This window comes from Paenibacillus sp. NPDC055715, from assembly GCF_053617595.1.
Window position 1 is genome coordinate 172,656 of sequence record NZ_JBSHGA010000007.1, and the last position, 56,181, is coordinate 228,836.

57 protein-coding genes, 1 tRNA gene, 7 pseudogenes and 1 CRISPR repeat array (1 of these 66 cut by a window edge) are annotated in these 56,181 nt (G+C 46.0%); of the genes and pseudogenes, 29 read left to right on the top strand and 36 right to left on the bottom strand.

Features of this window, described 5'->3' with window-relative positions; translation table 11 throughout:
• Positions 1-1,498 carry the 3' portion of a response regulator transcription factor gene (locus ACWGOO_RS13975; protein ID WP_452484304.1) on the top strand. 122 nt of this gene lie to the left of the window's left edge, so the window shows 1,498 of its 1,620 coding nt (coding positions 123-1,620); the start codon falls outside the window, past its left edge; the stop codon is at positions 1,496-1,498.
• Here ACWGOO_RS13975 and ACWGOO_RS13980 read toward each other — a convergent pair.
• The 3 genes and pseudogenes from ACWGOO_RS13980 to ACWGOO_RS13990 form a co-directional block, all read right to left on the bottom strand.
• Positions 1,470-1,922 carry a GNAT family N-acetyltransferase gene (locus tag ACWGOO_RS13980; RefSeq protein ID WP_452484306.1) on the bottom strand — a complete coding sequence of 151 codons (453 nt, stop codon included), beginning with the start codon at positions 1,920-1,922 and terminating at the stop codon, positions 1,470-1,472. The two genes, ACWGOO_RS13975 and ACWGOO_RS13980, sit on opposite strands and share 29 nt — an antisense overlap.
• Before the next feature lie 104 nt (positions 1,923-2,026).
• Positions 2,027-3,151, bottom strand: coding sequence for an NADH-dependent flavin oxidoreductase (locus tag ACWGOO_RS13985; protein WP_452484308.1), 1,125 nt, complete (start codon positions 3,149-3,151; stop codon positions 2,027-2,029).
• 195 nt (positions 3,152-3,346) lie between these two features.
• Positions 3,347-3,481 (bottom strand): annotated as a pseudogene (locus tag ACWGOO_RS13990) (bile acid:sodium symporter family protein); the annotation flags it as partial.
• 31 nt (positions 3,482-3,512) lie between these two features.
• Between ACWGOO_RS13990 and ACWGOO_RS13995 the strand changes: the two are divergent.
• A complete protein-coding gene (locus ACWGOO_RS13995) occupies positions 3,513-3,698 on the top strand; it encodes a hypothetical protein (protein ID WP_452484310.1) in 186 nt (61 codons plus the stop codon).
• A 247-nt stretch (positions 3,699-3,945) separates the two neighbouring features.
• Here the strand turns inward: ACWGOO_RS13995 and ACWGOO_RS14000 are convergent, their stop codons facing one another.
• The 6 genes from ACWGOO_RS14000 to ACWGOO_RS14025 form a co-directional block, all read right to left on the bottom strand.
• Entirely contained in the window at positions 3,946-4,326 is a 381-nt protein-coding gene (locus tag ACWGOO_RS14000) for a RidA family protein (protein ID WP_452484312.1), read from the bottom strand.
• 142 nt (positions 4,327-4,468) lie between these two features.
• The gene (locus ACWGOO_RS14005; RefSeq protein ID WP_452484313.1) at positions 4,469-5,188 is read right to left on the bottom strand and encodes an oxidoreductase; all 720 of its coding nucleotides are present in this window, start codon (positions 5,186-5,188) and stop codon (positions 4,469-4,471) included.
• Between the two features lie 49 nt (positions 5,189-5,237).
• A complete protein-coding gene (locus ACWGOO_RS14010) occupies positions 5,238-6,683 on the bottom strand; it encodes an ATP-binding protein (protein ID WP_452484315.1) in 1,446 nt (481 codons plus the stop codon).
• A 71-nt stretch (positions 6,684-6,754) separates the two neighbouring features.
• The gene (locus ACWGOO_RS14015) at positions 6,755-6,970 is read right to left on the bottom strand and encodes a hypothetical protein (protein WP_452484317.1); all 216 of its coding nucleotides are present in this window, start codon (positions 6,968-6,970) and stop codon (positions 6,755-6,757) included.
• Between the two features lie 638 nt (positions 6,971-7,608).
• A complete protein-coding gene (locus tag ACWGOO_RS14020) occupies positions 7,609-7,917 on the bottom strand; it encodes a hypothetical protein (RefSeq protein ID WP_452484319.1) in 309 nt (102 codons plus the stop codon).
• Positions 7,918-8,103: 186 nt separating this feature from the next.
• Entirely contained in the window at positions 8,104-8,394 is a 291-nt protein-coding gene (locus tag ACWGOO_RS14025; RefSeq protein ID WP_452484321.1) for a hypothetical protein, read from the bottom strand.
• A gap of 364 nt (positions 8,395-8,758) precedes the next feature.
• Here ACWGOO_RS14025 and ACWGOO_RS14030 point away from each other — a divergent pair.
• Positions 8,759-9,049, top strand: a pseudogene (locus ACWGOO_RS14030) (transcriptional regulator); the annotation flags it as partial.
• Here ACWGOO_RS14030 and ACWGOO_RS14035 read toward each other — a convergent pair.
• The 3 genes from ACWGOO_RS14035 to ACWGOO_RS14045 form a co-directional block, all read right to left on the bottom strand.
• Positions 9,038-9,184 carry a hypothetical protein gene (locus ACWGOO_RS14035; RefSeq protein WP_452484323.1) on the bottom strand — a complete coding sequence of 49 codons (147 nt, stop codon included), beginning with the start codon at positions 9,182-9,184 and terminating at the stop codon, positions 9,038-9,040. The pseudogene ACWGOO_RS14030 and the gene ACWGOO_RS14035 sit on opposite strands and share 12 nt — an antisense overlap.
• The gene (locus ACWGOO_RS14040) at positions 9,177-9,785 is read right to left on the bottom strand and encodes a dienelactone hydrolase family protein (protein ID WP_452484325.1); all 609 of its coding nucleotides are present in this window, start codon (positions 9,783-9,785) and stop codon (positions 9,177-9,179) included. The genes ACWGOO_RS14035 and ACWGOO_RS14040 overlap by 8 nt, the downstream gene beginning before the upstream one ends.
• Positions 9,786-10,216: 431 nt before the next feature.
• Positions 10,217-11,032, bottom strand: a complete 816-nt coding sequence (locus ACWGOO_RS14045) for a DUF2935 domain-containing protein (RefSeq protein WP_452484326.1) — start codon at positions 11,030-11,032, stop codon at positions 10,217-10,219.
• Between the two features lie 184 nt (positions 11,033-11,216).
• Here ACWGOO_RS14045 and ACWGOO_RS14050 point away from each other — a divergent pair, with 184 nt between their 5' ends.
• From ACWGOO_RS14050 to ACWGOO_RS14070, 5 genes and pseudogenes are all read left to right on the top strand, one after another.
• Positions 11,217-11,780, top strand: a complete 564-nt coding sequence (locus tag ACWGOO_RS14050) for an acetylglutamate kinase (protein ID WP_452484507.1) — start codon at positions 11,217-11,219, stop codon at positions 11,778-11,780.
• A 180-nt stretch (positions 11,781-11,960) separates the two neighbouring features.
• Positions 11,961-12,185, top strand: coding sequence for a helix-turn-helix domain-containing protein (locus ACWGOO_RS14055; protein ID WP_452484328.1), 225 nt, complete (start codon positions 11,961-11,963; stop codon positions 12,183-12,185).
• A gap of 123 nt (positions 12,186-12,308) precedes the next feature.
• Positions 12,309-12,443 (top strand): annotated as a pseudogene (locus tag ACWGOO_RS14060) (SPRY domain-containing protein); the annotation flags it as partial.
• Positions 12,444-12,612: 169 nt separating this feature from the next.
• On the top strand, positions 12,613-12,825 hold the full coding sequence (locus tag ACWGOO_RS14065; RefSeq protein WP_452484330.1) for a hypothetical protein: 213 nt from the start codon (positions 12,613-12,615) through the stop codon (positions 12,823-12,825).
• Positions 12,826-12,855: 30 nt separating this feature from the next.
• Positions 12,856-13,041 carry a hypothetical protein gene (locus ACWGOO_RS14070; RefSeq protein ID WP_452484332.1) on the top strand — a complete coding sequence of 62 codons (186 nt, stop codon included), beginning with the start codon at positions 12,856-12,858 and terminating at the stop codon, positions 13,039-13,041.
• 122 nt (positions 13,042-13,163) lie between these two features.
• Here the strand turns inward: ACWGOO_RS14070 and ACWGOO_RS14075 are convergent, their stop codons facing one another.
• Positions 13,164-14,582, bottom strand: a complete 1,419-nt coding sequence (locus ACWGOO_RS14075; RefSeq protein WP_452484334.1) for a helix-turn-helix domain-containing protein — start codon at positions 14,580-14,582, stop codon at positions 13,164-13,166.
• A gap of 255 nt (positions 14,583-14,837) precedes the next feature.
• Here ACWGOO_RS14075 and ACWGOO_RS14080 point away from each other — a divergent pair, with 255 nt between their 5' ends.
• Entirely contained in the window at positions 14,838-15,338 is a 501-nt protein-coding gene (locus ACWGOO_RS14080; protein ID WP_452484336.1) for a hypothetical protein, read from the top strand.
• Positions 15,339-15,490: 152 nt separating this feature from the next.
• Here ACWGOO_RS14080 and ACWGOO_RS14085 read toward each other — a convergent pair whose 3' ends face one another.
• Positions 15,491-16,318 carry a discoidin domain-containing protein gene (locus ACWGOO_RS14085; protein ID WP_452484337.1) on the bottom strand — a complete coding sequence of 276 codons (828 nt, stop codon included), beginning with the start codon at positions 16,316-16,318 and terminating at the stop codon, positions 15,491-15,493.
• A 169-nt stretch (positions 16,319-16,487) separates the two neighbouring features.
• Entirely contained in the window at positions 16,488-16,916 is a 429-nt protein-coding gene (locus ACWGOO_RS14090) for a NucA/NucB deoxyribonuclease domain-containing protein (RefSeq protein ID WP_452484339.1), read from the bottom strand.
• Positions 16,917-17,157: 241 nt separating this feature from the next.
• Here ACWGOO_RS14090 and ACWGOO_RS14095 point away from each other — a divergent pair, with 241 nt between their 5' ends.
• Both ACWGOO_RS14095 and ACWGOO_RS14100 read left to right on the top strand, forming a co-directional pair.
• Complete coding sequence (locus tag ACWGOO_RS14095; RefSeq protein WP_452484341.1) at positions 17,158-17,970, top strand: discoidin domain-containing protein; 813 nt, start codon at positions 17,158-17,160, stop codon at positions 17,968-17,970.
• A gap of 111 nt (positions 17,971-18,081) precedes the next feature.
• Positions 18,082-18,942: pseudogene (locus ACWGOO_RS14100) on the top strand (transposase); the annotation flags it as partial.
• Here the strand turns inward: ACWGOO_RS14100 and ACWGOO_RS14105 are convergent.
• Positions 18,943-19,572, bottom strand: coding sequence for a DUF4367 domain-containing protein (locus ACWGOO_RS14105; protein WP_452484343.1), 630 nt, complete (start codon positions 19,570-19,572; stop codon positions 18,943-18,945). It lies immediately after the preceding pseudogene.
• A 572-nt stretch (positions 19,573-20,144) separates the two neighbouring features.
• Between ACWGOO_RS14105 and ACWGOO_RS14110 the strand changes: the two genes are divergently transcribed.
• Together ACWGOO_RS14110 and ACWGOO_RS14115 are read left to right on the top strand one after the other, a co-directional pair.
• Positions 20,145-20,917, top strand: a protein-coding gene (locus ACWGOO_RS14110; RefSeq protein WP_452484345.1) for an IS5 family transposase whose coding sequence is annotated in 2 segments (ribosomal slippage) — positions 20,145-20,475 and positions 20,475-20,917 — 774 coding nt in all. Because the reading frame shifts where the segments join, the coding sequence is not laid out codon by codon here.
• 157 nt (positions 20,918-21,074) lie between these two features.
• Positions 21,075-21,332, top strand: a pseudogene (locus ACWGOO_RS14115) (hypothetical protein); the annotation flags it as partial.
• Between the two features lie 78 nt (positions 21,333-21,410).
• Here ACWGOO_RS14115 and ACWGOO_RS14120 read toward each other — a convergent pair.
• Positions 21,411-21,701 (bottom strand): hypothetical protein, encoded by a 291-nt coding sequence (locus tag ACWGOO_RS14120; RefSeq protein WP_452484347.1) that lies wholly within the window; start codon positions 21,699-21,701, stop codon positions 21,411-21,413.
• Positions 21,702-21,909: 208 nt separating this feature from the next.
• Between ACWGOO_RS14120 and ACWGOO_RS14125 the strand changes: the two genes are divergently transcribed.
• Positions 21,910-22,182, top strand: coding sequence for a hypothetical protein (locus ACWGOO_RS14125; protein ID WP_452484349.1), 273 nt, complete (start codon positions 21,910-21,912; stop codon positions 22,180-22,182).
• Between the two features lie 26 nt (positions 22,183-22,208).
• Here ACWGOO_RS14125 and ACWGOO_RS14130 read toward each other — a convergent pair whose 3' ends face one another.
• From ACWGOO_RS14130 to ACWGOO_RS14145, 4 genes are all read right to left on the bottom strand, one after another.
• Positions 22,209-22,904, bottom strand: a complete 696-nt coding sequence (locus tag ACWGOO_RS14130; RefSeq protein ID WP_452484351.1) for a hypothetical protein — start codon at positions 22,902-22,904, stop codon at positions 22,209-22,211.
• Between the two features lie 614 nt (positions 22,905-23,518).
• Entirely contained in the window at positions 23,519-24,187 is a 669-nt protein-coding gene (locus ACWGOO_RS14135; protein ID WP_452484353.1) for a hypothetical protein, read from the bottom strand.
• 304 nt (positions 24,188-24,491) lie between these two features.
• Positions 24,492-24,647 (bottom strand): transposase, encoded by a 156-nt coding sequence (locus ACWGOO_RS14140; protein WP_452484508.1) that lies wholly within the window; start codon positions 24,645-24,647, stop codon positions 24,492-24,494.
• 629 nt (positions 24,648-25,276) lie between these two features.
• Complete coding sequence (locus ACWGOO_RS14145) at positions 25,277-25,549, bottom strand: hypothetical protein (RefSeq protein WP_452484355.1); 273 nt, start codon at positions 25,547-25,549, stop codon at positions 25,277-25,279.
• Between the two features lie 417 nt (positions 25,550-25,966).
• Here ACWGOO_RS14145 and ACWGOO_RS14150 point away from each other — a divergent pair, with 417 nt between their 5' ends.
• A complete protein-coding gene (locus tag ACWGOO_RS14150; protein ID WP_452484357.1) occupies positions 25,967-26,173 on the top strand; it encodes a hypothetical protein in 207 nt (68 codons plus the stop codon).
• Positions 26,174-26,619: 446 nt separating this feature from the next.
• On the opposite strand, the gene ACWGOO_RS14155 is transcribed toward ACWGOO_RS14150, so the two are convergent.
• The 3 genes from ACWGOO_RS14155 to ACWGOO_RS14165 form a co-directional block, all read right to left on the bottom strand.
• Entirely contained in the window at positions 26,620-26,952 is a 333-nt protein-coding gene (locus ACWGOO_RS14155; protein ID WP_452484358.1) for a hypothetical protein, read from the bottom strand.
• A gap of 183 nt (positions 26,953-27,135) precedes the next feature.
• Positions 27,136-27,207, bottom strand: a tRNA-Thr gene (locus ACWGOO_RS14160).
• Between the two features lie 71 nt (positions 27,208-27,278).
• Positions 27,279-27,626, bottom strand: a complete 348-nt coding sequence (locus tag ACWGOO_RS14165) for an MTH1187 family thiamine-binding protein (RefSeq protein WP_452484360.1) — start codon at positions 27,624-27,626, stop codon at positions 27,279-27,281.
• Positions 27,627-28,344: 718 nt separating this feature from the next.
• Here ACWGOO_RS14165 and ACWGOO_RS14170 point away from each other — a divergent pair.
• Positions 28,345-30,678 (top strand): ribonucleoside-diphosphate reductase subunit alpha, encoded by a 2,334-nt coding sequence (locus tag ACWGOO_RS14170; protein WP_452484362.1) that lies wholly within the window; start codon positions 28,345-28,347, stop codon positions 30,676-30,678.
• Positions 30,679-30,698: 20 nt separating this feature from the next.
• On the top strand, positions 30,699-31,730 hold the full coding sequence (locus ACWGOO_RS14175) for a ribonucleotide-diphosphate reductase subunit beta (protein WP_452484364.1): 1,032 nt from the start codon (positions 30,699-30,701) through the stop codon (positions 31,728-31,730).
• A 221-nt stretch (positions 31,731-31,951) separates the two neighbouring features.
• Here ACWGOO_RS14175 and ACWGOO_RS14180 read toward each other — a convergent pair.
• A pseudogene (locus ACWGOO_RS14180) lies at positions 31,952-32,528 on the bottom strand (hypothetical protein).
• A 114-nt stretch (positions 32,529-32,642) separates the two neighbouring features.
• Here ACWGOO_RS14180 and ACWGOO_RS14185 point away from each other — a divergent pair.
• On the top strand, positions 32,643-33,152 hold the full coding sequence (locus tag ACWGOO_RS14185) for a hypothetical protein (protein ID WP_452484366.1): 510 nt from the start codon (positions 32,643-32,645) through the stop codon (positions 33,150-33,152).
• Between the two features lie 125 nt (positions 33,153-33,277).
• Here ACWGOO_RS14185 and ACWGOO_RS14190 read toward each other — a convergent pair.
• Positions 33,278-33,594 (bottom strand): annotated as a pseudogene (locus ACWGOO_RS14190) (NAD(P)H-hydrate epimerase); the annotation flags it as partial.
• Positions 33,595-33,625: 31 nt separating this feature from the next.
• The gene (locus ACWGOO_RS14195) at positions 33,626-34,258 is read right to left on the bottom strand and encodes an NAD(P)-dependent oxidoreductase (RefSeq protein WP_452484368.1); all 633 of its coding nucleotides are present in this window, start codon (positions 34,256-34,258) and stop codon (positions 33,626-33,628) included.
• 243 nt (positions 34,259-34,501) lie between these two features.
• On the opposite strand from ACWGOO_RS14195, the gene ACWGOO_RS14200 reads away from it, so the two are divergent.
• Complete coding sequence (locus ACWGOO_RS14200) at positions 34,502-35,470, top strand: flagellar export protein FliJ (RefSeq protein ID WP_452484370.1); 969 nt, start codon at positions 34,502-34,504, stop codon at positions 35,468-35,470.
• Between the two features lie 152 nt (positions 35,471-35,622).
• Here the strand turns inward: ACWGOO_RS14200 and ACWGOO_RS14205 are convergent, their stop codons facing one another.
• Positions 35,623-35,937, bottom strand: a complete 315-nt coding sequence (locus tag ACWGOO_RS14205) for a lactonase family protein (protein WP_452484372.1) — start codon at positions 35,935-35,937, stop codon at positions 35,623-35,625.
• Between the two features lie 214 nt (positions 35,938-36,151).
• On the opposite strand from ACWGOO_RS14205, the gene bioA reads away from it, so the two are divergent.
• From bioA to bioC, 5 genes are read left to right on the top strand one after another with little or no spacing between them, the layout of a single operon-like run.
• Positions 36,152-37,519, top strand: coding sequence for an adenosylmethionine--8-amino-7-oxononanoate transaminase (bioA, locus tag ACWGOO_RS14210; protein ID WP_452484374.1), 1,368 nt, complete (start codon positions 36,152-36,154; stop codon positions 37,517-37,519).
• Positions 37,516-38,262, top strand: coding sequence for a dethiobiotin synthase (gene bioD, locus ACWGOO_RS14215; RefSeq protein WP_452484376.1), 747 nt, complete (start codon positions 37,516-37,518; stop codon positions 38,260-38,262). The genes bioA and bioD overlap by 4 nt, the downstream gene beginning before the upstream one ends.
• Positions 38,263-38,295: 33 nt before the next feature.
• Positions 38,296-39,477 (top strand): 8-amino-7-oxononanoate synthase, encoded by a 1,182-nt coding sequence (gene bioF / locus ACWGOO_RS14220; RefSeq protein ID WP_452484378.1) that lies wholly within the window; start codon positions 38,296-38,298, stop codon positions 39,475-39,477.
• On the top strand, positions 39,462-40,193 hold the full coding sequence (locus ACWGOO_RS14225; protein WP_452484380.1) for an alpha/beta fold hydrolase: 732 nt from the start codon (positions 39,462-39,464) through the stop codon (positions 40,191-40,193). The genes bioF and ACWGOO_RS14225 overlap by 16 nt, the downstream gene beginning before the upstream one ends.
• Positions 40,183-41,046 carry a malonyl-ACP O-methyltransferase BioC gene (gene bioC / locus ACWGOO_RS14230; protein ID WP_452484382.1) on the top strand — a complete coding sequence of 288 codons (864 nt, stop codon included), beginning with the start codon at positions 40,183-40,185 and terminating at the stop codon, positions 41,044-41,046. The genes ACWGOO_RS14225 and bioC overlap by 11 nt, the downstream gene beginning before the upstream one ends.
• A gap of 122 nt (positions 41,047-41,168) precedes the next feature.
• Here the strand turns inward: bioC and ACWGOO_RS14235 are convergent, their stop codons facing one another.
• The 3 genes from ACWGOO_RS14235 to ACWGOO_RS14245 form a co-directional block, all read right to left on the bottom strand.
• Positions 41,169-42,371, bottom strand: a complete 1,203-nt coding sequence (locus ACWGOO_RS14235; protein WP_452484384.1) for an MFS transporter — start codon at positions 42,369-42,371, stop codon at positions 41,169-41,171.
• Between the two features lie 433 nt (positions 42,372-42,804).
• Positions 42,805-43,305: a CRISPR direct-repeat array (repeat unit 32 nt; unit sequence ATTTCAATCCACGCACTCACATAGAGTGCGAC).
• 204 nt (positions 43,306-43,509) lie between these two features.
• Positions 43,510-43,773, bottom strand: coding sequence for a hypothetical protein (locus tag ACWGOO_RS14240; protein WP_452484386.1), 264 nt, complete (start codon positions 43,771-43,773; stop codon positions 43,510-43,512).
• 32 nt (positions 43,774-43,805) lie between these two features.
• On the bottom strand, positions 43,806-44,567 hold the full coding sequence (locus ACWGOO_RS14245) for an AAA family ATPase (protein WP_452484388.1): 762 nt from the start codon (positions 44,565-44,567) through the stop codon (positions 43,806-43,808).
• Between the two features lie 213 nt (positions 44,568-44,780).
• Here ACWGOO_RS14245 and mprF point away from each other — a divergent pair, with 213 nt between their 5' ends.
• A complete protein-coding gene (mprF, locus tag ACWGOO_RS14250) occupies positions 44,781-47,423 on the top strand; it encodes a bifunctional lysylphosphatidylglycerol flippase/synthetase MprF (protein ID WP_452484390.1) in 2,643 nt (880 codons plus the stop codon).
• 96 nt (positions 47,424-47,519) lie between these two features.
• Here the strand turns inward: mprF and ACWGOO_RS14255 are convergent, their stop codons facing one another.
• Entirely contained in the window at positions 47,520-48,146 is a 627-nt protein-coding gene (locus ACWGOO_RS14255) for a nitroreductase family protein (protein ID WP_452484392.1), read from the bottom strand.
• A gap of 207 nt (positions 48,147-48,353) precedes the next feature.
• On the opposite strand from ACWGOO_RS14255, the gene ACWGOO_RS14260 reads away from it, so the two are divergent.
• Together ACWGOO_RS14260 and ACWGOO_RS14265 are read left to right on the top strand one after the other, a co-directional pair.
• A complete protein-coding gene (locus ACWGOO_RS14260) occupies positions 48,354-48,830 on the top strand; it encodes a disulfide oxidoreductase (RefSeq protein ID WP_452484394.1) in 477 nt (158 codons plus the stop codon).
• Between the two features lie 168 nt (positions 48,831-48,998).
• Positions 48,999-49,496, top strand: a complete 498-nt coding sequence (locus tag ACWGOO_RS14265) for a CcdC family protein (protein ID WP_452484396.1) — start codon at positions 48,999-49,001, stop codon at positions 49,494-49,496.
• A gap of 140 nt (positions 49,497-49,636) precedes the next feature.
• On the opposite strand, the gene map is transcribed toward ACWGOO_RS14265, so the two are convergent.
• Positions 49,637-50,383, bottom strand: coding sequence for a type I methionyl aminopeptidase (gene map / locus ACWGOO_RS14270; RefSeq protein WP_452484398.1), 747 nt, complete (start codon positions 50,381-50,383; stop codon positions 49,637-49,639).
• Between the two features lie 283 nt (positions 50,384-50,666).
• Here map and gntK point away from each other — a divergent pair, with 283 nt between their 5' ends.
• Positions 50,667-52,214, top strand: coding sequence for a gluconokinase (gntK, locus tag ACWGOO_RS14275; protein ID WP_452484400.1), 1,548 nt, complete (start codon positions 50,667-50,669; stop codon positions 52,212-52,214).
• Between the two features lie 233 nt (positions 52,215-52,447).
• Here gntK and ACWGOO_RS14280 read toward each other — a convergent pair whose 3' ends face one another.
• Positions 52,448-52,564: a YjcZ family sporulation protein gene (locus ACWGOO_RS14280; RefSeq protein WP_452484402.1), complete on the bottom strand. Its 117-nt coding sequence runs from the start codon at positions 52,562-52,564 to the stop codon at positions 52,448-52,450.
• A 404-nt stretch (positions 52,565-52,968) separates the two neighbouring features.
• Positions 52,969-53,826, bottom strand: a complete 858-nt coding sequence (locus ACWGOO_RS14285; RefSeq protein WP_452484404.1) for a MerR family transcriptional regulator — start codon at positions 53,824-53,826, stop codon at positions 52,969-52,971.
• A gap of 594 nt (positions 53,827-54,420) precedes the next feature.
• Between ACWGOO_RS14285 and ACWGOO_RS14290 the strand changes: the two genes are divergently transcribed.
• Positions 54,421-55,377: an L-lactate dehydrogenase gene (locus ACWGOO_RS14290; protein WP_452484406.1), complete on the top strand. Its 957-nt coding sequence runs from the start codon at positions 54,421-54,423 to the stop codon at positions 55,375-55,377.
• A 341-nt stretch (positions 55,378-55,718) separates the two neighbouring features.
• Here the strand turns inward: ACWGOO_RS14290 and ACWGOO_RS14295 are convergent, their stop codons facing one another.
• On the bottom strand, positions 55,719-55,925 hold the full coding sequence (locus tag ACWGOO_RS14295; protein ID WP_452484408.1) for a hypothetical protein: 207 nt from the start codon (positions 55,923-55,925) through the stop codon (positions 55,719-55,721).
• Positions 55,926-56,181 lie beyond the last annotated feature (256 nt).

Consider the following 56,181-nt stretch of genomic DNA (forward strand, 5'->3'; position numbering starts at 1 on the left):
GGTCATCACCGCCTTTTCGCCACCTGTTGTACTCACGGATATGCGGATGCCCGGTAAGGACGGGGTGGCCCTGATGGAGTGGATTCAGGTGAATTCCCCCGCGACCCGAGTCGTGGTGGTCAGCGGCTATGACGATTTCGAACTGGTCCGGCAGGTCATCCGTCGGGGAGGCATGGACTATATTCTCAAGCCTGTGGACCCGGTGGAGATTAACGAGGCTTTAACCAAAGCCACTCAAGCCTGGCAGACAGCGGAGCAAGACCGAAACAGGCACACGATGCAGGCCATTGAAGTGAACCGGATGAGGCCCCACTATGCCGACAAGCTCCTGACCGAACTGGTGTCCAGTACGGCGAATACGCATTTTTCCATCACGCCTTTACGTGAGGAACTACATCTTCCTGCGACTATTCATATGTGCAATGCAGCGGTGATGAGCACCACTCAACTGGATGCCGATATGCTGGATAAATACAAGACGCGGCACACGCTTCTGGGCTTTTCCCTGATTAACATCTGCAACGAGCTTCTCGGGAATTCCCAAACCGGGATTGCGTTTCGCCATCTGGAGCGTATGGACGAAATTATTCTGCTGTATTGGGGCGAACCGTCCCGCTGGCCGCTGCTCTTGCAGGATATTCACACAGGGATAAGAACGGCGTTGCGGTGCTATATGCACATCGGAATTGGCTCTTTCGGTGCCTTTCCCGTGGCAGCGGCCACAGCCTACCAGGAAGCGCGGCAAGCATTGTGGAAACGGGATGTGCTGCAAGCCGCCGACTGGATGCACCATAGTTCTCTTGCACGGCAAGCGGTGCGTCCTCCCCAGCTTCCCGAGATGGAGGAGGAGCTTCGGCTTAGTGCGCTCAGTTGCAACGCCAGTCGTATAGCTGCGGCGGCAGGCCGCTGGATAGCAGTCGTAGCCGGGCTGCCTGAGGTTACGGTGGAACAACTGGTCGACTGGAATCAGGAGCTGGACTGGATGCTGGCTCGCTGGCTGAATGACAGACCCGGAGATGCCGCAGGAGAGGAACTGGCAGACGAGCACGACTCTATCCCTGCCCTGCCGATCGACAGCCGGGGCTTGCTATCCCTGAGCCTATGGCAGAAGCAGGTCGAAAACCGACTGCTTGCAGCCGGTCAGGCTCTTACACCAAGCCATAACCCAAGCAATCCTGTTATCCGTGATATTGCCCGCTATCTGGATGCTCATTACGATGAGGACATTTCCCTACAGGATATGGCGAGCCGTTTTTACCTCAGTCGGGAATATATCTCTCGTAAATTCAAGCAGGAATACGGCGTTAATCTGTCCGAGTATCTATGTCGGATCAGGATGGACAAAGCGAAGCTGCTGCTGTTAAATGACAAACTCCGCCTCCATCATATTGCCGGTATGGTTGGTTATCAGGACGAAAAATATTTTGGCAAGGTATTCAAAAAACTGGAGGGCGTCACGCCCGGCGAGTTCAGAAGACGCCATTCTGTAGATCCTTAGCCGTTAACGCATACAGCACATGATCTTCCCAGACACCATTAATCTTCAAATAGTTTAGAGCCAGCCCTTCCCAGCGAAATCCGGCCTTTTCCATCACTCGATTGGATGGCGTATTTCTCGGCATAACCCCGGCCTGTATACGGTGCAATCCCAATTCATTGATGGCGTAACGTACAACATCCTTTACGGCTGAGGTGGCGGAGCCTTGTCCGTGATGTGTAGGATCTACGAAGTACCCCAGATTCGCATTTTGAAAAGGGCCTCTAGCTACACCCGATAGCTCCATTCTGCCGATCAGCCTATCATTTTCCGGCAAAAAAAGCCCAAACGTATATCCTTGTCCCGCTTGTGCAGCCTCAAGACCGAGGGAAATCAGACGTGCCTGTTCTTCCTGCGTAAAGTAAATTTCAGGCCATTTTGTCATTCCCCTTCTTTCTCTGTTTGTCGTATGCATGTATCTACAGGGCAGAAAAATACCCCGGGTGCATGGAAGCAACCCAGGGTATCCTCATTCATTTCATTCGGGATTTAGTCCGTAACAGGCAACCAGTCAGGAATCGTCGTTAGCGCCCCCCACATGTAGTCAGGGATAACCAGCTCTTGTTGAGCTTGCTTGGACAATGTCGTGCGGATCGTATCTTCAGTGCCGTGCTGCACCTTCTGAACCCATTGCGGTTCCATCAAAAGCGGACGTCCCAGTGAAACCAGCGGTACACCTGTCTCCAGTGCGCCGAGAGCTTCGTCAGGCGTATTCAGCGAGCCGACGCCCATGACAGGCACACGGTCGCCCACCTTTTCATGAATGATAACGGTACGAGATTGTTCTGCACTACGATCACGAATGGACCCGCCGAAGAAATGATTGACGGAAATGTGCAGGTAATCCAAACCTTGATCTGCCAAGCGGTCTACGAGCACCAGCGTATCGTCCAATGTAATGCCCGGCGTATGTCCTTCCTCGGGAGACAAACGATATCCGAAAATGAACGGCTGCTTTGCATGCTCTGCGATCACTTTCTTCACTTCATGAACAACTGCCAGCGGGAAGGTCAAGCGTTTCTCAAGACTGCCTCCCCACTCATCGGTACGAAGATTGGAATGTGGGGAGAAGAACTGCTGCACCAGATATCCATTCGCTCCGTGAAGCTCCACACCGTCATAGCCCGCTTCAATCGCGCGGCGAGTCGCTTCGCCATAGGCACGGATAACGCGGTGAATATCGTCGGTAGTCATTTCACGCGGTACAGGTGCACCTTCTTTTTCCGCAGCCACCGCGCTTGCGCTGATCGGCTGTCCGTTCGGTATCTGATCCGGTGGGCACAAACGACCGCCATGAAAAATTTGCAGAATCGCTTTTGCGCCCTCCTGATGAATCGTGTCAGCTAGACGGCGCAGACTCGGAATCATTTCATCCTTGTCCGCACCAAACTCATTTACAAAGCCTTTACCATCTGGAGTCACGTACACGCAAGCGGTAATGACCGCACCTACACCGCCGGAACGCTCACGGTAGTAAGCCAACTCCTGGTCACTGACTTCACCATTTTCATGAGACGCACAGTTAGTCAGCGGTGCCATCGTAATACGGTTCTTCAACGTAACGCCGGATGGCAGGGTAAAAGCATCAAATAACGGTTTATATTTCGGGTTCATTCGTTCTCTCTCCTTCAGTTAAAGTCAGATCAGATGGGGCTGTAGACCATGAAGCCGGATACGAATTGGAGTAACTTAACATGATGAAGCCTGTCTGCTATGCTTACTTTAATTACTTACTTTTATATATCAATCATAATAACCACAGTATAATGAACAGCCTCTATAATGTCAATTCGAACCTTTCTGACTTTCCCCGAGCAGGAACCCGATACCATTATGCAAAATGACTACCGCAAAAATAATCGGACCGGATTCCGAAATCTTGCCCTTGCTGCCTGCAACCACTATGGCCACGATCAGTACAATCGCCAGCATCCAAAGTAATGGATGCTCCCAGCGCCAAAACCCTCGGGGAAATGTGGTTCGTCAAGCTGCCGTTCAGTCTGAACCTTGGCTGGGTATCCGTCACTACCATCATCAACATCACGGTGGCACTGGAAAAGAACGAGTGGAGCGGCTTGGGGCTCAGCGATACTACATGGGCGTTCATCATCCTGTTCATTGGCACCGTGCTTGCCCTCATGGTCAGATTTCCATATTGTGACAGCATGATCCACTTGTGTTCGCGTGGGCTTATGTCGCCATCGCCATCGAGCATTCGAACAATGAAAACGTGCGGTTGGCTGCATTCATTCTAGCCGTAATCATTCTGGTGTACTCTCTATGGTTGTTCTTTGCCCGTAACCGGGACCGAGACTAGAGGAATAACAGCACACATACTGCGCGCATAAAAAGAACTTCCATTTCCACATCAAGTGTGGATTTTGGAAGTTCTTTTGTATTCCTTCAGCCTATTCGCCTTTCAAGGCGATAACTTCAATCTCCACCAGTGCATCCTTCGGCAGACGAGCTACCTCCACCGCACTACGAGCCGGATACGGTTGTTCGAAGAAAGAGCTGTATACTTCATTTACGCTGACGAAGTCGTTCATATCTTTCAGGAATACGGTCGCTTTCACGACTTGGTTCAGGCTGCTTCCAGCCGCTTCCAGAATAGCTTGTACGTTGCTTAAGGACAGACGAGCCTGCTCCTGTACATCCTTACCGAACTCACCTGTTGCCGAATTCAGTCCAAGCTGTCCTGAGGCGTAAATAAAACCGCCCGCCTCTACAGCTTGGCTATAGGGTCCGATAGCGCCAGGCGCTTTTTCAGTAGCAATTGTTTTTTTCATATGAGTTGAATTCTCCTTCCTGATATTGGTTCCCTGTATTATAACATGGGAAGTCCAAAGCCACTATTCCGCATGAATGGATTACAGCATAAGGCGTTATTTTAATTTTATAATAATTCCCATATAAGCAAATATACCCTTTTTACACATTTTTATCGGTACCCGTTTCTGTGCCAGGTTCATCCTCACCGGGTGTCAGCTCAGCTCCGATGACCCGAATGATATCATTCGGATAAATATGTACGCCGCTCGCATGCGCGAGAGCAATTCGTACCATAGCCCGCGCGATCACCGAAGCCGGGATGGCGCGATAGGAAGCCAGTTTGCCCGTCATCACGCCATCCAGTGCCTTCATGACGACAGCAGCAGCGGCTTCGCCAAAACGACGTTCCGGCCTCGTGCCTAAAATCAGCGACGGACGGAACAAATGCAACGCAGGCAATCCAATAGCGGCAAGCGCCTCCTCAGCTTCTCCCTTCGTACGGTTGTAAAACACGCGCGAATCCGGGTTCGCTCCCATCGAGGAGATGGCGAGCATCTGCACCGCACCGGCCTCTTTGCCCAACCGGGCGGTCAGAACCGGATAGTCCAGATCCACCTGACGAAACTGCTCCTTGGAGCCAGCCTTTTTCATCGTCGTCCCGAGGCAGCAAAAAACATCATCAACCCTCTCGAAGGCGGATGCCGCTTCCTGCGGCTGCTCCCAGTCGATGAGTGCCTGCTCCAGCTTGGGATGCTTGATTTCCAGCGGACGTCTGCCCACAACCATGACACGGCTGTATTCCTTTTGCACCAGCAGCTCCCGTACAACATAATCCCCGACAAGCCCCGTTGCACCCACAACGACCGCTTTACGCTCCACGATAGACCTCCTTTATGCCTGTAGCCTACTTACTTCTGAACTTGTGTTATTAGGCTAATTGAAACGGCTGTTCGCCTGCCTCCTTGCTTTCAAACGGACACATGGACAGATACAGAGAAAAGGTGCTTCCCTTGCCCTCCTCACTCTCCAAACGTATAAAACCGCCCAACATGCGGGATAAATCACGGCTGATCGACAGTCCCAGCCCGGTTCCTCCATATTTGCGGTTAATGGAACCGTTCGCCTGCTGAAATGCCTCAAAAATAACATGCTGCTGAAGCTTGGAAATACCGATGCCCGTATCTTTTACCGTAAATACAACCCAGTCTCCCTCCTGCCCCTTTCGTTCCAGATGCTGTGTGCTGATCTCCAGTAATACATGTCCTTCATGAGTGAACTTAAAGGCGTTAGACAACAGGTTGCGCAAAATTTGCTGCATACGTTTGGGATCGGACCGAATTTCATCAGGTATATCGCCATGCTCCTTCAAGCTGAATTCAAGCTTCTTGTCCTTGGCAGTGACTTCAAAATGCATCATCATCACTTGCGCAATCTCGCGCACGCTGACCGGCTCACTTATGATTTCCATCCGTCCAGCCTCGACTTTGGACAAGTCCAGAATATCATTGATCAACTGGAGCAAATCGTGCCCCGAGGCATAGATCAGCTCGCTGTACTGGTAAAGCTCGTCCTCATCCAGCTCTTTTCCCTGCTCGTTGATGATCTGCGCCAGATTAATAATACTATTAAGTGGTGTACGCAGTTCATGCGACATCGTTGCCATAAAATCGGATTTATATTGGGAAGCCACCATTAACTGCTTAGCCCGTTCTTCCAAAATGATTTTCGTCTTCTGTAACTCATCACGCTGCTCTGATAATAGCTGATTCGCCTGTTTAATCTGATAATTACGCATCTGCTCCATCTGAAAATCACGTAAAATCAGCGCAAATAAAAAGCTGAGTACAATGCCGATAGGCAAAGTGAGAGGAACAACTTCCGCCACATAATAGCGCCATGGAATGACGCCCAGAAAGGCAATATTCAGCGTATTTACGATATTAACCGCTAAAATAGTCACCGATGCCTTAATAATCAGACGGCAAGTAGAACGGCGCATCCAGTAGTTCAATCCAGCGCACAGCACGCCCAGAATGCTCATATTCAGAAAGCCGGCCCACGCCGCCATATTCACACCGAAGGTAAATCTTGTAAGCCCAATCGCTACCCCGATAATAATAAGTGTATAGGAGCGGGGATACACCAACGCCGCGATAATCAACGGCACAAAGCGCAGGTCAAAGATAACCGTCTCGCTAAAGTTAAAACCGAAGCAAGAGCTAACCCATCCACCAAATACCACCAACAGTACCGAGCTGATATATTTAAATCGCGAAGAAGTACGACTCAACCCATATTTATAAATCACGTTCGCCACATAGGCAACGGCAATCAGCATCCCCGAATTCATTAGAAACATCATTGAAAATTGCATGGACTCACACTCCCATAGCGCGAAAAATTGGATGCCAAGCCTATGCTGACCGCTTTTGCTTTTTTCGTATATCATAACATGAAGCTTCCGCTTTCGACATGCCAAAAGATGCGTTCGGCAAAGTAAGGGGCCCTGGCATATGCAGACACCACCTGGCGGAGAATACTTTCTCCCATGACCGGATGCAAGCCTTCATTCAACTTCGCAAATTCATCAGAGTACAATTCTCTAGCCTTACCTTGCATTTTTTCCTGTCTATCATCAAAAAAACCAAAAATGCCTTGCATTTTAGAATCGTTCTTGCTATACTATTAAAGTATGTATTAAACCCCATAGGATTCCGCGCAACAAGCTATTACTCCTAATCACCGCATGGAGCTTCTCCAAATTTTATGTATAACCCTAATGTAGAATTTTGAGCTTTTGCCGAAGATTTTCACATTCACACTGGCGCGGTCATCGGAGCCGCAAGGACGAAAGAGAGGTAGGGCTTTTGTCGTTTGGAAAATGAGCAGTGGAATCGGACTGCCCCTTATGAACATGCTGACCATATTATGCAAGGCAGCAGGGGTTGAATATATATTATGCCCGTCGAACCATGAAGTTCGAGCAGGCCGTGCAGTTCACGCAAGCTGCACCCATCCTCCGGATGATCCCCGGGGGATTTTTAATGTACATATGTATCGATTAAGCACCGTCAAGAGCATCAATGAACAAAAAATGACCCCGCCAATATATCGGCAGGGCCTATAGCTTGATCAAAAAGGGGTTAATAGGGTCATTATAGTCCCCCTTTCTTAAAACTAAATGATATGCACCTTAAAAACTGATTAATTTTCCAGCTATGTGTTCTATTATCGCTTGTCCAGCACCATTCCGCCTACTCCGTTTTCCATGTACATTTCTTTAGTTCGGCTTATATACCCTAATCATTCGTCCAGTATTCCGTGCCGCCCTGCGGCGTGGTTGGTGTAGTTGATCGCCCTGTTTCCAGGCGTGTGCCCCTTTCCACCGAAGGCCGCTCCCACCCTTCCAGCAAAACTACATGCTGAGTACTGGATTTATTTTCCCATGTCATATAACGCTCCTGTTCCATATGCCGCAAAGCGGCTGTAATCTCGCTGTCTCTCTTCCCCGTTTTGACGGTCAATTCCGTCATCGTCGGCATATGGCGATGCTGGGCAAAATAGTTATACAAAATCCGTAACAGCTTTCGTTCCAAATCAGGCAACATCGTCTTTCCCTCCACTATAAAGAACAGATGAAATTTCTATGGATCGTCATCATCGTCGTGCTGGTTGTTGTGTTGTTCATGAGAAGGCGCAGATAAGCGGAGACATCCCGCTTTGTTGAAAAAAGATACAAAAAGGGCTTTCGGCAAATGACCGAAAACCCTTGTTCATCTGAGGTTAAAGCTAAATTAAGCCTTATTCTTCTTGCTATATTTAATGAATGCAATCACAATCGCCACGGCATATAGTATTCCACTGACTACCCAAGTGGTTAAAAATGCCATGCCCAAACCGACATTAGCCCCCATCGTCGGGTGCTGCATCGCGGTGAGTAACGAGCCCTGCATCATAAATATTGTACAAAATAAAACAACGGGCGCCAGAATAATTATGCTTGCTGTCTTACGGCTGCCTGAGACCGCAATTACGCTCAGAGCAGCAATCACCAAAATCACCCAATATATAATCGCTTCCCACATCAAAGTGCTCACCGTCCGATCCTTTTTCTATTCATTCGAAAATGTCCCTTCTATTGTAACAGACGTCACACAGTGAACCAAGCCATAATTTGAAATGAAAATTGGGCAGCAGTCACATCCATTTTTCCGCTTCCTACGGTAAACCGCGCAGGACACAGAGCCTGGAGGATTCCAAGCAAAAAGGTGGAGGCGTTGGCCCCCACCTGAACTTACATCATCCTGTTCGAATGCTCTGTCACACTTGGCTTAACAAGCCAACGACTCTGCTCACTTAACTACTGCTGGCTGACCGCGATCGCCTGCTCCAATTAAGTCATTCAAACGGCTTCTCTCATTCAAAAAAGATGACATTTCGGATAAGCGGGACGGGTTCTCTGTTACCGAAAAAGGGAGGGCGTTCTTTGCAGACTTCCAGATTGACCTTCAAGCAACGAAAAAAAAGCGCCGCTCCTTCTCACATAAATGCATGGATGGGAGTGAACGACGCCACCATCTGGCCGGAGCCTTGGGGAATGCTCTTTTGGACAGATTATTCGAATTAAACTGGATTCAACGTCTCCCCAAAACCCGAGCGATCCGAATTACAACAGACGGTGAAAGAGGTTTTAAAGAGGTGTTTTCGATAGAGATCGGGAAGGATAATTCAGAACTGTAGTCCTTTATTTATCGTATATCCGTTTACGTTGTTCTTCCACAAGCTGAGCCAGTTCAGGAGTAGCATATCCAGCAAAATAGAAGGCTTTAGATTGGATATGATAGGCAAGGTTTCTCGTTGATTCGTATCACTCATGGACGCGCCCCCTTCTATCGAAAAAATCTACCATTTCGCTAAATGATTTTTGGGCTGAATGTACGTTATATCGGGGAGAATACGGGTCACTGAATCCATGTTGTCCGTTAAATTTATGTACCCTGATATTACTGTTATCTAAAGCTATAATTAGCTCATCCACATTAAATGATGGTTCTTCCTGTGGGAAAAATAGCAATGTTGGACATTGTGGGGTTATTTCTAAATAATTTCTAATACGTGAGCCATAATATCCTACAATTCCATCAATATATTTTTCTTCACTACACAGCCAGGCAATCGTTGCCCCTACGCTAAATCCGACGATAAATACCCTTTTATAGCGATCTCGAATACTTGATAATAAACTTTTAATTTGATATGAAGCGTGGGTGAAGCCTACATTTTCCATAAAATTTCTGTAGGCAGTTTCCTCTTGCGAATAGTCAAAAGGTGTTTCTCTTCCTAGTAAATTTGGACAAATGACGTCATAACCCTGATCCGATAATAGTCTACAAATATTTTGTATATGCTGATTAATCCCATAAATCTCATGCAGTACAACGATTACGGTGTCCGACTTTTTATCTATGCTTATCATGTTGCACCCCTAACCAGGTTAGAATATTGGAAAACAAGTGATTCGAATACGCATATTTATACTTAACTGCCACTTCAGATGATGAGCTCTTCGAGCATTTCGTAAGTATTACTCATCGCCATGCAGCCTCCTTTCATTAGAATTATTATATCTAATTCGATAATTGGGGTATATATTCTTTTGGATAGAATCCCCCTTATTAAAACACAGAAATAAAAAAGAAACGCTTTTCAGCGTCCCTATATTACAACAACCGTAATTTTAAAACTTTTATAGTCAGTTGGCTATACGTTTCAAAAAAAAGAAATGTTCCGCTTGGTTTTGAACACGATAATCATAAGGTAAGTAGCTAACCTATGCACTCAAAAGGCCCAGTTGTTAAATGCCGACCTCTCATAACGTTTTAATTATTTATGATACACCAGAGCATATCAGTGCATGATTTCTTTCTTGTTCACCTTAACACCGGATAAAGATTGATCAAACATATCCAGAATAAAAAGGAACCTCTCAGCTTCACGAAATACATGATCGGCTAATAAAGGATGGATAATGCTCTTTATTCGGCATTCGTCGATTAAATCACGCGCTGTTTTCTTAAAATCACGCAAGGACTTAACGGAGACACGGTTTTCATCAACAAATTGACTTAGGAGTGGAACGGTTTGTGACTGTGGCCGCATATGACTTAAATCAATCGCTTGAAACATCAGCGTATCGAAATCATTACTAAACTCCCTAGCTTGTTCAACCAGTTTACGTTCGGATGGATCTAGCAAATGGCCTATAAATTTTGCGTGATCGGCCATGATTTTTAAGAAAAATACATTTTCATCGATAATTGCGTCGGGTAATGGTTCGAGCTTTCCTGAATTGAGTTCCTCTAAACGGTTTCTGAAATAATTCGCTTCCCGGCTTATATGATCTACCAGTAAAGGGAAATTGGTTTGTCCGGGAAGCTTGCATTGCAATATAAGGCCCAATACCATTCTCTTAAACGCCCAAATATGAGTCGCCGCATTCCGGACCTCCGTATTAAACTCTTTGATTGTGTGAGGGTCTGTATTGATGTTAAAACCGTGTGATCTTCTCTCAATATCCTCAAAAATAGCGTAAAACTGATGCGCTTCTGTAATGAGTTGAGTATCTTCAGCTCTAAAACCTAACCCCAGAAAAAATGAATGCTCCTTCATGATCCTGGACCAAAATCGTATCTCATCTAATGATCGTGCAACGAATGCATCCAATCATATCCCTCCTCTATGTGAGCAAAAAGCACTTACTTATTCATATGGAATATGCCTTGTCATTATGTATATCGAATCCCAAGCCTAATACCAATCTAATCCCGAGGTTGTTTTAGAAGTTCTGCTAGAAGATGACTTTCTTTATGGACATTCACCCAACAATATGAGTTCGAATAATCATCTAATGACCAAAAATCCTCAATGTGTAAACAAGGCGAAGGTTGAATTGAAAAGCTTCATGCGTATGCTGTGGGAACAACATATAGCCTGGACCAGGATGACCATCCTTAGCTTGGTCTTTCATTTACCTGATGTGAACGTGGTTACCGCCCGGCTTCTTCAAAATGCAACAGATATGGGGAATTCACTTCGGCCTTTGTATGGTGATCATGTAGCTCAAACATACGGTAGCTTAATTAGAGAACATTTAGTCCTTGCTGCGGATCTTGTTAAAGCAGCCATAGCAGGAGATCAAAATCTAGTTGCAGCAACAGAGAAAAAGTGGTATTCCAACGCCGATGAAATTATCGAATTTTTAAGCCGTATCAATCCCTATCTACCTAAAGAAGACTTTAGGAAAATGTTCTACGAACACTTAGCTTTAACCAAGTCAGAGGCTGTCTCCATGATCGCCAAGGATTATAAAACAAGTGTTCAGATATATGATAAAATCGAGGCGGAAGCGTTAGAGATGGCGGATATGATCACTGATGCAATCGCTAAACAATTCCCTGGAGTATTTATGTAATTGCACTTTTCAACAAAAAAGTGTGGCCTCCAAAAAGCTTGGGAGTCACGCTTTACCCATGCCTCCACCTTTTGGCGTTGTGTTTTAGTTACACTTAGAATCAACACATCAACATAAGCTACAACTAAGCAAGAATTAAGGGGAAGGAACGTTCTTTTATATGTAAAAAAATACATAATTGTGGTCAAGCTTGGAAAGATTCTGGAGTCAAAAGGAATGACGCAAGGGACTTTATCTCAGTTAACAGGATTACGACCAAGTACCATTAGCGAAATTGTCCGTGGCTCTCGTAGTGTTTTGAATAAAGACGATCTGGCAAAGATTATTGAGGTACTTGAAATGACATATATAGAAGAAATTATTGTAATTGATTACATATTGAATGCCAAAGAATCTACTGAATAATCCAGAAGGGACCGGAGTTGCTGAGGGTCCTTTTTACGTTGGGACAGAGTTTCTATTGGTGCAGAGTGATATATTATCGAAAAGGACTTTTTGTCGCTAGTCGAATAAACTTCAAGCTGAACTAAATGCTTAAATTCCTTCATCGCTTGGTATGACGCTAAAGATGCTGGCAGAGGTGCTTCATTCTTTGCCATTGACAAGCACAATAATAAAGGACCTTTCAGTAACCGTAAGGATTATGTTATTTTCAACAAAATAAATATTAAGAAGGACTTCATATCAGCCACATGCTTGATATACAGGACAATGCACTTTTCTAGACCTAAGGATTACAAACTAATTGTGACCGCTCATTTTAAACAAATTTGTACAAATAAGTGGGGATATAATAGATAGCTGTCTTGCTCCAAAGCCAACAGATGTTATTTTGGCACAACGGGAAGCAACAGAGGCTGCGTGTGACGTTCGGGTCTACATGCCTGTAGTTCGGGAAGCCATGGAAAGTAAGGCCGTTAAAAAGACACTGACTGTCCCGAAGTGGCTTAATGATCAAGCTGAACTGCAACACCTTAATTTCTCTCAGGTGCTACAGGAAGGTTTGAAACGCAGTCTCGGAATTGATCCTATAGAAAAGAGGTAACACAAGGTAATCATAATGGGGAGCCTGTTCATGAATAGTCATGATGCATTTGAAAGCCTGCTTAAATCCATTGTAGATCTGTACCGTAAGCATGGGATAATGACCATAGACCTGTCCCACGACAGCGGGATAAGCGTGTTGAGAGGATATTTAGCAGACGCGCATAGCTTAGGATTGCATCAAGGGGCTGGCATTGCTAAAGATGCGCGCAAATAAAAACAATCTCCGCCGACCAGTTAAGGTTAGCGGGGATTGTTGTTTACATTGTCCCAATTGTTTCCTGAGGTTGAATAACCTTATGACTATTCGACACAGGCATAGCTAAGATAAACAAAAAGCTAGTTGCGACGATCAGAAGAACCATTTTTCTCAACATTGTTTATCCACACCCTCTCATTGAAATTGAAAAACTCTGTTTTGATTTCAGGAACCGCATGCACTTGAAAGTGAGCAAATAACCCTATACATTTTATAAAATATGTCTCATTATTTAGTGTATTCGCTTTTAGCAAAGAATTCATCAAATACTTAAAGCCATCATTATACATCCCTCGATACAAATAATAATATGCTAGTTCGTAACTAAAACGTTCGGATCGCTCTGACAACACCTGTTGAGCACACATGTCAGCAGATGGTCGCTGTTGAGCAAAAGAATCAATCTCCGTTTCAAACCGCTGTAGTATATCATCCACATCTATCTGGTATTGATTAGCCGCAATCATAACGTTCATCAACTTAGCAACCATTTCCTTTTCCGACTTTTCAGGTGAAGTACAAATATACTCCACGTAATCAGGGAGCACGCTTAAATCGCCAGATAAAAGCTTGTATACGTAAGTATTACCCTGCGCCCAATGTTGATACAGTTTGATCCAATGCCGCGTATCTTCATCCGTCTCTTTGACCCAATTCAGATCAGCATAGGCATATGTATATTGTAGAGCTTGTTGATAATCGCCTTGGGCTTCACAGACACTTGCACACAACAAATCGGCATAGGTGATATACGCAAACATGGGACGACTTAGCTTCTTTTTAGACTCGTCACACTCTCGCTTCTTCTGTTGATGTTTCATTGAATATTGAACTTTCGCTTTCTCCTTCATTTTTCTCGCCATTTCCTCTACCTTGTCCCATAGATGCAAAGACCTATACACGTTAGCCAAATCCTTCAATGCGTCAAGCTGATCTATTTCGTCCAGACGTTCGACAAAATCCTCAAATTTTGTAGCTGCATTGAGATTTTGGCGTTGATCGTCTCCAACCTGAATAGTGAATATACGATATTGACAGACTGCCAAGCGTTCAGAGTGCTGGTATTTGTCACTTTCAGCCACATTTTCATAAAGGTAAGCCGCTGCCTCTTGATAACCATGTTTGAAACAATTTTCGGCTAGTTCAAAGAGTAAGGGGGGATAGATTAGTTTATCTAACAACAGGCTCACTACTTTTTGCAAGCAATCCAGCCGATTAAACTGCACACATCGGTACAAAAGGGGGCCGATTCTTCGCCAGTCGAGGGGTTCATCTATAATGCACTCTTCAATATAGCACTCATAAAAATGATCCGGTGGTACCTCCATTCCTAGCGTAATTAGATCCAATTGATTCATGGAAATGGGCTTATTCCCCGTCACAATACCACTGACGGTGCCCGGATTCAATCCTGAGATATGTCCAAACTTGGTCATACTCAATCCTTTCCGTCTCAGATATTTTTCCAATTCTGCTCTTATCGTAGGTGTATGCTTCATGTCATAGCCACCTCTCACATAAAAATTACAAAATTTTTATATTATTGCATTCTATTGTTGTCCAACATTTAACATCTGTCAACAACTTTTGTAACTTTTTGCGAGGTATTCGCTTCTGGTATTTACTTGAGCTAGGCTACATTACAAAAAAAATCTTATCAATTGTAATATCATGACTTCTTTTGTCGAAAATATATAAAAAGTGGAATCTTTTAGTGTACTGAGGTGGTAGTATAATATAAGGAGGAATAATCCATGAAGAAGAACAAATTAATTACAACAGCTTTATCTTTGAGTTTGTTAGGAGCTATTGCCGTACCAAGTGCAATTTTTGCGGATTCAAATGTAACTGATTCTGCAAGTACATCCACTAATGCGGCCCAAGATGCTGTTACAACAACTACTGGTGACCATGTAATAACTCCGCAAAGAGCAAGAGATGTTTTTGATGACTCGTTCAACAGTAAGAATCCAGTATCACGCTTTGTATTAGATCGAGGATATGGGCATCTTAAAATTTCTGCGAAAAACACAGGTGATTCAACCATTACGTTTAGCCTGGTGCATACAGATAGTGGAAAACAGTATATTGTTAAGACTATTGGCGCTCATAGTAATTTGACCTGGGATAGCAGAAATTCTTTTTCACAAGGGCTGCGCTCAGGAAATTATGAAATTCAATGGAGAGCTGGCGGCGACATTGTGCATGGCTCAGCGTATGGTGTGTCAGGTCAATACCCAAGCGATATTGACTGATAAGCTAACAAAAAAAGAAACTCCAGACCGATGAAGGCTTGGAGTTTCTTTTTTTGTTTCTTAGGGTTCACGTTGTATTTTGAGGAAATCTTAATCATTTCAAATAACAAAAAATCCCCGCCGACCAATTAAGGTTAGCAGAGCTTTTCAATTTATTTAGAGTATTCACTTACTTCAAACGTTAGGATACGATCATATAGCATATAGTCCTTACGGCTGCTGAATGGACCTTTATTATTATCGTGTTTATTTATGGCATATGAAGCCGATCCAGAACCGGACTGCTTGCCTTCGTACCATGAGATAAAGTCGTTGACTTCTTTCATGCTCAGGTCGAATTCTTTCTCCAAACCGGTTGTCATGGTAACTACCAGAATTGCACGATTTCCGCTTGGAACCGGTTCATTTGGCCCTGGATTAGGAGTGGATCCTCCTGAGTTAGGAGTGGTGGAGCTAGATACTTTAGACATCATCTCTAATTCGCCAAAAGATATATACTGACTTCCATTGTTTGCTGTAATATTAATTCTATAGTCCTTGTATGAATTAGAATTAGAAAAAGTGAATTTTTTGGGAGTGCTATCTACCCATCCAGTGATATTTGACTGAGTGTCTAGCACATTCCAAGTAACCCCATCATTTGAGCCTTCGAAAGTCCAATCTTTAGGGGATCGGTCAGTAGCCGTTGTCTGTGGATATATAACATATTGTTCAATAACTTCAGGTTTAGGGAAGTCATATCTTAACCATGCGGTATTTTCATCTGATCCCCACGCGCTTGAGATAGTAGCAAAATCTCCGTCAAAAGATCTATATGCGTATGAATATTCATTGCTTGCACTTGCCACTCCAGATGGCAAAGTGTTAGATGTCATATGTGGAACTAGATTTTCTGAATACTCTGCTTCGGCTGCAAAGACATTCGATAAGGGAAGAGATAAAAGAACTAAGAATAAAATTGTTATACATGCTTTCTTCATTAAATAATCCTCCATATGTTTGATAGAACTAAGAATAATTTAATTAAGGAGTGGTGTCTAAACATAAACTTGATAATTTATAAATATAATCCATATATTTGTATATTTATTTTTTATTGGGTATTAAAAAGGACTCATGCCAGCTTCTATACTGGTCGAGTCCTTATCTTTATTTCACGATAAACTCTACTCGGGTCCCATCTTTATATTCATCCAGCTTGTGACTCACCCATGATCCTGCCCCTCTATTATCTTTAGGGCTTATGTATCGAATATCAGCACCCGCGCCACCTTCAGCGCACATTGCCATTGGCCATTCATCGCGGTCATATCCTTTTTTAGTTGGATAGCCCTTCAAAGACTCCTTTCTGTTTTCCTCTGCCCCATCTCGGTCAATCGTACAGATCGCTGAATGACCGGCTGCAATGGCATCCCTAATGTGTGCTCCAGTTTCAGGGTATCGTGAACTTGGGAACTCCAGAGTATACCCAGTTACTGCTTGTTGACTTATTGCTGCAGGTTCAGCATAGATGCCTTGCACAGAAAAAATAGCTGCCAACAAAAATACGATTAATCCTCTCGCGATTCCTTTTATCATATGACACCTCCATAGTATTTAAATCTTCTCAATACTATATTGGGAGACATGTCGAAGTATCGCATACGTTGTCACATAATAAAAAAGAATCATACCAGTTTTCTGACAGAGCTCATTACTCCAGAAATTAAAAACCATATTAAAACTTTATTTTGAATATATAGACATAAATGTTCAGACGAGGATTTCTTTTTTTATATATTATTATTGTTGAATTTATAACCAAAGAGGAGTGCTAAATATGAAAAAGGTATTGGTCAAAATTTTGCTTTCACTAAGCATAGGTCTTGCAGCTCTATCAACTTCAAATACTCACGCCGCAGGTTTAGAATCGATAAATCTTGTGCCAAAAATGACAAGTAATACAGCACCTAGTGGTGAGGCTTTTGCAAGTTCAAGTATTGGTGGACAAGCATATATGCTTTTTGATCAAGTTAATACTAGTTATGATTATGATTGGGCAACCACTGATCAACTTCCAGCCTATGTAGGATATGACTTTAAGGAGAACGCGGTAGTTACAAAATATACTTTAAATCCTACTGATTCAGATATATTTGTAAACGGAATACCTAAAACTTGGACTTTTCAAGGTTGGGATGGCACTCAATGGATAGATTTAGACAAACAGCAAGATCAAATAAACTGGAAAAGAGGAGAAATTAGAGCTTTTGCTATCATAAATAGCAAAAGCTACTCAAAATATCGTTTATATATAACAGCAGATAATGGCAGAACTGGTGGGTATACTTGTATTGGTGAACTGCAGTTATTCGGTTATAAAGAACCAATAACTCCAGATATACCCGAAATGGGGAATCGTGCAATACTTACAGTAACCATGATTACTGGTATTGAGAAAGAATTCGATCTTTCAATGGATGAAGTAATAGCATTTATCAACTGGTATGATGCTAAGGATGCTGGTTCTGGGCCATCCAAGTATGCCATTGATAAGCACAATAACAATAAAGGACCATTCAGCAGCCGTAAGGACTATGTAATATTCAATAAAATCCTTACGTTTGAAGTAAATGAATATTCAACTAAATAATAAATCAACAAAGGACTCCATACTGGTTACATACCAGGAGTCTGTAAAATAGATTGTGTAAACTCCCAAAACCATTACATATGGTAATCAAAGAAAGATTGGGGAGAACACATGGGACTTTGGACGAAACAGCAACTGAGAGCGTTCATCCAAGAGAATAAGCTGGTGACGGCTCAAGATGCACAGGAGGCTTTAAAAGAGTTATTTGCTGAAACTTTGCAAGAGATGTTGGAGGCCGAGCTGGATACCCATCTGGGCTATGAGAAACATGAAGTCCCAGCCAAAACGACACGCAACAGCTTTAACGAAAAAAGCAAGAAAACGGTGGTGAGTGAATACGGCGAACAGGAGATCAGCGTCCCTCGGGACAGGTTGGGTGAATTTGAGCCGCTGGTCGTGAAGAAACATCCATCCAATGTCACCGGCATCGAAGACCCGATCGTTGCGCTCGATGCTAAAGGAGTCAGCACACGGGAGATTCAAGATTATGTACAGCAGCTCTACGGGATTGAGGTTTCGCCTACGCTCATTTCCAATGTAACGAACCAGATCGTACCGCTCATTCAAGAGTGGCAAAATCGACCGCTGCAAGGTGTGTATGCGGTCGTATGAGTTGAAAAACCGAGGCGTTCAAGATATTCTCACGTGTGTGGATAATCTAACGGGCTTCTCTCAAGCGATTACGGCTTGTTCTCCCCAGACGGAAATTCAGAAGTGCATCATTCATCCAATCCGCAATTCGACCCGTTATGTCTCGTACAAAGATCTGAAAAAGGTCACCGCAGATCTTAAACCCATCTACAGAGCCGCAACCGAAGAAGCCTGAGGCACGAAATATCCACTCCTGGTTCAATCGTGGCGCAAGAATTGGGATGAGCTGGCAACCTTTTTCAAGTTCCACCGGAGCTTCGCAAGCTCATTTATACCACGAACATCATCGAGAGTTACCATCACCAGCTTCGAAAAGTCACGTTACTCTTGAATTTTCTTTGCAATTTCCATCAATTCGTCAAGAGTGGAATTAAAAGCAGAAACAGTATAAAAGTGACCTTTTGTAATCAGATGAACAACTTTTCTCTCTTTACCATCTACATAAGCAGCGGTATGACCATTAATTTTAGTCAACTCAACTTTCTCCAATTTATAAGTGTCTTTCAAGCTCTTAATAGTAGCCTGTTCATCCATTTGGGATTCAGTTTGAATGACCATAACCTCAGCGCCATCATTTCCGCGATATGATTGTCTGATAGTCAGCCCATATTCGCCTTTTATAGCGGTTGTATTTAATGGTTGCAAGTTATGGGCTTCAGCCGCCGCTGTTTTAAGCGAGGCGCCCTGCGCTAGATTAGGAATATGAATATCTTCTGCTGGTACATCAGATATGTTTATGAGTCCTTCGACATCATAAGAGCTCTCAACTACTGTCTCTGCCGGTGTTTCCGACGGAGCTTGTGCTGATGAAGTATCAAGCGCCTCTGCTTTCGCCTTAACCGGAACCTGTGATGGAGCTTCCGATTCGGCAGCATATGAATTATATACAAATGCACCACTACCTATTACGAGTGCGCCACCCAATACTACAGCAACTAATTGTTTTTTCATCCAAACCCCTCCTAAATTAATATACTGTACCCTCAGTAACGGTTCTATTATTCCTCTTGTACAAAACAGCATAAGTCATGCCACTACCACTATCTCTTGTCCCATAGAAAACGTAATATCTTGAACTATAAGGAGTAGATAACCCCGATTTCACACCGCTACCAAAACTTCCATCAACCCTTCCTACGGTTCCCTGTTCTCCATACGCCCATAAATTGGCTTGCAGAGCTCTAACATATCCCCCGCTGTCACCTTGGCGCAAAGTAGGAAAACCGCTAAAATCACTGGCGGCACTTGCTATACTTGCAAGCCCGAGACTACCTACTAACGCCACAGATGCAACAGCTAGAGACATTACAGACGATTTTTAGCTTCATTTAACTCCTTGTTCTGATTAAGTAGATCAATCCTCTTCTTTCCAAGACAAGAGTGAACTTTATTAATCAGGCTGATTATGTAAGACTACTATCTATGTACTTTTGACTAGGGCGTGTCTGAAAACTAGATATTGCTTCAAAAGCGTAACCGTAGCATAATTTTACAAGAATGAAATTATAGGAGATTATAAAAGGATGCTACGACGTCACGAAATTAAGGACCAGGACTGGGAACGAATACAACATCTATTGCCACCCGAAAACACAGGAGAAGGCAGACCCTCGAAGCTCAATCGAGTGATGCTAAATGGAATGCTTTGGAAAGTAAAGACAGGCGCACCTTGGCGCGATTTACCTGAACGTTTCGGTCCTTGGAAAACGGTGTATTCCCGATTCCGTTTGTGGAGCAAAGACGACCTATTTCAAAAGGTATTTGAGTCCTTAGCTGGCGATGCGGACTTGCAGGATGTCTCTTTGGACAGCACCTCCTGTAAAGTTCATCAGCATGCAGCGGGGGCTAAAAAGGGGCTGAAAATGCCGGAACCAACCAGGGAATCGGACTTTCCCGAGGGGGGCGCAATACCAAAATCCACGCCGTAGTGGACGCGCTGGGTAATCCCGTTCGTCTGTTTTTGACGCCTGGAAACATCCATGACTGTACGGTAGCCATTACAGTCCTCGCTGGCGTAACGTGGTCTGGAAGCGTTGTTTTAGCCGATAAAGCCTACGGAACCCAGCACATTCGAACCTATATTGAATCCCAAGATGCTACATTTTGCATCCCGCCCAAGTCCAACACGACAGATCCTTGGGCCTGTGATTTTTACCATTATAAAGAACGCCATGTTGTGGAATGTTTTTTCAACAGACTCAAACAATTTCGTGGGATCGCAACACGCTATGACAAGCTTTCCCGAAACTTTTTGAGCTTTGCCTTTCTGGCTTCTGTGATGATTTTGTTGAAATAGCTCCATTAAGATTAGTTTTCAGACACGCCCTAATGGAACAGTATATTATTTTCAGGTTATAGCTATTATTAACGGAGCTGAGATGGTTACCTCTAACGAAGTAGCTGTTACACCAAACGAACTTCAAACCACTGAGCCGACAACTCCTGAAAATCCTTCAACAGGAGAGCCAAGTAGCCCGAGCGAACCTGGTACAACAAATCCTGGTGAACCATCAACTGGTGAGCCTACTAATCCTCAATCACCATCAGGCAACCGTGCAATTCTGGTAGTCACTATGACAACGGGGTTAGAGAAGGAATTTGACCTAAGCATGAAAGAGGTCAATGACTACAAAGGTCCATTCAGCAGTCGTAAGGACTATATGCTGTATGATCGTATCCTAACGTTTGAAGTAAGTGAATACTCTAAATAAAATGAAATCCCGGCTAACCTTAATTGGTCAGTCGGGATTTTTTTACTTTAGTAAAATGAAATATATAGGGCTAGGATATTATTTTTTACAACGTACTGTTTGTACTCCTCCCGGAGCTCCTGTCATAAGTGAACTAGCATTCACAATAGTTGATCCAGCAATACAGTTGCCTCCTACTTGCATCGGAAACACAATTGTAACAGATTCTTCGCCTGAAGGAAGAAATGTGGTGGTATGGATAAAGACACGAGTACCTGCTGGTATTGTGTATCCATTAGTTAACGGAATTTGGTTCGGAATAGGGTAAAACTGACCGATGATATTGCTGAATGGCGCTCTGTGAAGATCATTTGAGTAATTTCTTTTCATTAAGCATCCTCTTTCCATTTTTTATTTAACACATTAATTTTTATATGCTCAGATAGTTGTCTATGTCACAAATGAACATTCTAACTTTATAAAATAAAACGCCCAATTTCATAAAAAGGAGCAGAAAGGTATTAATCCCCCTGCTCCTTTTTATGTTTTGAATACAGAACGCCTGTTTGCATATAATTAATTCAGAGGAGTGATCATCATGCTACCAGACATCGAACGTAAGCTGCTACGGATACTCTACAACTACTCTGCCGGAAGAAGGCGACTACCGACAATGAAGGAACTAGAGATAAAAACAGGGAGGCGCACAGAGGACATAAAGGCGGGTCTGCTTGCTTTAGAACAAGATAACTATATTACGTGGGCGGATAAGTCCACACTTCGGGATATCGTTATTATAGAGGGCTGGGACAGAGATCGAAAGATCGTCATGCCGCCAGGAGACGGAGAAAGGTATTTTCGAGAATATTAAAACCCCGGATTGCTCCGGGGCTTCTTTTATTCGAGACCAAATTGTGCTTTTGCTTGTAGTTTGTTGCCTTGGAATGTGAAGTTGGCATTGGCTCCAAGCCCGCCTTCACCTTTATATGACATGCCATTCTTGATCTTGTTATATTTAGCTTTGGTGATGAATCCCGAACTTTGGGAGTCTGAAACTGTGCGGCCCTCTATTTTCCCGTTATAAAGTTTCCAGTTAGATTCACCCTTAACGCCACGCGAACCGAGTTCACCACTGAATGACACAATATCCCCTTGATTCAGACCATTTAGTTCTGAACGATCAGAAACCTTTACGATGATTACATTCCCAAGCTTTTTCATTCCTGCGCTGATTTCTGACCATGATTCACCGTTGTAATCTGCTGGCTTACCATAAACGTAAAGGCTGCTTGATCCTGCTTCAATGACCACACCTGACCATTTCACAACTTGATTTCTTACACTGTCGAATGTTTCTCCCTGCTTGGAAACTGGCATTGCAAAGAGAGTAGATGAAAACTTTTCAAAAGGAAGCGATGTGTCAATTAATGGCTTTTTAGCATCAGTCTGTTCCTTTTGCGCAGTAGTAACTTCTTTCTCTTTAACAGGCGTAGTAGCTACTGGTTTGGAATTAGTTTCGGTTGGTTTCTGTGTGTCTGCGACTGATATTCCAATAATAAATATTATGAAAGTAGCTAAATAGAGCACGTTCAAAAAACAACTATTATAAATTAAATAGCTGTTTTTTACATTTGTCTGTATTATCTTACATTATAAGTTTTTTTATTGTAATTTTTCAACAAAAATTTCGGGCAATCCTACCCATCTATCATGAGGCACGCTGCGGAATTGAACCGCGCAAGGGTTCTGACCAGACTGTTCATGTTTCCGCTGGTTAACTGGTGCCTTGCCGCCTGCGCGTGCCATGTAAAATGTGGGCGGGGGCCACTCTCCCCCTGCATACACACTTTGTTACTTACTCCCTTTGTTTGCGTAATGGGATTATCCAAGTCTCTCTTTCGCCATCACATTCAAAGACTACAGGAGCTCTGCTGCGAGTTGTTTGAACACCAACGGAGTTGGGATGAGTTGGCCGTCCTTACTCAAAAATGCAAAGCGTGGTTTTGTAGACATGGTTCATGTCCTCCTAATATGGTTTATTGAAAAATCAAAAAGGCCGGCACATTGGCCGACCTGATCACCGTGGCTAGAAAGCTGCGGTGTGTTCCTTATTTGATTTTCCATGATACAAATTTACCATATCAAAAGTCCAGTAGCAGGTCATAAAGCGATCAAATTCCGTTCAAAAAAAGGGCATGATTTTGATTCTAACTAATGGATATATACATAATTGCTTTATCACTAGGATCTATAGATACTCTCATTGATTTACACACACTTGCAAAACATCTCACTGCAAAATAATCCTTAAATGCTTCACCTAAATACCATTGATGCGGTAGTAAAATTAATTCCTCCGCCTCTCTTATAAAAGTTTTGTTTAAAAATGTCCACAGCTCAATAATTGAATTTTCAAATGACCTCTGGATCAACTCAATATTAACTTTGTATTCTTTCTTTTCCGAATAATTAATACACACAGGTTTATTTCTGTACAAACTGTAAGCTATTTGATTTATTTCACCAGCATCGATCAATTTTTTAATAAAACTTTTGGAGATCCCCCTTACTTTACTTAATATAATTTGAGCATGCTCCTTATACTCAACAATTTTACACTCTTCAAAATGCGACCCGATCTCTTGTAATACTTGCTCTTTAGTATCGTCATCAAAAACTGGAATATGTAAAACGGCATTTGAATCGCCTGTTTCAAATGGCAAAAGGAAAAATTGAGCCAATACGGATAGTTTTTCTTCTATACTCTCATTTGTTTTAATCTTTTTTATGCTAGGTCTATCAAGAATAGTAGTTTTGTTTCTAATTTCGATAGTTACTTCTTCCTGATTATTCAAAATCTCTTCAAATAGTTCCATCTTCATTCCTCCTTTATATATCATCATAACAAATACTTAGTACTAAGAAAAAAAAGCACTCTTCGCTCTATTGGATGGGTAGACCACAGTAGAATCGTTTCATAGATTAGCTTCACTCTAAAAGATTCTATTACAATCTTGTATAAAAAGGGAGGGGGGAAACACAGTTCTCGCTCCTCCGTGCCACAAGAGATGGCATACGCATTTGTTCGCTACCATGTAGACCATCGTAATGAGATTAGCCGCGGGTTCGTCGTTTGGAGGCCTGTACCCGACCGTTAATCCCTTCCAGCAGACCCATTGGTCATGCGGCTGTGGAACCAGCGAAGAATCCCGTCTTCAGGTGACTGTCTTTCAAGGTTTGGAACTCTTTTTTCTGCTCGGCGGTTAGCTTATTTTCATTTTTTAGCCATAGATATCTCGTTCGCTTTAACTGTGGGGCTTCCTTTTGCTCCGCTATTCATACTCGACATGTGTTAATTTCCAAGGCGCTTCAAGAGCTAACGCTGTCTTAAACATACCCATGATTAGATAATCTTCACTATGTAATGAGCCCCACATCTTCACATCCCACCCTACGATTATTTTTATAGAGTAGCATTCACTATTTCTCTATGAACAGACATCAGCCATGTGATTTAGCGAAGAAGCAATAATAAGCTGTACCATGATTCAAACTAGCGTAGGAACACCCCTTGGCCCTCGTAATCTAATGAGACACTACTACCATATTTTAAGAACATCCTGGCTTTCCGCGGATTCGTTTTCATGATCTACGACACACCCATGCAACGCTCCTCCTCAAAGCTGGTATTCATCCCAAAATCACAAAAAAGCGCGGCTTCCAAAAAGCTTGGAAACCGCGCTGTGCTTGAGTTTCATAGAATGCTGGTGAAGGGAATTGAACCCCCGGCCTACGCATTACGAGTGCGTTCCGGTAAATTGCCCGTAAGTGCCCATACGCTCCCATAGCTTGTAACAATTTAACTTTATTTACCATAAGGTTCCTTAAATATTTATAAATAATCCGAAGCCGTTAGAAGTTTTGTTAGAAGAAAATAATTGAGGCAACAAGACGAGACAGATGCCTTAATGCTCTCTAAAGTACCCTTCTCCGTCTCCTGCGAGCATGATGATCTTTTGATTGCGATCCCCTCCCTCTATGATTACGATATGCCGCGTATCACTCTTGTTATCCCACACAATATAGTTGTCTTGCTCCAAAGCCAACAGACCCGCCTTAATGTCCGTTACACTCCTACCTGTCTTTATCTCCAGTTTCCGCATGGTCGATAGTCTGCGTCGACCAGCGGAGAAATTGTATAGTATCCGCAGTAATTTTCGTTCGATATCAGGTAACATGTCGATCACTCCTCTGTAACTATTATATGCAAACATACGTTCGTTATACAATATAAAAAAAATGCTCCACCAGCAGTTTAATTGCCAGTGGAGCTAGTATTTTCTTTTGCATTTAAGGACTTCAAGTTACTCACTCATGTAGAGTGCAACACTGAGGTGTGTATAACTCGCCTGCGTTTACTTACTTTGCAGTAGGGTAATCTTTAACACCTAGTCTTTCCTTAAGCGCGTGCTGTAGAACCTGCTGTCAAAGTATCAAATGCCGATTATGAGATACAATCCCCCATAGTGCTCCATTAATCGCTTAATCGCTCACTATTTCCGCCCTTTTTTAGGTAGCCCAATTCACTTAGGTCAAGTGTCACTAATCATGTATAGGCATAAGATACAGCATGATAAGACGAAAGGAGAAAATCAATGAAACCAGAAAACTATGGTGTTCAAGGAGCTCAGCAAAGGGATCCCCAACCCTATTCTTACGGCCATGAACATGCACATCATCCCCATTATCATCCCTATAGTTCCTCTCAAGGTATTCACCACATCCATCATCACCATCATCATCACCATCATCACCATCATCACATGACGAGAGAGCAAGGCAGTCCTCAACAACAATATTAAAAAAGGATAACAAAAATTTAAGGCGAGATGAGATACGCCCGGGTTAGCGTTGTATTGCTGCAGCCGTGCGTGTCACTCTCGCCTGATTTCCACGTTATCAATATACCATGGGAAAATCATCTAAGCCTCTCCATCATCAGCAGCGTCTGGGCCTTCTCCGTATAATTCCGCACACGCTTTTGAATCGGGCCGCATAAACACACAGTCATCTCCAGTCACTTTACAAATGAAGCGGTTAGTTTCGGGATCATAGCCCCCGGATGCCTTACATGCCACAAAATACACGCTCCTCTAAATGTTTAATCAGCCTGTCTTACAGAATTTTATAGCCTCCGAAACTAACCGCTGTGCATAGTCCACATTTGGCGGCTCCTGATAGAGAATAAGTCGCGCTATCGCCGCATTGACGTTCGCCAATTTTCATCCCTCCAAAGGGGCCGAAGCTCCTATAATCGTTCTGACATTTTATGGATCAGGCCCTTTACGGCCCCTTTGTATTTAGATTGTTCGTCCGGATCCGTGATCTCCCCCAAGGAGCCCAGCAAATCACCGAAAGACTTAACCAAAGCGTCGAAGTGGACAGTGAACTTAGCAGCAGCTTTGCTCTGAGCCTGCATTGCCACAGTAGCACGCAGAGAAGCAAGCTCCTGTTCGATGGACTCCGGCACTCTCTCCACGAATTCCTTCGCTAGCTTCTTTTTAAGCTCGGCTTCCAGCTCCTTGATCCGGGCGCTGTGAGCAATGACTTCAAGATTCGACTGACGAAGCTGTTCTTGCACCTTTTCCGCTGCTTCTGCATCCCCAGCAGTCTGAGCGTCCTTGGATGGTTATATGGTCCTTGGCCTTGGTTTCCAACTTCACTAAACTAAAGGTTAGAAAAATGGTAGAAGATTGTCCAAAATTACAAAAAAGCGCGGCTTCCAAAAAGCTTGGAAACCGCGCTGTGCTTGAGTTTCATAGAATGCTGGTGAAGGGAATTGAACCCCCGGCCTACGCATTACGAGTGCGTTGCTCTACCCCTGAGCTACACCAGCGGGTCAGTAAAGACAACAAAAACTATTGTACTCTTCCTTACATAAAAATCAATCACTTACATCCATTTTTTTCAACTAGGATTTGGATTTAATTCGGTAACCTTTCCTGTCCCGGTGCCAGACAGTTTATCTGCGACGGAACGGAGCTTTTGGCGACTGGAGGAGGGCTTGTCGCGGCGGTCGTCGATTTTGACCGAGGTGGAAACGCGCTTCGCTCCTGCCAGGAATGGCGCTTCGTGCAGCGCAGCAATGGCGGTGAACACATCGTCCAACGAGCCTTCAATAATCGTGCTCATGGAGGTAAGTTCGTATGTAATTCCTTTTTGCGTCTTCAGCACTTTCTGCATCTGTGCAACATAGTCGCTCAGACTGGTACTGCCTGTTCCAATCGGGATTACGGTTACTTCTGCAATAGCCATCGTTGAGTTCCTCCTTCAAGCCCTCGTCAGGGTTGGGAACCAGTTCCAGTTAATCCTCTCATTTAACTAAGATCAACTGCAATGTTCCCCGACTTGATCACGGGTTTATTTTTAGAATCGTACTTCTTAAAAAACTAAAATCTCTATCAGATGGGGCATCCATCTTTTCGCAAAAGGGTCATATGTATGCTGCTTGTTTCTTCGAAAGCCTTCCTTACACTCCATTGTACCGTTCGCACGACCTCAATTCAAATACAACCCGCGGCTTCTTTGCATTTTTCGCGTTTCCATTCCTTTTCCTTTACGTATGGCTTCAATTGTTGCTATAATACTCCTTGCGCTTATTTGAAATTTTAAGTTTCTCAACACAACATGTTGGGTTTAATAGTTATAAGACGTCTAAATGTAGTGATGTAGCCGATAAATTGTATGGGGACCGTTCTGATGCCCGTTCATTGGCAAGCGCATCGCTATTTCTATGTTGTTGGATTACATACAGCCCCAAAATGCTGTCTGGACCAAGCAAGCACTCCGGGAATTTCAGCCAAAACCCGGAACTGCACACCTGCAAACACACAGATGCTTCGCCTGTCGACTGATCGTCAGGCAAGCTGACCTCATCGCTTGATCATCATTTCTTTTCAGCGTCGTTTTTCATTTTCACTGTCATTTATTTTTTGATTTATATCCCAAGTCAGGAAAGCGAGGAATTAATTCCATGCCACAACTCGTAACGAAACCAAACAACCGCCAGTTGGCTTTTGATGAAATACGCATTTCCGTTTATGCCGACCGTGTGCTCAACGGATTGAACAAGCTGGATAAAGATCGTCTGATTCGCGGTGTGGTCAGCAAGCTGCGCCGGGACGAAGTCACGGGCGACGAAATCAGCAACGCGTTTGCGATGGCTGCGCTTGAACTGGTCAGCAAGGAAGAACCGGACTGGAAATTCGCCGCTGCACGTGCTTTGCTCACCTCCTTATATAAAAAAGCGGCTACTCACCGCCGTTACAAATCCTATGCGGACGAGCCTTACGGCGCTTTTTATCCGCTGATTACGGAGTTGATCAAGAAAGGCATCTATCGTCAAGAGCTGCTCGATTACTACACCAAGGAGCAAATTGACGAGCTGGGTGCATCCATTTTGCCGAAAAATGATCTGCTGTTCGATTACATCGGGCTGTTGACGCTGTCTGAGCGCTATTTGGCGAACGATTTTGACGGACGCGTGATGGAACTGCCACAGGAACGTTATATGATCATCGCGATGTACCTGATGCACAAGGAGCCTGCCGACAAGCGTATGGAGCTGGTGAAGGAAGCTTACTGGGCGATGAGCAATATGTACATGACGGCGGCTACGCCAACCATGTCCAATGCCGGGAAAAAAGTCGCTGGACAGCTCTCCAGCTGCTTCATCGACACCGTAGACGACTCGCTGGAAGGCATTTTCGATTCCAATACCGATGTAGCCCGTCTCAGCAAAATGGGCGGGGGCATCGGCGTGTACCTCGGTAAAATACGGGCACGTGGCTCCGACATCCGTGGACACAAAAATACAAGCTCCGGCGTGATCCCGTGGATTCGCCAGCTAAACAATACAGCGGTCAGCGTTGACCAATTGGGTACACGTAAAGGCGCGATTGCCGTCTATCTGGACGTGTTCCACAAAGATATTCTCGCGTTCCTCGACCTGAAGCTGAACAACGGCGACGAGCGGATGCGCGCGCATGACGTGTTCCACGGCGTATGTCTGCCCGATCTGTTTATGGAGCAGGTGGAAGCACGCGGCGAATGGAATCTGTTCTGCCCGCATGAAGTGAAGAAGGTCATGGGCTGGAAGGATGACAACGGTCGTCCACTGGGGCTGGAGGATTTTTACGATGAAGCCTATGGTACAGGCTCCTTCCGCGAGAAGTATGAGGAAGCGTCGCAGCATCCAATGCTCCCCCGCATTACAGTGGCTGCCATCGACATCATGAAGCGCCTGATGAAATCGCAATTGGAAACAGGTACGCCGTACATGTTCTACCGCGATACAGTAAACCGTACGAACCCGAACCGCGCCCACGGTATGGTGTATTCCTCCAACCTGTGCACGGAAATCATGCAAAACCAATCGGCGACGGTGGTGGAAAAAGAGGAATTAGTCACCAAGGACGGACAAACACGTATTGTCATTTCCAAAATTCCTGGCGACTTTGTTGTGTGCAACCTGAACTCCATTCATCTGGCTCGCGCTGTTCCGGCAGGTGTGCTGGATCGTCTCGTACCGATTCAGGTACGTATGCTGGATAATGTCATTGATATCAACAACATTGAGGTGCTGCAAGCACAATATACGAACAGCCAATATCGCGCAGTCGGTCTGGGTACGTTCGGACTCCATCATCTACTCGCACTCGAAGGCATCCGTTGGGAATCCGACGAAGCGGTAACCTATAACGATCATTTGTACGAAAAAATTAACTATTTGGCTGTAAAATCGAGCATGGAACTGGCGAAGGAAAAAGGCCGTTATGCCAAATTTGAAGGCTCCGACTGGTCTACCGGGCATTATTTTACATCCCGTGGCTATACAGACGGTACTCGTGAAGGCAAATTTGTCACCACGTCCGAGTGGAGCGAACTTGCAGAAGAAGTCAAACAAAACGGTGTCCGCAACGCATGGCTGTTCGCCATTGCGCCTAACGGTTCCACGTCCATCATTGCAGGTTCTACCGCCAGCATTGATCCATTGTATGAGCTGCTTTCCTATGAAGAGAAAACAACCTACAAGATCGCTAACCCTGCACCGGACCTAAATGAAAAAACAATCTGGTACTACAAAACGGCTTTCCTTCTGGATCAGCATGCTTCGATCAACATGGCTTCTGCCCGTCAGCGTCATATTGATCAAGGCCAAAGCTTTAACCTGTATGTGCGCCCGGATATCAAAGCTACTGAATTCCTGGAACTACACATCCATGCCTGGAAATCAGGTATGAAATCAACCTATTATGTACGCAGCCGCGCACTGACGATTGAAGAATGCGATAGCTGCGCATCCTAGATTAAAGGAGAGAATTCCCCATGCAGTTACAAAAGATTTTTAACACGGAAGCGCCTAACCGCTCCACCCGTATTATTGAAGGCGAATGCTCCGGGATTTTGAACTGGAACGATATTCGGATGCCGCATATGTACAAGCTGTACAAGGTGCTGCTGCTGAACCACTGGATTCCGGATGAAATCCCGATGTCCAAAGACGCGTCCCAATTTCCTACGCTGGATGCCGAAGAACAGCGCACGTTCAAAATCAACATCGGCCTGCTGGCCGTGCTGGATTCCATGCAAACGATGTTTGTCGGGGATGTAAAACGCTACTTTACCGATTCTTCACTGGAAGCTGTGTCGGCCATTATCGGTCAACAGGAAGTCGTGCATAATCAATCCTACTCCTACGTATTGTCCTCTCTGGTATCGGATCAGGAGCAGAAGGAAATTTTTGAATACTGGAAAAATGATCCTGTATTGCTGGAGCGTAATACATTTATCTCGGACATTTACCAGGAGTTCCGTGATGAACAGAATCCGCAAACCTTTTTCCAGGCGATGGTGGCAGACTTGGTTCTGGAGGGCATTTTCTTTTATAGTACGTTCGCTTTCTTCTACAATCTGGCACGTGACCAGAAGATGATGTCGACCAGCCAAATGATCTCGTATATCCAGCGGGATGAAAATCAGCATTGCTACTTTTTTGCCGAAGTGTTCAAGCAATTGTTGTCTGATTTTCCTGAGCTGGACACGAAGGAAAATACCGATTATGTATACCGCATGATCGACCGCGCGGTCGAGCTGGAAACGAATTGGGCACACTACACGCTCAAAGAGGTTCGCGGCATTGACCTGAACGAGCTGGGCGATTATATCAAGTACATGGCGAACATGCGCCTGAGACTGCTCGGTATGGACAAAGCCTACGAAGGCGTAGACGTAAATTGTATGCCTTGGATCAAGCCGTTCTCGGATGAAGCGCTGAACGCGACAAAAACAGACTTTTTTGAAGCCAAATCGCGCAATTACGGCAAGGTCGGAGACGACAACGGATTTGACGATTTGTAATTAACCAGATACAGCCTTAACTCGTTATTTACCGGGATGAACCTAACGCCGTTTGCGGCAAGGTCATCCCCTTTTTTTAGTTTCAGTTGAATCTTCGAGATACAATTTTAAAATAGTCGCATGCCCCGAAGCTGAGAAGTTCACCTTCGTCCGGCGTGGCGCATACATATAACCTAGAACCGTGTAATCTAATCCGTAGCTCCACAGTATATCAACGTTACTCACGATGGAGGCATTAATTTTACTTGCTTTGTATAGGAAGGATAGCCGCCCGTATGCTGGAGCATTTCGATTTCACGCAAAATACGCGGCAAATCAGCGACCGAGTTCATGACGGTGTGCAATCTCATAGATCATCCATGGATAAGGGCGCCCTTGTGAAACTTCACAGGGAGCTACTGTGCAATCCAGTGCATACGGGGACTGTGCAGGCGTAAAAACGTTGCCCAGCATCTCCATCGGGCAAGATGCGGTGGCGCCTGACTGAATCGGCCGATCCTGTAACTCATTCAGCGCTTTATCCATACCGAAAGTGGGTTCAGCTCCCTGGATCAAAGAACGGAGAACCGGGACAAGCTCAAGATAAATATGCTCAATATCCGCTCTCCCAGGATGCGTACCGAAGCAATCCAGCCATTTTTTCCGAACCTCTGAAAGTGCCAGCACATTGGCAACATGATCATGGATCGGTAACCCTCGCCCATGAGATGCCTGTTCTTCGGTTACCCGCACACCCTTCCATCTGAAAATATCACGCATTCCCTCGATTAAGCATTCTTTCTTAGGACCATGATACACAGCTAACGTAAAATGAAATGCCGTAAAGCGTCAGCGGAGTGTAATTGAAAATAAATTCTTTGATTGGTTGTGGATTACTGATTGTGATGAAGTGTACTAAGGAGGAATCACAACATGAGACATCCATGGAATGAATATAATCCCAAGATGCCTTGGCGGATGGAGCTGGGTTGTTATGCGCTGAACAAACTGGCTTGCGGAGGACTGGTTTTCGGCCTATTATGGGCCTATTGCTATATAGCAGAGGCAATTACGGGGATTCCTGTAACCATCGCAGGCAACAGTGGCGAGCTGACTGCGCAGCTATGGGCATATGGTTTTGCCCTTCCGGCAGCTCTTGCCGCCGATGCGCTGCACGATCTCTTGCCCTGGCTGCGAAAGCTGGAGCGGCTCACCCTGTACCTTGCCGCAGGATTCAGTATCTTCCTCCTGCTCGGTTCTTTTATATCGCCCGAAGGAACGGGCGTCTCATGGAGTAACGGCATCGTGGGTACATTGATCACATTACTATATTACCGGGGAAGGCATTATGCAGGAAGACCCTGGAAGAGCCGTGAATTTGGGGTACAGCTCATCTTGGCCTTCCTCCTGCCCTTACTATTATGGGCTATAGGGCTTCAATAATATCACCCGCAATGACCGAGGCGGCATGCTGGCGATGACGCGCGGCTGCTTCTCCAGCCCTGCCGTGCAGGTATACTCCAAAGGCTGCTGCCTGCGAAGCGTTCAAGCCCTGCACGTTTCAGGTAGGCGAGGCATACGGTGACGCGCAGGCCCGCATCCGTTAGATGACGGGCCGCCACCAGTCCGTCGCCGTCGTTGCCTTTGCCTACGAGAATAACCAATGCTCCCGTTCCCGCATGGCATGTTGCCCATGGCCCCAAGGCTCCATCCGAATAGCACCGCCCTCGTCGTCGCTCCGTCCATTTTCCACAGCGCAGAGCTTCAATACCTCGTCAGCTACAGCACGCCCGGCATTTTCCATCAAGGTAAGGACTGGGATGCACAGCTTATCAATCGTATACCGATCCAGTTGCCGCATTTCTTCGGCGGTCACAATATACATGCTTCTTCGCCTCCCGTAGTGCCATCCTTTTTTAATACCCAACCGTAAAACGGGAATTCACAAATTCCCCTTCCACTAGTTCATCAATCAGGGCAACCGCATAATCCTCAACCGAGATGCGGCTGTGACCCAATTCGTCAACAACTACATGGTCCAAGCCGATGCGGAACTGCCCTGTACGCCGTCCCGGTTCAATAATTCCCGCAGGACTGCAATATGTCCAATCGACATCCGCGGCGCGATACAGTTCCAGTGCGTCAGCGTGTGCAGCTGCCAGTGGTTTGATTTCCTCCGGAAACTCGGCGGTATCCATCAGGCGTTCACCGTTTTCCGTTTTCAGGCTGCCGGCTCCCCCGACTACCAGTATGCGCTCTGCGCCGGAACGCCGGGTGCCTTCCAGTAAAGAGCGAGTGGCTTCGAGCAATTCTTCCTCGGCTCCAAACTTGGGACCGTAGGCGCTGATCATGGCATCATGTCCTTTCGCCACGGATGTTACAGAATCGGGATTCAAAATATCCGCTTGAACGACCGTCAAATATTCACTTTGCTCCGTTACACGCTGCGGATCACGCACCGCCGCCGTCACCTGATACTTGCGCTTGATTGCCTCCTTCACCAATGCTTGACCAATGGTTCCTGTTGCTCCAAAAATAATGACTTTCATAGGTCCTTGCCTTCTTCCTGTCTATGATTTACTTACTCCAGTACATACGCCGATAACCTTTTCCCTGATGGGAGGGTTTGACTGCAAATGCTCATTCATGCTGAATCTCCCCTTCCTGCTTGTCATCTTGTCTATTTTACCAAAAAATACTTTATATATCTCTGTCAGACGTGACCAAGCTCTTGAAATGCCTGTGTGGTCTGTGCAATAGTGTAGAAAGAACAATGGAAGGAGGGATTGCGGGTGTCCCCAACGGACTTCGCGGCATTAGCCGCATATATCTCACCCGGTCTGATTGCCGTCCTGCTGGCATTGTCTTTGCTGGTATGGCTGTATGTTCACAGCGCAGCCCAGCTTCGAAATTCACGGCAGCAGCGGTTGAATGAATTACAGGAATCGCTGCGAATCTACGGACGATTAGCAGGCTATCTCCAAACCTCCACTCAGAATGGCATAAGCAACAGTGAAACGCGCCAGCATCAGAGTGGACTGATTCATGCCCTTCAAGAAGCGAAGGCTGCTCCCTATTTAACCCCTCACCTTCAGGAACAGGTTCAGGCATCTCTAAGAGAATGTGACGCATTCCGCAGGGAATTGCTGCTCAAATCACTGGAGCGCGAAATGAACAAACTGATCGACGAACGTCGTCTTGTTCTGCTAGAATCGCATGCTCCGGGCTGGGGTACGGCTTTATGGAAGCTGCTGCGTCCCGCAGCCGGGCCGTTGGCGCTGGTGGGTATAGTGTGGCTAATTTCACGGATGATTGTGGAACTCATGTCATATAGTACTATCTATAATAGTCTGCCCGAAGCTGTGCCCTCTGCCTCATGGCTCATAGGGTGTACATGGATGAGATTTGTTTCCGGCTTGATCGCCCTGCTGTACGTATATCGGTTGATGACTCTCCGCAGACAAAATGATCTGGAGGTGACGGCATCCCATTTTCCAACGAGTCTGTTGTCCATGGTGATCGCCGCCGTTGCCCTGTTTCAATGGATCGGACCGGAAGCTTCTCCCTACATACTGGCTGTGCAACTTGTCCTGTTTTTGATCGGCTTCCGACTCACACGGGGCCGCTCACGGAGTGATCGCCCTTATGTCGGTCATCCCGGCTTGATGAAGGCCGATCCTTCTCAACATCAAGAAATGCACACGGCAGACAAAGACAGAACGTCCGACTCTTCTTTGGCCGAAGAACATAGCCGTTCCTAGGCGGCAAGCGACGCAAGATCGTATACAGCATGAATGTTCAAACCACATACCCTCACAGGACATCCCGACAGACACCGAATGGTTTTATGGGGTGTCCTGTTTTATGAATATTGAAAAAATCCATATACGTTAAACTACCATCAATAGTATGCTCACTGAATGCGGACAAAATTGAAATCGCTATGCCCCGCTATCAGCAAGATGTACGGCAATTTCAAAGGATGTAGCTCTCCTGTCCAGGCATTGACCTGATACGCATACAGCTCACCTTCCTCTGCCTCACTGGCAGCATATAGCTTCGCCCCATCCGGGTGCAGTGCCAGAAGAGAAGGCCGCTCAATCCCCTCTACACCTCCAACCATGCACAGATCACCATTTTCTACACGCAAAGCGCATACATAAATCCCTCTTTCATCACGAGACGCATAAGTTCCTGTATAAAATAACTGCTCTCGCAAGCCCATCATGAATATCCTCCATCATTATTAGCTATGATCCGCTCCAAAGTGCGCCATATAGACGAACGAAATCATTTCAATAAAGTAAACATCACCGTAAGATCTTGTTGCACACTTTGATTCTCTTTACACAGACTTTTCGTTTTGTTAATATTGTTAAAGTAAATTGTCAACCTTTTAAAACTCATTTTGGTTGACAATCAAAACACTAGATTGGTGAAGGATGGTGATCATTACGCACTATGAACGTCTTGCCGCCATGAATAAGGCGCACTTATGGCTTCCCTTTACTCAAATGAAAGATTACAACGAGTCGGACCCTCTTATTATCGAACGTGGTGAAGGTGTCAAACTGTATGATGTCCAGGGACGGTCTTATTATGACGGGTTCTCGTCTGTTTGGCTTAATGTACACGGACACAACGTGCCGGAACTGAATCAGGCAATCACGGATCAGTTAGATCGGATCGCCCACTCTACACTGCTTGGAATGGCGAATGTACCTGCCATTGAGCTGGCTGAAAAGCTAGTAGGGATCGCTCCGAAGGGCTTAAACAAAGTGTTTTACTCCGATTCAGGAGCAACCGGTGTGGAAATCGCAATCAAAATGGCGTTTCAATACTGGCATAACCGCGGAATACATGAGAAAAAGACATTTATTACGATGAATCAAGCGTACCATGGAGATACAATCGGGGCAGTCAGCGTCGGCGCGATTCCGCTGTATCATGATGTGTTCCGACCGATGCTGTTTCCCACAGAGGTCATCCCTTATCCTTATGCTTATCGCCACAAGGGCGGCGCAGCGGGGGCAATGGAGTCTACTTTAAACGCTTTACGCATTTTGCTTGAGACTCGTGGGGATGAAATGGCAGCTCTCATGGTGGAGCCGATCGTGCAGGGAGCCGGAGGAATAATCATCATGCCGCCCGGCTGTTTACGGGAAATGGCCGCGCTTTGCCGTAAACACGACGTACTACTCATCACGGACGAAGTGGCAACAGGATTCGGTCGGACGGGAGCCATGTTTGCCTGCGATCTCGAAGACGTTTCACCTGATCTGATGGTTGTCGGCAAAGGACTCACTGGCGGCTACTTGCCCGTCGCTGCGACACTTGCAACTGACGAGGTATATGCCGCATTCTATGCCGATTATCAAGAGCAGAAAACATTTTTCCACGGGCACTCCTTTACCGGAAACCCGCTTGGCTGTGCCGTCGCTTTAGCCAGTCTAAAACGATTCGAAGAGCGAGACATGCTAAAGGGCGTAATAGCAAAGGCCTCATTTGTGCAGCAAAAGCTCATGGCACTTAAAGAACGGCCGCATGTCGGTGAAATTCGGCAAAAGGGTCTGATGATCGGCATCGAACTCGTACGTGATAAGGTTTCACGAGAGCCATACGATTGGGCAGATCGGATCGGCGTTCGCGCTGCCGAGCGTGCAAGAGAGCTTGGCATGCTGACAAGACCGCTTGGCAATGTTGTCGTATTTATCCCTCCTCTTGCCAGCACGGAGGATGAGTTGGATGCCATGACAGATATTTTGGTAGCATCTATTATTGATGTTACCGAAAATGGATTAACGACATGAGCACACTACGGGGATTGTTTATAACCGGTACAGATACCAGCGTTGGGAAGACCATTGTGATGGCGGCTCTTGCCGCTACGTTGCGTGCAGAAGGTCTGAATGCAGGTGTCTGGAAACCTGTGCAATCCGGCGGCCTTCTTGGCAGCGGAGCAACGGATGCCGAACGTCTGCTGCAAAGCACAGGCATCTGTGAACGCCCCGAGACCATAGCGCCTTTTACATTCGAAGCACCGCTTACCCCAATGCTGGCCGCCAAGCAGGCTGGTGTGACGCTTACTCTTAAGGAGATTATCGCTGCAGGAGAACCACTCATAAAACGCTATAAAGCACTGCTTATCGAAGGGGCGGGTGGGGTTGCTGTACCGCTGACCGCTGACGCACTAGTGATTGACCTGATTTCTGCGCTTCACATCCCCGTTCTGATCGTGGCCCGGTCCGGTCTGGGTACAATTAATCATACGCTTTTGACCGTTTCCTTCTTACAGCAGCGCGGAATCCCAATTGTAGGCATCATTATGAACGATAGCGAATGTGCTGGGCCCCTGGACGATCCGAGTGCCGCCGCGAATGCGGAACTCATCGAACGTTACAGCGGCGGCCTGAAGGTCCTTGGCCGTTTTCCACGCTTGCATGACGAGGCAAATACCGAGACGCTTATACATTCCGTTCGAAAAACGATTCAATTAGGGCCAATCAGGCAAGCATTTTCAGTACAATCATCTACGGGGAATGATGGAAATTAAACGCTCTGCAAGGCGGTGATGATCATCCATTGGATGAAAAAGGAACTTGAGGCATTGAACCACGTATCATTGGAACGCCGCTTGCGTACCTATGCCCCTATCCCCGAAAGTCCTGGTTATATGATGCATGGAGGACGAGTGCTGCTCGACTTGTCCTCGAATGATTATCTGGGACTTGCCCAGCATCCTGCCGTGATTGAAGCGATGCGTGATGCACTCCTCACGGAAGGAGTTGGCGCCGGTGCCTCCAGGCTTGTAACCGGCAACCGGCAGCCCTATGCACAGCTTGAAAAAGCGTTGGCAGAATGGCAGAACTGTGATGCGGCACTTGTCTTCGCAAACGGATATACAGCTAATATCGGTGTCATTAGTGCGCTTGCGGGTCGTGGCGATGTGGTATTCAGCGACCAGTTCAACCATGCGAGCATCGTCGACGGCATTATTTTGAGCCGCGCCGAGCATGCCCGGTACCGTCATAACGATATGGAACATTTGCGTGCCTTATTACATAAATTCCGTGATAAACGGCGGAAGCTGATCGTTACGGACGCAGTCTTTTCCATGGATGGTGATCAGGCGCGCTTGCTCGACCTTATTGCACTCAAACAAGAGTATAATGCTCTGCTGATGGTTGACGAGGCACACAGCGGAGGGGTTTACGGTCTACACGGTGAGGGATTGGCCCTTGCGCTCGGGTTACAAAATGATGTGGATATTCATATGGGAACACTCAGCAAATCGTTTGGCGTCTACGGAGCTTATGTTTGTGGAAATGAGACGCTCATCAGGTGGCTGATGAATAAGGCTAGGCCGCTTATCTATTCAACGGCATTGCCACCTTCTCTTATAGCGGGGGCTACCCAAGCATTGAAGCTGATACAAACAGAACACTGGCGTCGTGAACGGCTGTTTGCGGCAAGCGAATTTTTTCGTTCCTCATTATGTATAGGGGGGTTTAACGTCGGTAACGGAGATTCTCCGATTATACCTTTGATCGTAGGCCACAATCATAAAGCTCTGCAATTTAGCAGTGCTCTGGAAAACGAAGGGATTGCGGCGATAGCCATTCGCCCTCCAACAGTACCCGAGGGTACTGCGCGAATTCGCTTCTCTTTGTCGGCGGCACATTCCCTGGAAGAGCTGACAGATGCCGTGACGGAAATTCGCAGAATAGGACTTCGACTGGGGGTATTGGAATCATGCGATCAGAGTTAGGCGGCACAATCTTGTGGCTGACCGGGTGGAGTATGTCAGATAAAGTCTTTGACCGACTTCGCGAGCTTCTTCCTGATTTTCATCATGTTTCTATAGATTACAGTGCTGCCGCTTCTTCAGAGGAAATACTGCACTTGACAGAAACGGCAGCAAAAATTCTGCTTTCCTTGTGTTCCGGTCCGGTTCTGATCGGAGGCTGGTCACTGGGCGGGTTATTGGCATTGAAACTCGCGGACCAGGAACTGGCGAACGGACTTATCCTTTTTTCAGCAACAGCCAGGTTTACTCGTCCTAAAGAACAGCGGGATCGCGGCTGGGCAGATGCATATGTTAGACAGATGATCACCGGACTCAGAAAAGATCGGCAGGCTATAGAGAGCAAATTCAGTCAGATGGTGTTTACGGAGTCGGAGACAGAGACGGGTCTCAGGGACAATCGTTCCCTCATCGGCAACTGGACAACTCCGGCGCTCATCGCGGGTCTTGAAGTCCTACGTAATGTGGAATGCCTCTCCCGAATTCCGACAATCCATTGCCCGGTGCTGCTTGTGCACGGTACCGGGGATAAGATTTGTCCTTACACGGCGGCAGAAGAGTTGCTCACGCAATTGCCTCAGGCGAAGTTACTAACCATACCCGACAGCGGGCATGCTCCTTTTTTGGGAAGGGAAGCTCATATCGCTGAATCAATTAGGAGTTGGTGGCATGATCAGTAGAAAAGCAGCTATTGGACGTCAATTTAACCGTAGCGCGGCTGGGTTGTATGATACTCATGCCCATGTACAGCGCATTATGGCGGACATGCTTGTAAAATCTCTCATGAAACGGACAAAGGCTGGTGATTCAAACAGACTCAGCATTCTTGAGATCGGTTGCGGCACCGGCACTCTATCTGAAATTTTGATGAACAAGTGGCCACACTCGTCTATTACTGCACTGGATATTGCGCCTGCAATGATTCTGGCGGCTGAACAGCGTGTGTTAAGCACTGCAAACCATGTAGGCTCCAACGGTAGGCCCTCATCTGATATCCACTTTTTGCTTGCCGATGTCGAAATATGGGCAGCTAACACTCCTGCCTCTTCGTTCGATCTCATCGTTTCCAGCGCTTGTTTTCAATGGTTGAGCCAGCCGCAGCAAACGCTGAATTACCTTCACCGGCTGCTTCGACCCGGAGGAATACTCGCGTTCGCGACCTTCGGGCCTGGTACGTTCCGCGAGCTGCACACGGCTTTTGAAGAAGTTTACCGTGCTGAAGGTATGGAGCCCCAGAGGCACGGACTGTCGTTTCAATCTGCAAATCAGTGGAAAGATTCGTTAACAAAGGCTGGGTTCTTAAACATCCAATATGAATGTATGCTTTTAACGGAAGAGTACGCTTCACCAAGGGATTTTCTATTATCTGTAAAAGCACTGGGAGCCAGCACTTCAGAAGCCGTCATTTCGCGCAGTCTCGGATCGCGGCGTCTGTTCACCCATTTGTATAAAGAGTATGAAGACAAGTTTAGCACGCCGGGAGGTATTGCGGCGACTTATGATATTGTATTCTTTCAGGCATCAGCAACTTAATGATCTTTATAGGGTACAAATCCAAAAAAAAACAGGACGTTTAGTTCAGGAAACGCCCTGTTTTTCATATAACGTAGGAAAGCATAATTCTGCAAAAAAATATTTCGAAACGTCAGGCCATACTAAACCGCTGTCGTTTGCGTACCTTTGCTGTTCCATTTTACAGCCAGTCCCAAACTAAAGATAAGAATGACCGCCCCAAAAATGTACGGCAAGTTGATATTCACCTCAAACAGCGTACCCGCCAGCGCAGGTCCCAAAATATTACCGATACTCATATAGGCATTGTTCATCCCGGCTGCAACCCCCTGCTCATCCCCGGCCATTTTGGATAAAGCCGTATTAATGGCTGGTCGCAGCAGCGACGTGGCGGTAAAGAAGATGAGCGATACCCCCAGTACATAATAAAAGTTGCCAGAGAGCAACATAAGCACAAGAGAAATTGCGGAAAACAGAAAGGAGCCGATAATGACACCTTTTTCGCCAAAACGATTCAACAACGGACTGATCACAACCGCTTGAATCACCGTTCCGACCAGCGCGCCCACCGTAATAATGAGGGCAATATCACGCTCATTGTAATGAAATTTGCCTGTCACGAAGAAAGGAAACATCGTTTCAAAATGCGTCAGCCCGAAAGTTAGCGTGAAAACCATAATCAGTAGCATGAAGTACGGCTTGCGAAAAGAAAGTGCAAACTGCTTAATGACATTGTCGCGCTTGACTTTGACATTCCGGAATTTCAACTGTTTCTCCATCGACAAGGTTTCGGGCAGCAAAATCAATGAGATCAGCGCAGCCAAGCCTGATACGCCAGCCGAAACATATAAAGGCGTGCGAATCGAGATATCTGCCAGCAAGCCACCCACGCCAGGACCGATAACAAACCCAAGAGACATGGCCGCGCCCAACAAACCCATTCCCCGACCGCGATTGTGTACCGTCGTAATGTCAGCAATATAAGCCATCATCGGAGGGATCATAAATGCGGCACCCGCACCGCCGAGCAAACGGGAAATATACAGCATGGTCAACGAGTGTCCAATAGCAAACAATGCAGAAGACACCGTCATGATCACCAAACCAATAATAATCATTTTTTTACGTCCGTATTTATCCGACCATTCTCCAGCTAACGGCGAGAACAGGAACTGGGTCAAGCCAAACACCGCAACCAGGTAGCCTCCCGTTTCACCACTGCCTCCCAGAGAACTCATGAATTTGGGGAGGATCGGAATGATGAGGCCAATTCCCAGCATGGCAATAAACATATTAATCATCAAAATGACCAGCGGTCCCATTTTCAACTGTTGTGAATCTGACATGTTGCGTTTTGTCCTCCTAAGGTTATTTATTTCGCATATGAAAATCTTATTTTGCAACTATTAGTTCAAAACTCTCCACTATATTAATAGACCCACAAGCATATAACAATCATAAAGCTGACACTAAAATATGATCAATAATCCGAAGTCGTTATAAGAAATATAATTGCTTCTTGAAAAATAGAAAAGGAGTCTTAGCAGCTTGCATTGGGCTTCATGGAGCAAGTATATACTTTTTCTACACTAATTATATACAAACATGCGTTCTATTACAATGAACAAAAAAAAGGAACTGTAAGCATAACACTGGCAGAGTCCTAATTTTAAATTTAATGCAAAGGCGCTTGATTCCAGTCTGTTATATGCCACATTCCGCCTACTCCGTTTTCCATACATTTATAGTTCTGCTTACATAGTTGACTATGACCATATAATTTCAATCCACGCACTCACATAGAGTGCGGCGATGGTATATGCCGTTCATTGTCCGCTTTGCTGATCTATTTCAATCCACGCACTCACATAGAGTGCGACTGAGAATGGTGAAGGCAAGCGGGTGTATGTAACAATTTCAATCCACGCACTCACATAGAGTGCGACTAAGATCAAGGATGCGGACATGGAGTTCGTTTTTATTTCAATCCACGCACTCACATAGAGTGCGACCCTTACGTGGTACAGTTTCAGAGTTCTATCTTAATGATTTCAATCCACGCACTCACATAGAGTGCGACTTGAAACAGATTGCAGCAGCTCTCGAACTGCCATATATTTCAATCCACGCACTCACATAGAGTGCGACGATATGGACGAAAGTGGGTTTCCAGTCATTGATGGTATTTCAATCCACGCACTCACATAGAGTGCGACTCTGCATACCTAAACCTCCATTCTTAGTAAAAATTTCAATCCACGCACTCACATAGAGTGCGACAGCGAAAATGCAGTAATTCATACCGTAATGATATCAATTCCATACATTTTAGCAAAAAACGATGCCCAAAAAGCCTGAATCAACCATTGACTTCTACTGAAGAAAACTGATTTAATGTTTTTCGACAAATTTCGAGGTGCGAAGGATCCGGGGTTTTTATGTGAGCTTCACATTCGCACTCACCATAAGAGCAGAATACTCATTTCATCTCCCCTTATACATATACCATAAATGAGCATGATAACCAATAATGAGGTGCATATCCGGTGAATTTTGGGACAATATCATAAACAAAGTTCTAAATTTACTCGGATGGATATCAAAAGGATTCACAGGCTTCAGCAGATTTGGCTCGATCCAGTATACTCCCTCTGCTGTATTACGCTCATATCCATTACGATCCAACCATTCAAACAGATCTTCATAGATAGTATTCAGTCGTCCATGATCTCCCTGAAAGCGGGTCATCAAAGCGGATGCTATTGAGGTTCACCCATTCCTTATTGGGGATCTTCGAATAGCTCCTGCATCATCTTTTCCCTGTTGTTCAGAAATTGTTTCATGATGATGAAATGATCGGTTTCCTCCAGCGTCCGGGTGTCTATTCCTTCATGTGTCAGTTGGTACAGGATGGAGTCGGGATAGGCCATCAAAATCGGGGAATGCGTAGAAATGATAAACTGCGAGCCCTGCTGCACCAGCTCGTGGATACGAGCAAGCATGGCCATCTGGCGCAAGGGCGATAACGCAGCCTCTGGCTCATCCAGAATGTACAGCCCCTGTCCTCCAAACCGATGCAAAAATGCAGCAAAAAAAGACTCGCCATGCGACTGCTCATGCAACGATTTTCCCCCATAGGAGTCTCGGATGGGCCGGCCCCCTGCTTCCCGATCCAGCTCGTCGATATGAGTCGCCAGATTATAATAGCTTTCTGCACGGAAAAAGAAACCGTCTCGCGGCTTATCTATCCCTCTCACCAGCCGAATATGCTCATGCAGCGAGGAATGCGTCGCCTGTGTAGAAAAATTAAAATTTTTAGTGCCGCCCTCTGGATTAAATCCCCCCGCAACTGCGATTGCCTCCATAAGCGTTGATTTACCCACACCGTTTTCTCCAACAATATAGGTAACAGACGGGTGAAATTTCAGCTCATTCCATTGATGCATGGCTTTTAAATGAAATGGATATTGGCTCTCGTCAGCATCCTGCGGCCACATCAGCTCCAATCGACGTACAAAAAGATCACGATCCCATATACTCATGTCCGTTCAGCTCCATTACCAAGAAAATGACTAGGTTTTCTATCATTATATTGGAATTATTTACAGCTATCAATCTGATATCCCATTTCGTAACCCTTCTGTTGTTATTCATTTGTTTATTACAGGTATAATATATAGTAGCCTGTTCATTGGGCATGATATCTTAATGTATCATTCAGAATCTATTTCATTATTTTTCAGGCAGGTGAATCTATGAACTCCAATCACAAACCGATCCAATCCTTTAAAATCGTACAGTTCATGATGACCATCTATAGGCAGCGACTGACGCGTATTTTGTTACCGCTGGCTGTACTCGCTTTTATTATATGGGAAGCTGGACGGGAACTGAAAGGCTTCAATCTGGCGCGTATGCTTCATGAGCTGCGGCGAATGGATGCTACCTTTCTCATCGAAATCAGCTTGTTCTCACTGATAGCTGTGGCCGCTATGAGCGCATACGATTACGTGATCAGGCATCATTTCAAGCTACAGGTCAAACTCGGAGCGACATTCCGGTATGCTTGGATTTCGAACACCTTCAATAATGTCTTTGGCTTCGCCGGTTTTACAGGAGCGGGATTGCGTACGGTGCTGTATAAAAAAAGCGGCGTGCCGCTGGGTGTCATCACTTCTGCGGTTGTGTTCCTTTCGCCTGTGGTCATTACCGGGCTTTCTTTGCTGGCCTGGGGCGCGATTGCCCACCTATATCCGGCACAACCCGTGCTGGATGCTCATCCGTGGCTTCATTGGGCGTTATGGGGAATGGCGCTGTACCTGCCGCTGTTTCTGATTATGCAACGCTCCAAACGGTACGCCACTTGGTTCAACAAGGGAGAAGGCCAGCTTTCCTGGTCCACCATCTCCGCCTCCATTAGCGCTTCGCTGCTGGAATGGTTGCTGGCCGGCCTTACCTTTGCATGGATCGGCTCGCACTTGCTTCATGAGCTGCCGATGAATGCCGTGTTCGGCATTTATGTGATTGCCGCGATTGCCGGGCTGATCAGTCTAGCGCCCGGAGGAGTCGGCGCATTCGATATCATTGCCCTGCTCGGGCTGCAAATAGCGGGCGCCAACTCGGATCAGGCGTTGGCAGTGCTACTGGCCTTTCGCGTCTTTTATTACATTGTTCCGTGGCTGATCGGCCTGGTGCTGGCTGCACTGGAAATGATTCCGCGCAACGAACGCCTGAGCCAACTGGCAGAGACGGGTTGGGGAACCTCACTCAACGCTTGGCAAAAGGTATGGGGCTGGCCCGGTCAATTCCGGTTTCTGGCCGACCTGGGAGTATGGGCGCTTGGCAAGCTGGTACTTGTCTCCGGCGTGGTGCTTCTTCTGTCGGCGGCTACGCCTGGTCTGCTGTATCGGCTGCGTTTTGCCGAGCATTTGCTCAGTCTGCCCGTCATGCGCCTGTCGCACAAAATCTCCGTCGTCATCGGAATTATGCTCGTGGTGCTGTCTCATGGAATATCACTGCGCATTCGCAGAGCCTTGCGGCTGACGCTGGTACTGCTGCTTTCGGGGGCTATTTTCACCTTCACCAAAGGTCTGGATTTTGAAGAAGCCTTGTTCCTGCTGTTCGTGGCGTTAATGCTATGGATTTCGCGTTCACGGTTTTATCGGATCAGTGCGCCGCTGAATCGGCACAACATTTTAATATGGGGTGGATTATCTCTCCTTGTGACCGGGGCTTATTTTATGATTGGGGCAGGCTCCAATACTCCATTTATGCGCCAACTGCATGCCAAGGTTCATCTAGATTTTTTTATGAACCGTAGCGATTATGGGGTTACTGCCGTGTTCAGTTTGATTTTGGCATGGGTGTTCCTAACGGTGTATTTCTTCCTCAGACCGCAACGCGGAATCGGCAACCTCCCCGACGAGCAGGAGCTGGATAAGCTAAAAGAGTTTTTGGAACGGCAGGGCGGCAATCTCGTTTCTCATATGCTTTTTCTCGGTGATAAGTATCTGTATTGGACCAATAACGAACAAGTCGTTATTCCCTATGCCCGTAGCCGGGATAAGCTGATTGTATTGGGCGACCCGCTCGGTCCGAAAGAGCGGGTGAGTGAAGCGATTCAGGAATTTCAGCGATTCGCAGACCGATATGCGTTAACGGCTGTATTTTATCAGGCATCGCCGGAGTATTTGTCCATCTATCATGAGAACGGCTATCGGTTTTTCAAGCTGGGCGAGGAAGCGCTGATGCCACTGGAGTCCTTTACACTAACAGGTAAAAGCAATCAGGTGCTTCGCAGCGCCAAAAACCGCTTTGACCGCGAAGGGTACACGTTCGAAATGATTCAGCCGCCTTTGGATGGAGCATTAATTGAGGAGCTTCGTCACATTTCGAATATCTGGCTGGATGGTCGGAAGGAAAAGGGCTATTCGCTCGGCTGGTTCAAAAAGTCTTATCTTCAGTTGGCCCCGATTGCGCTGTTAAAGGACCCTGAAGGAAAGGTCATCGCCTTCGCGACGATGGCCCCTGCCTATGACCGTGGACAGACGGTCTCCATAGACCTGATGCGTCATCTGCCCGATACACCGAATGGCACGATGGACTACTTGTTCACACGAGTGATCGAGTGGGCCAAAGACAGCGGGTATACGACATTCAATCTGGGCATGGCTCCGCTGTCCCAAGTAGGACAAAGCGAAAAAGCGTTACGCGAGGAAAAGCTGGCCCGGCTCGCTTTTCAATACGGAGGGCATTTTTACGGCTTTCAAGGGCTTCGCCGCTTCAAGGATAAGTTCAAGCCACAATGGGAGCCGCGCTATCTGGCCTATCCGGCTTCTGTCTTTTTGCCTATTCTGACGCTGGAGCTGGTATATCTCGTTTCCAAGCGTTCGGATTAACACAAGCATGATTGCAACCTTACCCAGGCCATAACAAAAGGGTGTTCCCCCAACCACGACGGTTGCAGGAACACCCTTTTTATGTTAAAAATTTTCTTAGAAGCTACCTTTTACAACAACTTCGGACAGTGGGAAACGTCCTGATGGACGTGCCGGTACTTGTGCCTTACCTACAGTAATAAGCATTACTGGCAGGTAACGTGCAGGAACGTTGAATTGCTCGATCAGCTGTGCAGGAATAAAGCCGCCCATAGCGCAAGTGTCATAGCCCAGAGATTTAGCAGCCAGCATAATGTTTTGTGCCGCCAACGAAGAGTTCAGGATCGCTGCATCGCGAGCTACTTGTGGATTTTGATACGCACCGTTGATTTGGCCTACCAAGGCGTCGCGGATTTCTGCTGGCAATGAGCCTGCTTCTACCGCTTGATCATAAATCACAGTGTTGCGGTTCGCTTCCAGATCACCCAAAACGGCAATGGTCAGAGAGCTTTCCGCTACTTGACCCTGGTTGTAAGCGATAGGCAGCAACTTTTGCTTGTCAGCTTCGGTTTCAATCACGAGGAATTTCCAGTGTTGAAGGTTCCAGGCGGAAGGAGCTTCTATCGCAGCTGTCAAAATGGCTTCCAGATCTTCCTCTGGCAATTTAAAATCCTTAACATAACTTTTTACTGCATGTCTCTCACTAATGACAGACAAAGTTTCGTTCTTTTGGATACTCGACATTCTGGACACACTCCTAAGTTTCTCATCGTATATATATCTGATCTTGAATCTTTATTAACTTCCCAAACCACTGTAATTATAAAAAAGATAGTGAATGATGTCAATAAGTTTAAGTATGTATGACCCTGCACTCAAAATACAGTACAATACGGATAAGACACGGTGAGGTCATTTTGTTCTCATTTGAATCAAAAAAGGAGCGTTACTATGATTGGATCGTTTAAAAAAACGGATATTGCTTTGTTTGCTGCCTGGGTAGTAGCTTGTGTAGCTACATTAGGCAGTCTGTATCTCAGCGAGATTTTGGGGTATGAGCCTTGCAAGCTATGCTGGTTTCAGCGCATTTTAATGTATCCCCTGACCCTGTTGCTCGGAATTGCTTATTTTCGGGGGGATACGGGAATACGCCGTTATGTAATGCCGTTGGCTATCATTGGAGGTGCGATTTCGGCCTATCATTTTACTATTCAGCGTATCCATGCAGCCGCCAAGGCGGCTACGCAGGCTTCAACTTCTTGTGGAAGAGTATCCTGTGAGCAGGATTATCTGAACTGGTTTGATTTTATGACCATTCCTTTTCTCGCACTCATTGCTTTTATCCTTATTATTGCAGTCATGGGGTATATCATGCGTCAGGAGAAAAAATCGGCGCAAGGAGAGGTACAAGCAGAGAATCATGCATAAGTATGATAGAGACCCGAGATCGTTGGGCCAGTCACCACAATTGAGTGTATAATCCGCTTGCCGGAGGAAAGACTGTAACTAAATGTATCCATTACATATGTGATATAATGAAAAAAGTTTGCAGTCTGTCCAATAACGCTTACATTTCTTATAGAGGGGGCCCAATCCATGTTTCATATCAGCACTCCAATTCTGCAATATGGCGCAACCTTCGGCATGATCTTGATGGCTGTTTCGGCTATTTTTATCCGTATGAAGATGGGTCACCGCCCGGTTAACGCCAAAAAGATTATCATCCCTCCGCTCGGCATGAGCACCGGCTTTATGATGTTCATCGTGCCAGAGGTACGAGTTCCCTCGCTGTGGGCGATGGGCGCTTTTCTGGTCGGCTGGTTTATTTTCTCGTATCCGCTGATCCGCAGCACCAAGTTTGAGATGCAAGAAGGGCAAGTCTTTGTACAACGCTCACGCACCTTCTTTTTTATCCTGACCAGTCTGCTGATCGTTCGCCTGCTGCTGCATGAGTTTATCCAGCGCTACATTACCATTCCACAGACGGCGGGGCTATTTTTCATCCTGGCCTTCGGAACCTTACTACACTGGCGGCTTCGTATGTATTTTCAATATCGCCAATTTGTTCCGGACGAGAAGGAAGTCCGTATCTGACAAACGGATGCTTACATGTATCATGGCATATTGTTGTATAAACCAAAGACACGTTCTCCCCGCGGGGGGCCGTGTCTTTTGGGTTTATATGGCATCGCAACTCGTTTAATCTATACGCTACCTGGTTAAATGTCTGCTTTTTATTGCTGGGTCAAAATGATCGGTCCGTCCGCTGTAATCGCCAGCGTATGCTCGTATTGCGCCGACAAACCGCCGTCCAGTGTACGCGCCGTCCATCCGTCTGCATCCACTTTGCTGCGGTAGGTGCCCGTGTTCAACATCGGCTCAATCGTAATGACCATGCCTTCCTTCAAGCGAGGTCCGCGATGCGGTGGTCCATAATGCGGCACCTGCGGTTGCTCATGCATATCTTCTCCGATACCGTGACCGATGAATTCGCGTACAACCGAGAAGCCTTCCGCTTCCGCATAAGTTTGAATCGCATGGGAAATATCTCCGATCCGGTTACCGATCACAGCCTGCTCAATCCCTCTGTACAGGGATTCCTTGGTAACGTCCAGCAGCTTTTGCGCCTGCTCGGACACATTACCCACTGCATACGACCAGGCGGAATCCGCTAGCCAGCCGTTCAGGTTTACGACCATGTCAATCGTCACAATGTCCCCATCCTTCAACGGTGTCTTGTTCGGGAAACCGTGGCAAATGACATCGTTAGGTGAGCCGCAAGTCGCAAACTGGTAGCCGTTGTAGCCCTTTTGTTCCGGCGTTGCACCATGCTTTTTCATAAACGATTCCGCGAAGGCGTCAATTTCCAGCGTTGTAATTCCCGGCTTGATCATTTTGGCAATTTCCCGGTGGCAAGCAGCCAAAATGTCGCCAGCTTTCTTCATATTTTCAATTTGTTCTTTGGTTTTAATAATAATCATTAAACGGTCTCCTTCTTTTCCGTGTTCGTTCCACTTTCACTGCTTCTTTTTCCGCCTCTATTGTAACCCTAAAAGCATTGAAATGGAACCGATGTCCATGGACACCGTTTACAAGTATCTTTTACGGGAGGATATAATACTTCATAACTTGTATACAAGTATGCCCGAAAGAGGCAACCGAAATTACCATCCTCTCCTTGGTCGCCTTCGTTTTGATTATGCTGCTGAGTGTGTTAATTTAACGATAATCAGCTAATAACGGTAAGTGAAGGGGAGAGTGAATATGACAGACACCCGATATATGATCGGCGTTGATATCGGTACGACCAGTACCAAGGCGGTTCTTTTCGAAGAAAACGGCAATATTGCTGCTCAGTATCATGTAGGCTATCCGCTGCACACACCTGAGCCGGATGCGGCGGAACAGGATCCGGAGGATATTTTCAAAGCCGTCGTGACCACGGTGCAGGAGGTCATGAAACAAAGCGGAGTAGCAGCCGAGCATGTGCTATTCGTTTCCTTCAGTTCGGCCATGCACAGCGTCCTGGCGGTGGACAAGAACGGCAAGCCGCTGACCGTCTCCATCACGTGGGCGGATAACCGCAGCGCCAAGTGGGCTGAGGCGCTCAAGCATGAATACAACGGACATGACATTTACTTACGCACCGGGACACCCGTTCATCCCATGTCGCCGCTGACGAAGCTGATGTGGATTACACGGGATTTACCAGATATTGCAGCACAGACGTACAAATATATTTCTATCAAGGAATACGTATTGGCTCGGTTGTTCCATCAATATGTCGTGGATCATTCGATTGCATCCGCTACCGGCCTCATGAATTTGGAGCAGTTGGACTGGGACGAAGAAGCGCTGCGTATTGCTGGTGTCACGAAGGATCAGTTATCTGAACTGGTGCCGACAACTCACGTCCTGAAGGGACTGGATGCGACCTATGCACATGACATGGGCTTGCTGGAGACGACTCCTTTTGTCATCGGAGCCAGTGACGGTGTCTTGTCCAACCTTGGTGTGAATGCCATCAAACCGGGGGTTGTCGCTGTTACGATCGGTACCAGCGGAGCCATCCGCACCGTGGTCGATAAGCCGTTGACCGATGCCAAGGGGCGCTTTTTCTGCTACGCATTGACCGAAAAGCTGTGGGTGATCGGCGGCCCGGTGAACAATGGCGGTATTGTTTTCCGCTGGATTCGCGATGAATTTGCAGCCTCCGAGGTGGAAACCGCCAAACGATTGGGGCTTGATCCGTACCATGTGCTGACCCAAATCGCGGAACAGGTACGCCCCGGCTCGGACGGCCTGCTCTTTCTCCCGTATCTGTCCGGGGAACGTGCGCCCCTGTGGGACCCGAATGCCCGCGGCTCCTTCTTCGGCTTATCCCTGCGACACAAAAAAGAGCATATGATCCGCGCCGCTCTGGAGGGTGTGCTGTTCAACTTGTACACGGTTATGCTGGCCATGGAAGAGGTCATCGACAGACCTTCGGTCATTCACGCCACTGGCGGATTCGCACGCTCGGAGCTGTGGCGACAGCTTATGGCGGATATTTTCGATCAGGAGGTCATTATCCCGGAAAGTCTGGAAAGCTCCTGTCTTGGCGCAGCTATTTTGGGCTTGCACGCACTGGAACGGATTGATTCGCTGGACGCTGTATCCGGTATGATCGGCACCACTCACCAGCATAAGCCCGTGGCGGAGCATGTGGATATTTACCGTGATTTACTACCGATCTATATCCGCATTTCGCGTAAATTTGAAGAGGAATTCAAGGATATTGCCGAGTTTCAGGCCAAATCCTTAAAGCCTTAAATTAGTGTAACCCGTTCCAACACCGCTGCGTATTATCGTTTCAAAAGAGCCTGTCTATGTCAGAAAACGATCTAAAAATCAGTCGGACAGGAGATAAGAAGGAAGACAGTGGCTCCTTCAAGCCCTATAAAGCGAAGACCCTTCTCTTCAAGGGCCTTCGCTTTATTGTTGTGCGCCCGACGTTATGCAGGGCAACATCTGTGCATTTTACAGAAAATCGTCTATCAACAGAATTACAGAAACAGGGTTTTGGAGATGATTACCAGCAAAATAAACAGAACCAGAATCGCTCCTACAGAGGTAAAGGCTCCGCCGCACCCCATACCGCCCATTCCACACATATGACTCATCTACAACACTCCTTTCGCTCATTTACAAGATTATTGTATGTAGACCCGGTCAAATGCGTAAGGGGGGCACTCACCCATTTTTGCGGCGAATGCCTGTTTTATTTATGGACTATCTCTATAGACTAGCTCTCCGGCTGAGGCTCGTAACTGCTATACAGCATAAAAAGCATCTAATACCCGACATCGTACAAATCGCTGTAGATATGTAGCCCCGTTCATGCACATGCAGAACCCGCTCCATCAGCTCCAAAGTGTAGACAATACATTCCTGTTGGCCTCACGCTGCAATAGTTGAACACCCTTCGCCGCCGCCAGTTGCCCCTACGATGATAGCTGAATTAACCAGTAAAATAGGCTGAGAATTTGCTCTATATCCATTCACTTCGGCCCGCTCGCTGTTATACCTATGCCTCTCTACGTCTGCGTGGTGCCAAACCGAGCCAGGACAGCAGCGAACCGCGAGATTTGCGTTGTCTGCCCTGATAGGTGCGTAAATTGGTGATTAACTGCCGATCCCGTTCCTCTTCCACCCGCTCTTTCATCCAGCGCTTTTGGTCCTCCAGTTGATTGGAAAGGCTGATGTTCTTCTCCACCAAACGGCTATGCTCCACTTCCAGCTCTTCCAAACGACTACGCATCTCTAGTAGAGCGCTCTGCACCATAATCTGCATCTCCGTCAGTGCTTGGGGCCCTATGGGCTCCTGCGTTTGTATCTGCATTGGTGTTTGTTCCAGTTCTTCTTTTTCCCTCTTCCTTGTTTGCTCCAGCCTGTGCTCAATCGTTAGCGCCAAGGTATGCGTCTGTTGCTCCTGCGGTTGTAGCTGCATCGGGCCTTCTGACTGTTCCTGTGCGCTAACTTCATCCTCTAATCCTGCCGATTCAAGAATAGCGGCGGCTTGCGCCTGTATCACAGACTCATCTCTGCCCTCTGCCGAAGCCAATATTTCCTCCCAGGTTGCAGCCAGCGACTCACCATCCGATACGGATGGCAAGCGGACGCCTGCATCCTCGATTTGGAAGGGTGCGGTTACCCTCTCAAGTACCATCTGAACCGCCTGCTCCATCGTCAAATGTTCCTCACGCAACGCTCCTCGCATCACCTTTAAGCACTCTACATCCTCTGGACTGAACATTCTCGATTGATTAGCGGAACGCGGGAACACATAGCCCTGCTCCTCCAGCGCTGCCGCATATTTACGAAGGGTACTGGCCCCGATTCCCAACTGCTTCGCTGCTTCCATCGTCGATCTGCTTTCTTCCATTGATCATTACCCCCCCGGATGGTATGGTAAGAAATAAGTTTGTATATGTACAATTCGCGGAATCAAATGGAAATCCTTTGACAAAAATGTTCTAATATTGCGGACTGCTAGGAACCTTTGTCATAAGCGAATATTTTATAAAACTGCAAGAAGCGACTTCAAATCAACAATATATAGATGGATACACCAGCAGCATTTAAAATATGACAAAGTACGTGGTACCTCGCCTATTTCCCATTCAATAGGCTGTCTTTCTTAGAAACATCACATAAATATAACACTCCCCATTATTATATGGCATATTTCCTATCATAAATGCATCACTAAGTACAATCAATACAGATGCCACCTCAAAAAGAGGCTACTCACTCCCTGCAATCCACACCTGCAAAAACACTGCGTATTCCACGTATTCTCTATATTTCAGCCTATACATGTGCCTCTGGTGATCGTTATTTTTATTTTTTTCGGAATAAAGGCAAAACGATGGATATTTCCAAAATCTCGGCAATATGTTATGTTATGTAACGTGAAATGGGTTTCAGGCATAATTTGTAGCATATTAACGTTCGTTGGAACGAGGAGGAAACATAAATGAAGGGAAAGGCAAGGAAAGTAGCTATTGTCGGCGCGGGAATGGTCGGTTCGAGCTGTGCCTACTCAATGGTCAATCAGTCCATTTGTGACGAAATTATGATGATTGGCCGCACATATGACCGGGCTTTGGCCCATGCGCTGGATCTGTCCCATTGCATGGATTTTACGTCCACACGTACCAAGGTACTCGTAGGAACGTATGCAGATTGCACGGATATGGATGTTATCATGATCACGGCTGGGGCTAACCCCAAACCAGGTCAAGATCGTCTGTCCGTACTGGATGATGCGGTGATCATTACGCGCGAAATTGTAACGGCGATTATGGAGAGCGGCTTTGACGGCATTTTCGTCATTGCGGCTAATCCTGTCGATATTGTGACCTATCTTGTACAGAGCATATCTGGACTACCACGCAACAAGGTGATCGGCACAGGCACCTCCATTGACTCGTCCCGGCTCAAGACGCTGCTTTCCGAGGTGTTTTCCGTAGATCCGCGCAGCGTACAGGGATATGCTCTGGGCGAGCACGGCGATTCCCAATTCGTCGCATGGTCGCACGTGACCATTGGCGGCAAGCCAATCCTGCACATCCTGCGTCAGCATAAAGAGCGGTTCAGCCACGTCGATCTGGATGACATCGCCCGCAAAACAAAGGATGCAGGCTGGGAGATTTTTACCCGCAAAGGCGCTACTTATTTTGGTATTGCCAATGCGCTGGCGTATATTACCCGTTCTATTTTGAATGATGACGGTAAAATTATAGCGGTTTCTGCCGTATTGGACGGCGAGTACGGACATACCGATGTCTGCATAGGCGTTCCGGCGATCATCGGCAGCAAAGGAATTCAGGAGGTCATCGAGTTGGAGCTAAGCCCAGAAGAACAAGCCAAGTTCGACGCCTCCTGCCGCCTCATCAGCGATAATATCCGTGCCATACAGGACCTGGCGTAAAAATGTGTCACTCGCCGGATTGAGTTATATTATCGTATTTTATCCATCCATCATGTATTTAAATTAAAGTTACCTGATTTACTACATTATTCATTTTACGCCGACTCTGCCGCTTTGCCAGTTTACCGCTTAATATCTTCTGACTCCGTAAGTGTGATAGAAACCTTTTTAGTTATGCCCTGTGCTGGTCTGCCTACTTTACGTTTGTTTTCGCTCATACTACTACCTCCGATCAATTTAAGTTACCTTAATTGTCAAGGTATTTGAGTAACTTAAATTAAATAGGCAAAACAATCCCCGCCGACCAGTTAAGGTTAGCGGGGATTGTTGTTGTTACTCGACTATTTATTTTTTCTGAACATGAATATACCAATAAGTGCAACAATTATTATAGCGGGAATCCGCCATAAATGCGGTAAAAATTTAGTTAACCATAGGGCAGCAAATATTGTAGCTATCGCTAAATATCCTAAGCGTTCAGTAGGTTCAAATTTTTCCCTATTTAAGAATACATTCAAATAACCTATCGGTGGGGTTACGATGATCATCAAAATTATGACCATGGGTCTTAAATACCACTTTCTTTTCATTCTCCCTCCGTTTGTAATAACAGTTATTAAAGGAATATAGCGCCGATGGCTCTAGCGATAATATCAGCTAACCATCCCGCTACACCAATATACTGCATAGCCTGTGATAGCGCATCTTCAATACTACCACTGAAATTGGTGACCACATCTAAAGCTTTTACAATCGCATCGACTTTGACAATATTAACAAGATTCTTTTTAACACGTTCACTTA

Bases quoted from the DNA above. Each gene is read 5' to 3' on its own strand.
- bioD (WP_452484376.1), top strand. From the start codon at position 37,516: ATGAGCACACTACGGGGATTGTTTATAACCGGTACAGATACCAGCGTT.
- ACWGOO_RS14020 (WP_452484319.1), bottom strand. From the start codon at position 7,917: ATGTTGCCTGATTTGGAACGAAAGCTGTTACGGATTTTGTATAACTAT.
- ACWGOO_RS14195 (WP_452484368.1), bottom strand. From the start codon at position 34,258: ATGAAAGTCATTATTTTTGGAGCAACAGGAACCATTGGTCAAGCATTG.
- ACWGOO_RS14235 (WP_452484384.1), bottom strand. From the start codon at position 42,371: ATGTCAGATTCACAACAGTTGAAAATGGGACCGCTGGTCATTTTGATG.
- ACWGOO_RS14240 (WP_452484386.1), bottom strand. From the start codon at position 43,773: ATGACCCGCTTTCAGGGAGATCATGGACGACTGAATACTATCTATGAA.
- ACWGOO_RS14075 (WP_452484334.1), bottom strand. From the start codon at position 14,582: ATGAAGCATACACCTACGATAAGAGCAGAATTGGAAAAATATCTGAGA.
- ACWGOO_RS14290 (WP_452484406.1), top strand. From the start codon at position 54,421: ATGAAGGGAAAGGCAAGGAAAGTAGCTATTGTCGGCGCGGGAATGGTC.
- ACWGOO_RS14145 (WP_452484355.1), bottom strand. From the start codon at position 25,549: ATGTTACCTGATATCGAACGAAAATTACTGCGGATACTATACAATTTC.
- ACWGOO_RS14090 (WP_452484339.1), bottom strand. From the start codon at position 16,916: ATGATAAAAGGAATCGCGAGAGGATTAATCGTATTTTTGTTGGCAGCT.
- ACWGOO_RS14185 (WP_452484366.1), top strand. From the start codon at position 32,643: ATGAGACATCCATGGAATGAATATAATCCCAAGATGCCTTGGCGGATG.
- ACWGOO_RS14010 (WP_452484315.1), bottom strand. From the start codon at position 6,683: ATGCAATTTTCAATGATGTTTCTAATGAATTCGGGGATGCTGATTGCC.
- ACWGOO_RS14120 (WP_452484347.1), bottom strand. From the start codon at position 21,701: ATGAAAAGAAATTACTCAAATGATCTTCACAGAGCGCCATTCAGCAAT.
- ACWGOO_RS14000 (WP_452484312.1), bottom strand. From the start codon at position 4,326: ATGAAAAAAACAATTGCTACTGAAAAAGCGCCTGGCGCTATCGGACCC.
- ACWGOO_RS14035 (WP_452484323.1), bottom strand. From the start codon at position 9,184: ATGAGTGATACGAATCAACGAGAAACCTTGCCTATCATATCCAATCTA.
- ACWGOO_RS14015 (WP_452484317.1), bottom strand. From the start codon at position 6,970: ATGCAAGGCATTTTTGGTTTTTTTGATGATAGACAGGAAAAAATGCAA.
- ACWGOO_RS14280 (WP_452484402.1), bottom strand. From the start codon at position 52,564: ATGAGTCATATGTGTGGAATGGGCGGTATGGGGTGCGGCGGAGCCTTT.
- ACWGOO_RS14295 (WP_452484408.1), bottom strand. From the start codon at position 55,925: ATGATCATCGTAACCCCACCGATAGGTTATTTGAATGTATTCTTAAAT.
- gntK (WP_452484400.1), top strand. From the start codon at position 50,667: ATGACAGACACCCGATATATGATCGGCGTTGATATCGGTACGACCAGT.
- map (WP_452484398.1), bottom strand. From the start codon at position 50,383: ATGATTATTATTAAAACCAAAGAACAAATTGAAAATATGAAGAAAGCT.
- ACWGOO_RS14085 (WP_452484337.1), bottom strand. From the start codon at position 16,318: ATGAAGAAAGCATGTATAACAATTTTATTCTTAGTTCTTTTATCTCTT.
- ACWGOO_RS14070 (WP_452484332.1), top strand. From the start codon at position 12,856: ATGAATAGTCATGATGCATTTGAAAGCCTGCTTAAATCCATTGTAGAT.
- ACWGOO_RS14260 (WP_452484394.1), top strand. From the start codon at position 48,354: ATGATTGGATCGTTTAAAAAAACGGATATTGCTTTGTTTGCTGCCTGG.
- ACWGOO_RS14165 (WP_452484360.1), bottom strand. From the start codon at position 27,626: ATGGCTATTGCAGAAGTAACCGTAATCCCGATTGGAACAGGCAGTACC.
- ACWGOO_RS14040 (WP_452484325.1), bottom strand. From the start codon at position 9,785: ATGATAAGCATAGATAAAAAGTCGGACACCGTAATCGTTGTACTGCAT.
- ACWGOO_RS14105 (WP_452484343.1), bottom strand. From the start codon at position 19,572: ATGAAAAAACAATTAGTTGCTGTAGTATTGGGTGGCGCACTCGTAATA.
- ACWGOO_RS14225 (WP_452484380.1), top strand. From the start codon at position 39,462: ATGCGATCAGAGTTAGGCGGCACAATCTTGTGGCTGACCGGGTGGAGT.
- ACWGOO_RS14245 (WP_452484388.1), bottom strand. From the start codon at position 44,567: ATGAGTATATGGGATCGTGATCTTTTTGTACGTCGATTGGAGCTGATG.
- ACWGOO_RS14265 (WP_452484396.1), top strand. From the start codon at position 48,999: ATGTTTCATATCAGCACTCCAATTCTGCAATATGGCGCAACCTTCGGC.
- ACWGOO_RS14175 (WP_452484364.1), top strand. From the start codon at position 30,699: ATGCAGTTACAAAAGATTTTTAACACGGAAGCGCCTAACCGCTCCACC.
- ACWGOO_RS14025 (WP_452484321.1), bottom strand. From the start codon at position 8,394: ATGTGGGAAGCGATTATATATTGGGTGATTTTGGTGATTGCTGCTCTG.
- bioF (WP_452484378.1), top strand. From the start codon at position 38,296: ATGAAAAAGGAACTTGAGGCATTGAACCACGTATCATTGGAACGCCGC.
- ACWGOO_RS13980 (WP_452484306.1), bottom strand. From the start codon at position 1,922: ATGACAAAATGGCCTGAAATTTACTTTACGCAGGAAGAACAGGCACGT.
- ACWGOO_RS14125 (WP_452484349.1), top strand. From the start codon at position 21,910: ATGCTACCAGACATCGAACGTAAGCTGCTACGGATACTCTACAACTAC.
- ACWGOO_RS14135 (WP_452484353.1), bottom strand. From the start codon at position 24,187: ATGGAACTATTTGAAGAGATTTTGAATAATCAGGAAGAAGTAACTATC.
- ACWGOO_RS14255 (WP_452484392.1), bottom strand. From the start codon at position 48,146: ATGTCGAGTATCCAAAAGAACGAAACTTTGTCTGTCATTAGTGAGAGA.
- ACWGOO_RS14150 (WP_452484357.1), top strand. From the start codon at position 25,967: ATGAAACCAGAAAACTATGGTGTTCAAGGAGCTCAGCAAAGGGATCCC.
- ACWGOO_RS14095 (WP_452484341.1), top strand. From the start codon at position 17,158: ATGAAAAAGGTATTGGTCAAAATTTTGCTTTCACTAAGCATAGGTCTT.
- bioC (WP_452484382.1), top strand. From the start codon at position 40,183: ATGATCAGTAGAAAAGCAGCTATTGGACGTCAATTTAACCGTAGCGCG.
- ACWGOO_RS14080 (WP_452484336.1), top strand. From the start codon at position 14,838: ATGAAGAAGAACAAATTAATTACAACAGCTTTATCTTTGAGTTTGTTA.
- ACWGOO_RS14170 (WP_452484362.1), top strand. From the start codon at position 28,345: ATGCCACAACTCGTAACGAAACCAAACAACCGCCAGTTGGCTTTTGAT.
- ACWGOO_RS14205 (WP_452484372.1), bottom strand. From the start codon at position 35,937: ATGATGGGCTTGCGAGAGCAGTTATTTTATACAGGAACTTATGCGTCT.
- ACWGOO_RS13985 (WP_452484308.1), bottom strand. From the start codon at position 3,151: ATGAACCCGAAATATAAACCGTTATTTGATGCTTTTACCCTGCCATCC.
- mprF (WP_452484390.1), top strand. From the start codon at position 44,781: ATGAACTCCAATCACAAACCGATCCAATCCTTTAAAATCGTACAGTTC.
- bioA (WP_452484374.1), top strand. From the start codon at position 36,152: ATGGTGATCATTACGCACTATGAACGTCTTGCCGCCATGAATAAGGCG.
- ACWGOO_RS14285 (WP_452484404.1), bottom strand. From the start codon at position 53,826: ATGGAAGAAAGCAGATCGACGATGGAAGCAGCGAAGCAGTTGGGAATC.
- ACWGOO_RS14050 (WP_452484507.1), top strand. From the start codon at position 11,217: ATGACCAAAAATCCTCAATGTGTAAACAAGGCGAAGGTTGAATTGAAA.